Raw genomic sequence first — 53,299 nt, 5'->3', positions numbered from 1 at the left:
CTGCGGGGTGATGTCGAGACCCGCGAAACTTTCGACGCCGCACACGCCGCAGCCCGTGCGGCCCGCGAGGCTGCGGCGGCGGCCCTTCAGGCGTTCGAAGCTGCGGGTGGAAATGTCGAGCCGCACTTCGATGCCGGGCATGCCTTCGGGCAGGCCCGCCGAAACGGCATCGATGGTCTGCACCTCGATGCCGCGGCAGTCCGCAGCGCTGTCGAGGATGCCTTCGCTGAGCGCGAAGCCCAGCGCGAAGTCTTCGAGGTCGAGCGGCGTGGCCATCATCACCGCGTGCGAGACGCCATTGAAGACCAGCGCGACCGGCACCTCGGCCGCCAGCGTGTCGTCGCGCAATGCGCCTTCGGGCCCCATGCCGCGTTCGCCGAACACGTGCACGGCGTGCCGTGAAAGCGATGGCAGGGTGTCTTCGGAATCGGCGAGGTCTGGCTGGGACATGGTGGCTCCGGATCGGCCGGCCATTGTCCGCTCAGACGCCGTGTTCGTCAGCGGGAGGCAGCGTTTGAACCTGCGCGCGGCCGGGGGCTTCGAGGTGCGCGACCCAGCGGTCGTCGTGCTGCTCCACGCGCACCCAGCCGGGGCCGCGCACGCCGCCAATGGCGGCATCGCCCATCAGCGTGAGCCGGCGCATGAGCACGCTCGCGCCCTGGCCCAGGCGCTTGCCCAGCCGCGGCAGCGAGACGCCCGCGCCTGCCGGCTCCTGCGCGAGCATGCGCAGGATGGCGACCGAAAGGCTGTCCTCGAGCAGTGCACTCATGCGGCCACCAATCCGTCCGCCGCATCCTCCGACAGCTTCTGGATCGGCAGCTCGTGCGGCACCAGCACGACGGGAATGGACTTGGAGGTCGGCGTGCCCGCGTTCTCGGCCACCGCCGACAGCGGCACCAGCGGATTGGTCTCGGGGTAGTAGGCCGCGATGTTGCCGCGCGGGATGTCGTAGGCCACCAGTTTGAAGCGATCGGCGCGGCGCTCCTGTCCGTCGTTCCACACGGTCTGCAGGTCGACCCAGTCGCCGTCCTTCATGCCGAGCGCGCGGATGTCCTCGGCGTGGATGAAGACCACGCGGCGCTGGCCGAACACGCCGCGGTAGCGGTCGTCCATGCCGTAGATGGTGGTGTTGTACTGGTCGTGCGAGCGTGTGGTGAAGAGCGTGAAGACCTGCGTGTCGCGGATGCGTGCGCGCGCCCGGTGCGAGGGCGTGTCGCGCGGCACGGCATGCGTGAAGAACACGGCCTTCTCCGAGGCGGTGGCCCACACGCGCTCGCTCGCGGTGTTGCGCAGGCGAAAGCCGCCCGGCTTTGCAACGCGGGCGTTGAAGTCCTTGAAGTCGTCGAACACCGCTTCGATCTTGTCGCGGATGCGCGCGTAGTCTTCGATGAGCCAGAGCCACGGCGTCTTGCTGCGCGCGCCGATGGTGGCCGCCGCGAGCCGCGCCACGATGGCCGGCTCCGACAGCAATTGGTCGGACGCGGGCGGGTTGATGCCCATCGAGATGTGCACCATGCTCATCGAGTCTTCCACCGTCACGCCCTGCGGACCGCTGGCCTGCATGTCGATCTCGGTGCGGCCCAGGCACGGCAGGATCAGCGCCTCGCGCCCGTGCACGATGTGGCTGCGGTTGAGCTTGGTGGTGACGTGCACCGTGAGGTCGCACTGCTGCAGGCCCTTCCAGGTCTGGTAGGTGTCGGGCGTGGCGGCCGCGAAGTTGCCGCCGAGCGCGAAGAACACGCGGCCCTTGCCGTCGAGCATCGCCTGGATCGCCTCGACCGTGTCCAGGCCATTCTGGCGCGGCGGCTCGAAGCCGAACACCTGCTGCAGCCGGTCGAGCAGCGCCACCGGCGGCTTCTCCCAGATGCCCATGGTGCGGTCGCCCTGCACGTTGCTGTGGCCGCGCACCGGGCAGGCGCCCGCGCCTTCGCGGCCCATGTGACCGCACAGCATGAGCCAGTTGACGATCATCTGGATGGTCGCCACCGAGTGCTGGTGCTGCGTGATGCCCATGCCCCAGCAGGCGATGACCTTCTTCGCACCGAGGTACACCTCGGCCGCGGCGCGGATCTGCTCCTGCGTGAGGCCCGACTCCTGCACCAGCACCTCCCACGGTTCGGCGCGCAGATCGTCGGCCAGCGACTCGAAGCCGGTGGTGTGCGTGGCGATGAAGGCGTGGTCGAGCACCGAGGCTTCGCCGCGCGCGACGAGCGCGTCTTCACGCTCGATGACGTGCTTCATCATCCCCTTTACGGCCGCGAAGTCGCCGCCCACGCGCAGCTGGAAGTAGTGCGTGCTGATGGGCGTGGAACCCAGGGTCGCCATCTCCAGCTTGTCCTGCGGATCGGCAAAGCGCTCCAGCCCGCGCTCGCGCAGCGGGTTGAAGCTCACGATGCGCGCGCCGCGCTTCGATGCCGCGCGCAGCTCGCCGAGCATGCGCGGATGGTTGGTGCCGGGGTTCTGGCCGAAGATGAAGATGGCGTCGGCCTTCTCGAAATCCTCCAGCGTGACCGTGCCCTTGCCCACGCCGATCTGCGGGCGCATGCCGCTGCCGCTGGGCTCGTGGCACATGTTCGAGCAGTCGGGGAAATTGTTGGTGCCGTACTCGCGCACGAAGAGCTGGTAGAGAAACGCGGCTTCGTTGCTCGCGCGGCCCGAGGTATAGAAGATGGCCTGATCCGGATCGGGCAAAGCATTGAGGTGCCGCGCGATGAGCGCGAAGGCGTCGTCCCAGCCGATGGGCACGTACTTGTCCCTGGCTGCGTCGTAGGCCATCGGGTGCGTGAGGCGGCCCTGGTCTTCGAGCCAGAAATCGCTCTGTTCGGCCAGCTGGGCTACGGTGTGCTTGGCGAAGAGCTCGGGGCCGGCGCGGCGCGCAGTGGCTTCGGCGGCCACGGCCTTGACGCCGTTCTCGCAGAACTCGAAGGTCGAGGCGTGGTTGCGGTCGGGCCAGGCGCAGCCGGGGCAGTCGAAGCCGTCGGGCTGGTTGGCCGAGAGCAGCGTCTTCGCGCCCTTGAGGGGAATGTCCTGTCGCAGCAGCGCACTCGTCACGCTGCGAAGTGCGCCCCAGCCGCCTGCGGGGCCCTTGTAAAACTCGATCTTCTGCTCACTGCTCATGCGGGCGAGTGTTCGCCGCGGGCATGAGGAGCGTCAAATTGAATCGGGACATGCGCCGATTCAAAAAGGAAATGAAGGGGCGCTGCCTCGCCGGCTTCAGTGGTAGTCGTCTTCCCGCTGGTGCCTGACGGCCGCCACGACGACCGAGTCGCTCGCCTCTATCTCGAACAGCGCGACATAGCCGCTGGCGCCGAACGGAATCACGAGTTCGCGAATGAAGGGGCTGTTGCCCGCCTTGCGGCAAGTGAACGGTGAAAACGTGAGCGCTGCCATGCCCTTCTCGATCGCATCCAGAGCCCGCGAGGCCAATTCCAGGTCGCCGCCTCTCTGGAGTTCGCGCTCGAGCACGAAGTCGTACAGGCGCTGCAGGTCTTGGGCCGCCTGCAGCGTGAACCGGACCTTGTAGCTCACCGGCGCGCTGCGCTTTGCCGCTTCGCCGCCGTCAATTTCGACCTGAGACCTTGCATCACCTCACCGGCATCGACGTATTCGCCGCTGCGGCGCGCGCTGGCCAGGGATTTCATGCCACGGGCGACAAACTCGGCCTGGCTCTTACGCTGGGAAACGCATGCACGGACCGCCGCCTCAACGAATTGGGACAAGGACTCGCCCTCGCCGAGGACCTGTTCGACTTGGGCGCGGAATTCAGGATCGACACGCACGGAAGGGATGGTGGCAGTCTTCATCGCAAAAGTGTATCGCACATGCGATACATAAAAGTCAACGCTGCGCGTCCTGCCTCAGCAGCCTGCGCAACTTGCTGCGCAACGGCGTCTCTTCGACAGCCGGCACGCCCGCCACTTCGCGCAGCGCGACGTCGCGGCTTTCGGCGGTGTGCAGGTCGATCTCGCGCACCACCTGGCCGTCCTTGTAGACGAAGGCGACGTCGGCGAGCGCGAGCACGTCCTCGATGTCGTGCGTGATCATCAGCACCGGAATGCCCCACTGGCGGCGCACCTGCGCGAGTTCGTTGCGCAGCTCGGCGCGCAGCATCGGGTTGAGGGCGGCAAAGGGCTCGTCGAGCAGCAGCACCTGAGGCTGGCAGGCCAGCGCGCGCGCGAGCGCCACACGCTGCTGCTGGCCGCCGGAAAGTTTCTGCGGCCGGCTGTCGGCCAGCGCCGCGAGGCCGAAGCCTTCTAGCAGGGCCTGCACCGTCTCCGCCTCCTTCGGCGGCAACCGGCGGCGGCGCCATGAGGTGAGGCCGAAGCACACGTTCTCGCGCACCGTGAGGTGCGGGAACAGCGCGTAGTTCTGGAACAGGTAGCCAATGCGCCGCTCCGGCGCAGGCACATCGATGCGCTGCGCCGCGTCGTACAGCGTGCGGCCGTCCAGCCGCACATGGCCCGACGACGGATGCAGCAGCCCGGCGATGGCCTGCAGCGTCAGCGACTTGCCCGCACCCGACGGGCCGTAGAGCGCGGCGAAGGGAACGTCGGTCTGGAAGCGCGCGGCCAGGTCGAAGCGTCGCGCCCCGTCCTGCACCGTGAGCTTCAGATCGACATCGATCATGGCTTGCCGAATCCGTAGCGGGCCAGCACTTGCTGCGCGGCGTCGGTCGAGAGGAAGGCGAGGAAGTCGCCGGCCAGCGCCTTCTGCCTGCTCTCGGCCACCACGGCGATCGGGTAGGTCACGGGGCTGCTGCCCGAGGGCGAGAGCACGATCCTGACCTTGTCGCCCGCCACGGCCGCATCGGTGCGATAGACGAAGCCTGCTTCTACCTCGCCGCGGCTCACGTAGTCGAGCACCTGGCGCACGCTGTCGGCCTGCACGAACCTGGGTTCGAGCGCGGTCCAGAGATTGGCGCTGTCCAGCACCTGCTTCGTGTATCGGCCGACCGGCACGGTGGCGGTCTTGCCGATGGCGATCTTCTTGACGCTGGCGCCCGTCAGATCCTGCAGCGACTTCACGCCCACCCCGTCCTTCGCGGGCTCGATCAGCACGAGGCTGTTGCTCACGAAGTTCTTGCGGGTGGCGGTGTCGATGAGCTTCTGCTCGGCGCCGCGATTCATCGTCTCCTGGTCGGCGCTCGCGAACACATCGACCGGCGCGCCCTGCCCGATCTGCTGCAGCAGCACGCCCGAAGCCGCGAAGTTGAAGCGCACCGTGGCGCCGGGCTTGGAGGCCTCGAACCTGGGACCGATTTCCTTGAACGCATCGGTCAGGCTCGCGGCCGCGGACACGGTGATCTGCTGCGCGGCGGCGGCCAGCGGAAACACCAGGGCCAAGGCAAGAACGGCGGACAGGCGGCGGAACGGGCGCATCGACACTCCTGGAAATATGCAGATCAACGAAGAGAAAAAAACCGGTTCGACAGCACGAGCACGACGATCGACAGCACCGAGGTCACGATGACGAGAAGCAGCGCGAGATCTTCATGCCCGGACTGCACCGCGTCATAGATAGCCATCGAGAGCGTCTGCGTCTGCTTGGGGATCGAGCCCGCCACCATCAGCGAGGCGCCGAACTCGCCCATGGCCCGCGCGAACGCGAGCAGCGTGCCGGCCAGGATGCCGGGCCAGGCCAGCGGCAGGGTCACGCGCAGGAACACCGAGAACGGCGACTGCCGCAGCGTGCTGGCCGCGGCTTCGAGCGAGCGGTCGACATTCGAAAAGGCAGCGCTCGCCGACTTGAGCACCAACGGCAGCGCCACCACGGCCGAGGCCACCACGGCACCGTGCCAGCTGAAGATGATGGTGTAGTCGAGGTGCTCGCGCAGCCACGCGCCCAGCGGGCTGCGGCGGCCGGCCGCGACAAGGATGGCGTAGCCAATCACCGTGGGCGGCAGCACCAGCGGCAGCATGAACACGGCTTCCAGCACGGTGCGGCCGAAGAAGCGCTTGCGCGCGAACACCCAACCCAGCGCCACGCCCGCAATCAGCGCCAGCACGGTCGCCACCGCCGCCACCTTGAGCGACAGGACCAGGGGCGACCAGTCGGTCGAGGCGATGAGTGAGCTCGTCGTGTTCATTTGAATACGGCGGGATTGTTGCACGACCGGCAGATTTCCCCTTGCAGCAGGTGTGCAAGGGGCCTAGTCTCCATATACTGGCCGACATAGCGTTGCCCCGACCGCAAAGTCCCGTGCGAAGTGCTGCGCCGCAGTGCGGTGTTGGCAGCACCCCGCAAGCGTTAGCGCGCTTCCCAGGCTACGGCGCCAGCAGCCGCGTGAGCGCGAGAATGTCCGCGGAGGTGGCCAGCTTCGCTGCGTTCTCGATGGCACGGTAGTGCTTGACGATTTCCTCGCCCACCGGCGTAAGCGCCGTGCCGCCGCCGCGCGAGCCGCCGGCGGCCGTGTTCACCGCAGGCGAGACCAGGGCCTTGTTCATCTCGTCGACCAGCATCCAGGCCCGGCGGTACGACATGCCGAGCAAACGGGCCGCCGCGGAAATCGAACCGGTCTCGGCCACGGCCTCGAGCACCGCGATCTTGCCGGGGCCGATGGCGATGGCGTCGTCCCTGTAGACGCGCAGGCGGAACTGGACTTTGGATTTCATCTTGGCGCGAAGGGTAAACCATCCGCGGCGCCCGGCGCTATGTCGGCCCGGAAACGACGATGCGGCCGGCGGGTGTGAACCCGGCCGGCCGCATCGTCATCGAGAAGCCGTGTGTAGTCGACTCAGTGGAAGAACTTCGCCACGCTGCCCAGCGTCTTGTAGACGCCCCAGGCCAGCGGAATACCCACTGCGGCCCAGGCCATCACCACGACCGCCGGGCTCACGGTGTCGGCGCGGCCCGAGCCGCTGCCCACTTCGGCCGCCGAAGCCTTTTCGTGCGCCAGCTTCTTCTCGACGGCCAGTTCGGCATCGGTCATGAAGTGCTTGTCGGCCACCGGGCGCACCAGCAGGTTCGCGATGAAACCGATGACCAGCATGCCCACGAGGATGTACATGGTCTGGTTGTAGACCTGCTCGCGCGGCAGGCCCAGGCCCAGCTGGTATTCGCGCATGTAGTTCACCACCACCGGGCCGAGGATGCCGGCCGTGGCCCACGCGGTGAGCAGGCGGCCATGGATGGCACCCACGAACTGCGTGCCGAACAGGTCGGCCAGGTAGGCCGGCACGGTGGCGAAGCCGCCGCCGTACATCGACACGATCACGCAGCAGGCACCCACGAACAGCAGCTTGCTGCCCGCACCGGCCGACGAGGGAATGCTCGCGTACAGGATCGCGCCGAGCACGAAGAACACCGTGTAGGTGAGCTTGCGGCCCAGCTTGTCCGACAGGCTCGCCCACACGAAGCGCCCGCCGATGTTGAAGAGCGACAGCAACGCCGTGAAGCCGCCGGCCACCGCTGCAATGGCGGCGAGCTGGGTCTTGTCGAGCTCGCCGAACTTCTTGGGCAGTTCGATCAGCGCGCCGCCGAACACTTCCTGCAGCATCGGCGAAGCCATGCCGATCACGCCGATGCCGGCGCTCACGTTCATGCACAGCACCAGCCACACGAGCCAGAACTGCGGAATGCCCCAGACCTTCTTCACGTGCACATGGCGCTGCGTGATCATGGTGTTGCTGGCTTGGGCCGGAGGCGGCGTCCAGCCTTCGGGCTTCCAGCCCGAGGGCGGCACGCGGTAGCCGAGCGCGCCGGCCATCATGAAGACGAAGTAGCCGAGCGCCATGACGACGAAGGTCTGCATCACGCCCACGTCGGTGGAGGTGGAGAAGCGCTTCATCAGGTCGACCGCCAGCGGCGAGCCGATCATCGCGCCGCCGCCGAAGCCCATGATGGCCATGCCGGTGGCCATGCCGCGGCGGTCGGGGAACCACTTGATCAGCGTGCTCACCGGCGAGATGTAGCCGAGGCCGAGGCCAATGCCGCCGATCACGCCCGAGCCGAGGATCATGAGCCAGAACTGGTGCAGGTGAATGCCCAGCGCCGACAGCAGCATGCCGCCGCACCAGCACACGGCCGACACCACGCCCGCCTTGCGCGGACCCGCGCGTTCGAGCCAGCCGCCCCACAAGGCCGCCGAGCAGCCGAGGAAGACGAAGAACAGCGTGTACATCCAGCCGAGCGTGGCCACGCGCCAGTCGCAGTTCGTGGCGAAGAGCTCGGCGAAGAAGCTCATCTCCTTCGCGCAAGCTTGGGCACCAGTGCCGGCGGTGCCGAGTGCCTTCGACAGAGGCAGCCAGAACACCGAGAAGCCATAGGCCATGCCGATGCAAAGGTGGATGGCCAGTGCGGCCGGGGGAACCAGCCAACGGTTGAAACCGGGGCCCGCGATGATGCGTTCTTTATCGAGGAAGCCGGGTTGCTGCTGCACCCCTTCTCCAGCCAGGCGTTCTCCATCGAGGACGCCCGCAGTTGAGCCTGCCATATTTCTCCTAGTTCACCGGACCTGTAACTTTTGTGTTGAATCCGGGCCGCGGAGTGTGTCCGAATGTTTTACACGCCGTCAAATTCGATCGGCGCATGGACCGATTCAATAATTAAATGCCCGGATTCGGGACGGGCGCTCAGTCGCTGCCGAGCGTCCCGCTGTGCAGGCGAACCTGCTCGGCCCATTCCGGCGTTTGCAGGAAGGCCAGCGCCGCATCGAGCGCGCGCGAGGACCGCACGCCGTCCTGCGTCATGAAGCCGATGGGCGTGCGCACCTCGGGCGCCACCAGCGGCAGCGCCTCGAGCTCGCGGTGGCTGCGCACGGCCGCAACCATCGCGCCCGGCAGCACGCTGCCGACGTTGCCCGCGCTTACGGCTAGCGTGAGCGTGAGCACCGAGTTGGTCTCGATGGCCGGCGACACCGGCACGCCGGCCTCGCGCAGCGCCTGGTCCGTGATGGCCCGGTTGTGCATGTCGGTGGTGAGCAGGCACAGCGGGAGCTTGCCGGCCTCGGCCCAGGTGATGGGCTCGCCGATACGCAATTCGTCCGCCGAAGGCGTCTGGGCGCGCCGCAGCAGGAAGTAGTGCTCGATGCTCTGCGGCCATGCCCTGAGCTTGATGCCGGGCATGTGCATGCGCTCGGTGTAGCCGAGGGCGAGGTCGATCGAGAGGCTTTCCAGCCCGGTCTCCAGGTCCTGCGAACTCATGGAGAGCACGGCCGGCAGGATGCCCGGATGGCGCCGGTGCAGCATGGCCGCGAAGCGCGAAAGTATCGGGATGGCGGTGGGCACCGCCGCCATGCGCAGGCGGCCGTGGGGGTTGTCCACGTCGCTGCGCAGCTCCTGCAGCAGCACCTCGTTGTCGCGCAGCATGCGCTGTGCCGTGGCCAGCACACGCTCGCCTTCGTGCGTGAGGCCGACGTAGACACGGGCGCGCTTGACGATGACGACGCCGAACTCGGTTTCGAGCGCACGCAGCGCATTCGACAGTGCCGGCTGGGTGATGTGGCAGGCCTGGGCTGCGCGGCCGAAATGCTTGTGCTCGCTCAGCGCGACCAGATATCGCATCGAAGCGAGCAGGTTCATCGTCAGGTGTTCTTGCTGATCGAGATGGTCGGGAACTTCGACGAGAAATCCTTCGCCTTCTCCGAGATCCCCACGGCCACCTGGCGCGCGACCGCCTTGTAGATGCCCGCCACTTCGCCCTCGGGGTCGGCCACCACGGTGGGCGAACCGCTGTCGGCCTGCAGCCGGATCTTGATGTCCAGCGGCAGCGCGCCGAGGTACTCCATCTGGTACTCGGCCGCCATCTTCTTGCCGCCGTCGCTGCCGAAGATGTGCTCGGCATGGCCGCAGTTCGAGCAGATGTGCACCGCCATGTTCTCCACGATGCCCAGGATCGGCACGCCGACCTTCTCGAACATCTTGATGCCCTTCTTGGCGTCGAGCAGCGCGATGTCCTGCGGCGTGGTGACGATCACCGCGCCGGTCATCGGCACGCGCTGGCTCAGCGTGAGCTGGATGTCGCCGGTGCCGGGCGGCATGTCGACGATCAGGTAGTCGAGGTCTTTCCAGTTGGTCTGGCGCAGCAGTTGCTCGAGCGCCTGCGTGGCCATCGGGCCGCGCCAGATCATGGCCTGGTCCTGGTCGACCAGGAAGCCGATGGACATCACCTGCACGCCGTGGCGCTCCAGGGGCTCCATGGTCTTGCCGTCGTCGCTCTCGGGGCGCCCTTCGATGCCCATCATCATGGGCTGGCTGGGGCCGTAGATGTCGGCATCGAGCAGACCCACCGTGGCGCCTTCGGCCGCCAATGCGAGCGCCAGGTTGGCCGCCGTGGTGCTCTTGCCCACGCCGCCCTTGCCCGAGGCCACCGCGATGATGTTCTTGACGTTGGGCATCAGCTGCACGCCGCGCTGCACCGCGTGGCTGATGACCTTGGTGACGATGTTGACCGACACGTTCTCCACGCCCGGCACGGTCTTGGCCGCCGCCACCAGCGCCTTGCGGATCGCCGCGTGCTGGCTCTTCGCCGGGTAGCCCAGTTCCAGGTCAAACGCCACGTCGCCGTCCGCGATCTGGACGTTCCTGAGCGAGCGGGCTGCCGCAAATTCCTTGCCGGTGTTGGGGTCGGTGACGCTCTTGAGGGCGCCCATGATCGCGTCTTGGGTGATGGCCATTGATCAAACTCCTGAATGGCGGGTAGTCTAGTGCGCTCTCCAAGCCCTCACCGGCCCGCTTCCCAATAGACCAGAAAACCAAGATGACAGAGACAAGCCCCGCCACCGGCCTCCTGCTCACGGGGGGCGGCGCACGGGCGGCCTACCAGGTCGGCGTGCTCGAAGCCATTGCCCAGATGCGCCGCGCCGCCGGGCCGGCCGCGGGCACCGGCAATCCCTTTCCCATCATCACCGGCACCTCGGCGGGCGCCATCAACGCGGCGGCGCTGGCCTGTGGCGCGGACAACTTCGACCACGTGGTGGCGCACATCGCCGAGGTCTGGAGCGGCTTTCGCGCCGAGCAGGTGTACCGCGCCGATTCCCTCTCGGTGATCGGCAGCGGCGCACGCTGGCGCATGCTGCTCGGCCTCGGGCGCTTTGCGGCCAACTGGATGCGCATCAAGCCGAAGTCGCTGCTCGACAACGCACCGCTGGCCGACCTGCTGCAGCGCATGGTGCCGCTGGACCGCCTGCCGCAACTCATGCAGCAAGGCCACGTGCAGGCGCTGGCCGTGACCGCATCCAGCTACAGCTCGGGCGAGCACGTCACCTTCTTCGAGGCCGCGGCGCCGATGGAGCCGTGGGTGCGCTCGCAGCGCCTCTCGGTGCGTGACCGCATCACGCACCACCACCTGCTCGCGTCCTCGGCGATTCCCTTCGTGTTTCCGGCCACTGCGCTGCCGATGCAGGGGCACACCGAGTATTTCGGCGACGGCTCGATGCGCCAGTCGGCGCCCATCGCGGCGGCGATCCACCTGGGGGCCAAGCGCATCCTGGTGATCGGCGCGGGCCGCATGCACGAGCCGCGCGAGACCGATGCGCCCAACACCCACAGCGGCTATCCGACGATGGCACAGATCGCGGGCCATGCGCTCTCGAGCATTTTTCTCGATGCGCTGGCGGTGGACATCGAGCGGCTGCGCCGCATCAACCACACGCTGGGGCTGATCCCAGAGGCCGCGCGCACCTCGAGCACGCTGCGCCCGCTCGACCTGCTGGTGATCTCGCCTTCGGAGCGGCTGGACGTGATCGCGGCGCGCCATGTCGATTCCCTGCCCGGCGCGGTGCGGCACCTGCTGGGCGGCTCGAAGGTCGCGGCCGACGTGAAGGGCGGCGCGCTCGCGAGCTACCTGCTGTTCGAGTCGGGCTACACGCGCGAGCTGATGGCGCTCGGGCGGGCCGATGCGATGAAGCAGCGCGACGAAGTGCTGCGGTTTTTCGGCTGGAACGCGGTCTGAACTAGAGGCGCTGCCTGCGCAAGACTTCGTCCGCGTCCATCCCGACGAGATCGCGGTACACCGAGGGTGCGGTCGCGCCTTCGGTGCTGATCAGCAGCACCTTCGAGCGCACATCGAGGCGAACCTTTCGCCACAGGTCGTCCGACAGCGTGAGCACGCGCAATGCCGCAAGGCCCGCCGCGCCCGATTCGCCGCTCACGATGGGGCTGTCGTGCGCCGAGCCCCGCGCCAGCAGGCGCATCGCCTCGACCGCATCGCCGTCTTCGATGGTGAGGAACGCATCGATCGACGGCTCTAGAAAGCGCCAGGCCAGCGGCGAGGTTTCGCCACAGGCGAGGCCGGCCATCACCGAGTCGACGCTGCCGGTGGCATTCGATGCATGGCCGTTGATCGCGCTCTGCAGCAGGCAATCGGCCTGGCGCGGCTCCACGACGATGAGGGTCGGCCGCTTCTCGCCGTACTGCTCCCACAGGTAGCTCGCCACGCCCGCCGCCAGCCCGCCGACGCCACCCTGCAGGATCACGTGCGTGAACATCGCCGCGCCCTCCTGCTGCTCCATCACCTCGTCGACGAGGATGCCGTAGCCCTGCATCACATCGCGTGGAATGTCTTCGTAGCCGGCGTAGGAGGTGTCGGAGACGACCTGCCAGCCGTTCTTCTCCGCGAGCGCGGCCGCATGCGCGACCGAGTCGTCGTAGTTGCCCTCGATGCGCACGATCTCCGCACCGAAGGCCGCGATGGCAGCCTCGCGCTCCACGCTCACATGCCGGTGCAGCACGATCACGCAGCGCACGCCGATGCTTTGCGCCGCCGCAGCGAGCGCACGGCCGTGGTTGCCGTCGGTGGCGCTGACGACGACCAGCGACTGCAGTTCTGCCGCATGCGCGCCGCGCAGCACCGCTACCGGGTCCCATGCGGGATGAGCCCGCAGGACAAGCCGAACCAGCGCGGCCGGCGCGCCCAGTGCCTTGAAGCTGCCGAGAGGCGAGCGCTTCGACTCGTCCTTCACGAAGATGCCCGCCACGCCCAGTTCTTCGGCCATGTCGGGCAGCTGCCAGAGCGGCGTCGGGTCGGGTGCGAGCATGGACCAGCGCGAGAGCCAACCGCGCGTGCGCCTCGCTTCGGCAATGCTCAGGATGTTGCGAAGCGCGTCGGGGTAGGCGCCGCGGATGGCGTTGGGGTTGATGACCAGCATGGAGAAAAGAAGAAGTGTTGTCAGCGCGGAAGACGTTGCCGGACGATTTCCGCAAAGTAGCGGGCACCCGTCGCAAGCACCTCGTCGTTGAAGTCGTAGCTGCCGTTGTGCAGCGGCGTGCTGCCGGACTCGCCCTCGGCACCGTTGCCCAGGAACACGAAGGCGCCGGGCACCACCTTCAGGAAGGCGCCGAAGTCCTCGGAAATCATCATCGGCGCCACGTTGGCGTCGACGTTTTCCGCCCCCACCACGGCCGTGGCCGCCGCCACCGCGACGGGCACGCATTCGGCCCAGTTCACGGTGGGCGCGAACTCGTGCGTGTAGCTGAAGTCGCAGCCCGCGCCGTGCATGCGGCAGATGCCTTCGCTGATCTCGCGCATGCGCGCGGCCAGCATCTTCTGCACCTCGGGGTGGTAGCTGCGCGTGTCGCCCTTGATGACCACGTTCGACGGGATCGCGTTGCGGATGCCGTCGGTGATGAACTCGGTGCACGAGACCACCGCCTGCGCGCCCGGGTCGAGCGTGCGCGAGACGATGGTCTGCAGCGCGAGCACGATCTGCGCGCCGATGACGATGGGGTCGATTCCCATGTGCGGCCGCGCGGCATGCGTGCCGCGGCCCTTCACATGAATGACGAAGTTGTCCTCGCTCGCCATGAGGCCGCCCGTGCGCGTGGAAATCGTGCCCGCACGCATGCCGGGCATGTTGTGCAGGCCGTAGATCTCATCGACCGGAAAACGCGCGAAGAGGCCGTCGTCCATCATCGCCTTAGCGCCGCGGCCGTGCTCCTCGGCCGGCTGGAAGATGAAGCGCACGGTGCCGTCGAAATCCTGCCGTTCCCGCAGCAGGCGCGCCGCGCCGAGGACGATCGACATGTGGCCATCGTGGCCGCAGGCGTGCATTTTTCCCGGCGTGACCGAGGCGTAGGCGCGGTCGGTCGGCACCTCGGTGATGTTGAGCGCGTCCATCTCGGCGCGCAGGCCGATCACGCCCTTGCCATTGCCGACCTTCAGGTTCGCAACGAGCCCGGTGCCGCCGATGCCAGCGTGCACCTCCAGGCCCAGCGCCCTCAACACGCTGGCAACGAAGGCCGAGGTCTTCGCTTCCTCGAAGCCGGTCTCGGGCATCGCGTGCAACTGGCGGCGCCAGCCCGAGAGCTGGTCGCGCAGGGGTTCGTCGGGGAATTTCATGGCGAGATGCTATTGACAACGCAGCGATACGGGCGCGCAAAATTCGGCTCTTCAACGCAACGTTTTTGCGCCCATTGCTTCGCATGACTCCCTTGGACACCCTCGACCTCCGCCTGCTGGAACTGATCCAGGCCAACAGCCGCATGTCGCAAAGCGAACTCGGCGAGCGCATCCACCTGTCGACCGCGGCGGTGAACCGGCGCCTCAAGCGCATGCGCGACGACGGCGTGATCCAGCGCTACGGCGCGGTGCTCGCCCCCGCCGCACTGGGCCATCTGCTGACCATCGTGGCCGAGGTGGAAGCCGAGAGCGAGCGCATCGACCTGCTCGACGCGATGAAGCAGAGCTTTCGCGACTGTCCGCAGGTGCAGCAGTGCTACTACGTGACGGGCGAGTGGGACTTCATCCTGGTCCTCGTCGTGCAGGACATGGCGCAGTACACGGCGCTGAGCCGGCAGCTTTTCTTCCAGAGCAACAACGTCAAGCGCTTTCGCACGCTGGTGACGATGGACCCGGTGAAGGTCAGCCTGGATGTGCCGGTGCGGCCGGAGCCGGTGGGGTAGGCAGCGACACTGCCGCGCGCGTCAGGAAGAAAGTCCGAGGAGCACCGCAATGCCCGTGATGAACCAGCTCGCGGTCGTCGCGTGGGCTGCGCTTTCCCTGGAGATCGGCCACAGCTTCGCGCGCTTCCACGCCCGCAGGTTGCAGGCCACAGCGAGCACCAGGCCGCAGGGAAAGATCAGGAACGAACAGGAAGAAGGCCAACCGAGCGCGGCGATCAGCGACACCACGAGGATCAGGACACCCGCTGCCCAGATGCCGCTGGTGGTGCTCGCAAGAACATGGCAAAGACCGCCGCAGGCTTCGCACTTCGCAGGCGCGGCGCGACTGGACCAGCGTTTGGCGAGACCGGTGATGCCGGGCTTCTTGCAATGCGGGCAGTCGTATTTCACGAAAAGAAAATCGTCAGGATGGGAAACAGGACGAGAAATGCGAAGAAGCCGAAGGCATACACGGCCATGCCCGCGCCGACCGCGAGGTATGGCACAAGCGCAGCGAACTGCCTGAGTGCATCCGCGGCACGATGCCCCCGCGGAAGCAGCGCGGCGACAAGCAGGGAGAGCACGATCAGCACGATGGCTACGCCGACCAGGACGGCGACGCCGGTCAACATCAGCGAGAGTTTCGGTGTCATTCGCTGGGCAAGATAGCGCAGTTCAGACGCAACACAAAACTGGCCTGAGTCAGCCCGCTTCGGAAATCCCGAGTTCCGAACACACCCGTCCCACCAGCGCCTTCAGCGACGCCAGCTCGGCTTCGAGCCGCGCCACGTTGGCCTTGAGCGCCGCGACTTCGCCGAGCGACGCATCGTGCGATGCATACGCCCCCTCGCCCGACGCGCCAGCCGGCCCCGCCACCTCTTCCGCCGGCTGTCCGCTCAGCAGGTGCGCCCATCGGCTTTCGCGGGCACCGGGCAGGCGCGCCAGCTTCACCACCAGCGCACCGGCCGGCCGCTCCGAGAGTTCGTCCAAGAAACCTTCGACCGACGAGATGTCCGCGAAGTTGTGCATGCGGTCGCAGGCGATGCGCAGTTCGCCGGCGGTTTGCGGCCCGCGCAGCATCAGCACGGTGAGCAGGATCACCGACTGCGAGGGGATGCGCAGCACGCGGTCGATGTTGTGTTCGTAGCGGAAGGCGCGGCCGCCGCTGCTTTCCGCGACGAGGCTGTAGCCCTTGAGGCTGTCGATGGCGGACTGGATCTGCGACTCGGTGAGTTCGAGCACTGGGTTGCGGCTGGTCTTCTGGTTGCAGCCCGACAACAGCGAGTTGAGGGTGAGCGGGTAGCTGTCGGGCACGGTGCGCTGCTTTTCGGCGAGCACGCCGAGCACGCGGGTTTCGAGGAGGGACAGGATGGGCAGCGGTGTGGACATGGCTCAGCGACAGGATTCGAAAGTGAGAACAAAAGGGGCCGCCGATAGGTTCATGGCGACACCACGCCGAGTATCGGCCCCAGCTCGCGCACGAAGTCGCTGCGCCCCAATGCCTTCGAGTACAGCGCCGAGACAGTGCCGTCGAGGTACAGGGCATCGCGGCAATGCAGCACATCGCGGAAGTAAACCGCGAAATCGTGGAAATTCACCGGCGTCTCGCTCATCACGAAGATCGCCGTGGAGCCGGACGCGCAGACGCCGTTGCGGATCTTGCGCGAGTCCGAATTCGGAATAAGTGCCGGATGCAGCACGCCATGGCGCAGCAGCAGCGGGCCGGATTGCGTGGCCAGCTGCACGCCGCCGCGCTTCGCGAGCGCCGGGTACTCCGAAGACTCGATCACGCGGGGGCCGTCGTCGGTGACGAGGAACACGCCGTTCGGCTTCAGGAAGAAGTTGCCGGTGCCGTTCGCGAGGTTGAGCGGCGCCTCTTCGCGGCCATCGCGCACGAAGAGCCCGACAGGCGAGAAGTCCGCGTGGTACATGCCGGCATTGACCGCGAAGACCAGCTGCCGGCCCTGCGCCTTCAGCCAGGCATCGAGCCGGTCGAAACGCTTGAACGCGATGCCCTTGTCGTCGTTCAGGAACAGCGCGAGCTTGTCGGTGCGAAGGTCGACCTTCACCACCGTGTAGCGCGGGTCCGCCGCAACCGACGCGCAGCTCGCGAGGACGACGGCCGACAAAAGCAGAAGCTTTCTCACGGCCGCGCCCTCTGCCGATCAACCGCCGTTGATGCGGCTGACCAGCGCCTTGGTGAAAGCGGCGGTATTCGCCGTGCCGCCCAGGTCGCCGGTGCGCACGTTGTCGATGTTCAGCGTCTGGTCGATGGCCGTGCGCAGGCGCGTGGCGAGCTCGGGCATCTTGGTGTGGTCGAGCATCATCGCGGCGGCCAGCAGCAGTGCGGTGGGATTGGCGATGCCCTTGCCGGCGATGTCGGGCGCCGAGCCGTGCACCGCTTCGAAGATCGCCGCATCGGTGCCGATGTTGGCACCCGGCGCCATGCCCAGTCCGCCGACGAGGCCGGCCACGAGATCGGACAGGATGTCGCCGAACAGGTTGGTCGTCACCAGCATGTCGAACTGCCAGGGGTTGAGCACCAGCTTCATCGCGCAGGCGTCCACGATGATCGAATCGAGCTCGAACTTGCCCTTGTACTTTTCCGCATAGAGCTGCTCGCCGGTCTCCAGGAACAGGCCGGTCAACACCTTCATGATGTTGGCCTTGTGCACCAGCGTGACCTTCTTGCGGCCGGTGGCGATGGCGGTCTCGAACGCGTATTCGAGCACCCGGCGGCAGCCCTGCCGCGTGTTGATGCCGGTGGCCATGCCCACGGCGTGCGGGTCGCCGTCGATGCGCACGTAGTGCTCGTGGCCGATGTAGAGGCCCTCGAGGTTCTCGCGCACGATCATCAGGTCGATCTTCTCGAAGCGGCCGCCCGGGATGATGGTGCGCGCGGGGCGCAGGTTGGCGTAGAGCTGGAATTCTTCGCGCAGCCGCACGTTCGACGAGCGGTAGCCGCCGCCCGAAGGCGTCTCCAGCGGACCCTTGAGGGCAAGGCGGGTGCGGCGGATGCTGTCCAGCGTGGCCGGCGGCAGCGGATCGCCCGAGGCCTTGACGCCGCCGAGGCCGGCGATCTGGGTGTCCCAGGTGAAGGGCGCCTTCAGCGCATCGAGCGCGGCCAGCGTGGCGTCGACGATCTCGGGGCCGATGCCATCGCCGGGAATGAGGGTTGCGGGAATCGGAGTGGTCATCGGCTGCGGCTCGCTTTCTGGCGTTCTGTATCGGAGGGCGAAGCATACGTCGCGCGCGAGACACCCCGCGCTTTCGTGGGTCACTGGGGCGGGTAGCTCCTGCGGCAAAAGCCGGGCCGAACGCGGGAAGCACGCCGCCACCTAAAATGCCCGGTTCCCCGTCCGTCACTCCCGAAAGCGCCCTCCCCGATGTCCGCCCCGCGCAAGCTCTTCGTCACCACCGCCCTGCCGTACGCCAACGGCAAGTTCCACATCGGCCACATGATGGAGTACATCCAGGCCGACATCTGGGTGCGGAACCAGCGAATGAACGGCGCCGAGGTCAACTTCGTCTGCGCCGACGACGCGCACGGCGCGGCCATCACCATCGCGGCCGACAAGGCCGGCGTGACGCCCCAGGCCTTCGTGGCCGAGATCGCCGCGGGCCGCAAGCCCTACCTGGACGGCTACTACATCTCCTTCGACAACTGGCACTCGACCGACGCGCCCGAGAACCACCAGCTCGCGCAGGACATCTACCGCGACCTGCGCGCCGCCGGCCTCATCGAGACCAAGAGCGTCGAGCAGTTCTACGACCCTGAAAAGGGCATGTTCCTGGCCGACCGCTTCATCAAGGGCGAGTGCCCCAACTGCCATTCGAAGGACCAGTACGGCGACAACTGCGAGGTGTGCGGCGCGGTGTACGCGCCCACCGAGCTGATCAATCCCTACTCGGCCCTCTCGGGCGCCAAGCCCGAACTGCGCAGCTCGGACCACTTCTTCTTCAAGCTTTCCGACCCGCGCTGCGAGGCCTACCTGAAGGAATGGACCGCCGCGCCCGGCCACGTGCAGTCCGAAGTGCAGAACAAGATCCGCGAATGGCTCTACAAGGACGACGAAGGCAAGGGCGGCCTCGGCGACTGGGACATCAGCCGCGACGCGCCCTACTTCGGCATCGAGATCCCCGATGCGCCGGGCAAGTACTTCTACGTGTGGCTCGACGCGCCCGTGGGCTACCTGGCGTCGCTGAAGAACCTGCTGGACAAGCGCTGCATCGAACTGGGCGGCGACGGCATCTCGTACACCGAGTACATGGCCGACCCCGACCTGGAGCAGGTGCATTTCATCGGCAAGGACATCATCACTTTCCACACCCTCTTCTGGCCCGCGATGCTGCACTTCAGCGGCCGGAAGGCGCCCGATGCGGTGTACGTGCACGGCCACCTCACGGTGAGCGGCGAGAAGATGAGCAAGAGCCGCGGCACCGGCATCGATCCGCTCAAGTACCTGTCGATCGGGCTCGATCCCGAATGGCTGCGCTACTACATCGCGGCCAAGCTCAACGGCCGCAACGAAGACATCGACTTCAACCCCGAGGACTTCGTCGCGCGCGTCAACAGCGACCTCGTGGGCAAGTACATCAACATCGCGAGCCGCGCGGCAGGCTTCATCGGCAAGCGCTTCGGCGGCAAGCTGGGCGAGGTGTCGGCCGATGGCGATGCGCTGCTGTTCGCGCTGCGCGAGGCGGCCGGCCAGATCCATTCGCTCTACGACGGGCGCGACTACGCCCGTGCGCTGCGCGAAGTGATGGCGCTGGCCGACAAGGTGAACGAGTACGTCGACCATAACAAGCCCTGGGAGCTGGCCAAGAAGGAAGGCGCCGAAGCGCGCCTGCACGACGTGTGCACCGTGTGCATCGAGGCCTTCCGCCTGCTCACGCTGTACCTGAAGCCGGTGCTGCCGGCGCTGGCGGTGAACGTCGAGGCGTTCCTGAAGATCTCGCCGCTGGCCTGGACGGATGCGGCGCAGGCGCTGCCCGCCGGTCACGCCATCGGCGACTACAAGCACCTGATGCAGCGTGCCGATGCCAAGGTGGTCGACAAGCTTTTCGACGCGCCTGAAGCGGCACCGGTTGCCGCAGCCGAAGCTGCAAGCGCCGACGCGCTGCCCGGCGGCGAAGCCATCGCGCCGACGATCACCATCGACGACTTCGTGAAGATCGACCTGCGCATCGCGAAGATCGTGGCGTGCGAGAAGGTCGAAGGCTCGACCAAGCTGCTGCGCCTGACGCTCGATGCCGGCGAAGGAAAAACCCGCAACGTGTTCAGCGGCATCGCCTCGGCCTACCAGCCTGAGCAACTGGTGGGCAAGCTCACGGTGCTGGTCGCGAACCTCGCGCCGCGCAAGATGAAGTTCGGCATCAGCGAAGGCATGGTGCTGGCCGCGAGCCACGGCGACGAAAAAGCCAATTCGGGCATCCATGTGCTCGAACCCTGGCCGGGCGCGACGCCGGGCATGCGGGTTCGCTGACCGATCGAGGAGATCACTCCATGCTGCTGCGCGCTCTTCTGCTGTCGTCGCTCGTTGCCGCGCTGAGCGGCTGCGCCGTGGTCACGGTCGCCAGCACCGCGGTGAGCGTGGGCGCCGGCGCGGTCGGCCTCGCCGCCGACGCGGCCATCGGCACCGCGCGCATCACCGGCAAGGCCGTGGGTGCGGCTGCCGATGCGGTGATTCCGGACAGCAAGTAAGGCGCTGGAGCCTCAGCGCGGCAGGCCCAGCTGCGCGACGTGCGCGGGCGTGTGCTGCGCCTTTTCCTTGCGCACGAAGGCAGAGCGCAAGGCCGCATGCGGCTCGCTCCGGTCGAAGAAATTGCGGCGCATGTGCGTCAGCTCTTCATCGCGGTATCGCTGCAGCGGCTTCACCGATTCATCTTCCGCGCGCTTCGCCTTCTTCTTCGCGATGCGTGCCGCGAGGTCGGGCGATGCGGCGAGCTCTGCAGCCAGCCGCACCACTTCATCGCCCAGTTCTTCCGGCGCGGCCTGCAGCACGCGCTCGGCCATGCCAAGCTCGACCGCGCGCTTCGCGCTCACCGGCAGCGCCGATTGCGTGAGGCGCTCCGCCTCGCGCTCGCCCACGCGGCGCGGCAGCGTGTAGGTCCAGTACTCGGAGCCGTAGAGGCCCATGAGCTTGTAGTGCGGGTTGAGGATGGCGCCGTCCCTGCACCACACCTCGTCGGCCGCGAGCGCGAGCATCACGCCGCCGGCAGCGGCATTGCCGCCCAGGGCCGCGACGGTGAGCCTGTCGGTGGTGGTGATCACCGCCTCGACCAGGTCGTTCATCGCATGGATGTTGGCCCACGAGTCCTCGGCCGGATCGGGCGCGGCCTCGATCACGTTGAGGTGGATGCCATTCGAGAAAAAGTCGCGCAGGCCGCCGAGCACCAGCACCGAGGTCGGCCGGGTGCAGGCGAAGCGATAGGCCTCCAGCAGGCGGCGGCACTGCACGCTGCTCATCGCGCCGCCGGGGAACGAAAAGTTCAGCACGCCGACCGCGCCGTGCTCGCTGTAGCGCATGTCGGTCCAGGTGCGGCGCGCCGCCGGCAATTGCAGTGGTGCGGGAACTTCGGGCAGGCCGGCGGGCAGCAGGTCGCCGAGCGCATCGACGGCCGGCAGCTTGAAGCTGGCCAGCCCCGAGCCCGGCGCGCGCCAGGGGCGAAGTTGCACGATCCAGACGGCGCCGTCCGTCGTGGCGCGGCAGATGGCACCGGCGCGGGTGGCGATCAGCTCGCCGGGCGCGCCGCGCAGTTCGTCTTCGGGGTACGCGCCGTGCAGGTACCACTGGGCGCCGAACATGTCGTCGAGCACGCCGGGCTGCGAATCGGCGGCACGCAACTGGCGCAGTACCGACTCGGTCGATTCGGTGGCCCAGTCGATGCGGCGCTCCACCTGCTTCAGGAACGGACGCCAGCCCGCCGCAAGGTCGGCCGCCTTCTGCCGCTTCGGCTTGTACTTGCCCGAGGCGAAGCGCTCGACCGCGAGCAGCACCGCGTCGACAGCCGCATCGGCCACCTCGCCGCGGTAGAGATCGCTCTTGCCGGCCAGCGGCGGCACCTTGAGCGGCGACCAGGCCCAGACATCGCCCGCGTCCATCTCGGCGACGGCCGCGAGCACGGTGACGCCCCAGCTTTCGGTGCCGCTGCGCAGCGTCCAGTCGAGCGAAGAGGGACCCCGGTCGCCGGGCGGGCCGGGGTGGACGATCAGGCAAGTGTGGGCGCGCCAGATGTCTTCGGGAATCGCGGTGGTGAGCATCGGCGCCAGGATGAGTTGGGGCGCATGCACGCGCACCGCTTCGCGCAAGGCGTCGTCATCGCCGAGCGCCAGTTCGACGCCGACGGTGTGGCCGCGGTCCTGGAGTTCGACCAGAACTCTTTGCGTCAGGCTGTTGAACGCGCTTGCGACAAGCAGGATGTGCATGGACCGGGCTCCCTCGGGCAATGTTGGTTTTAAATGTCAATTAGTGTGAAAAATGTATCTTGATCCTTCGCTTTGGATAAGTTGATCGAAAGTACGCAGGCCGCTCGACGGTCGTGCCGACGAGACACGCGAGCCACAATCAGCCACCCATGCAGTCCCCTTTGAAACTCACCCGCTTTCGTCCCCGCCTGCTGGACGCGATGGCGGACTACAACCGGGAGCGTTTCTTCAAGGACCTGGGCGCGGGCGCGACGGTGGGCATCGTGGCGCTGCCGCTGGCGATGGCCTTTGCCATCGCCTCGGGGCTCAAGCCCGAGGCCGGCATCTGGACGGCGATCATCGCGGGCTTCCTGATCTCGCTCCTGGGCGGCTCGGCGGTGCAGATCGGCGGGCCGGCCGGCGCCTTCATCGTGATCGTCTACGGCATCGTCGAGCGCTACGGCGTGGCGAACCTGCTGATTTCCACCGCCTGCGCCGGTGTGCTGCTGTTCGCGGCAGGCCTCTTCGGACTCGGGCGGCTGGTGCGCTTCGTGCCGCTGTCGATCGTGGTGGGCTTCACCAACGGCATCGCGGTGCTGATCCTGCTGTCGCAGCTGAAGGACCTGCTTGGGCTCACGGTCGCGAAGATGCCGGCCGACGTGTTTTCGCAGCTGCATGCGATGGCGCTGCAGATCGGCACCTTCAACCCCTGGGCCTTCGCGCTCGGCGTGGCCTGCGTGGCCGGGCTGGTGCTGTGGCGGCGGCTGCCTCGCCTGCCATTGCACCTGGTGCAGACACGCGCGGTGCAGATGGGCGCGCGCGTGCCGGGCCCGATCGTCGCGCTGGTCACGCTCACGCTGGTGTCATGGGGCTTCGCGCTGCCGGTGGAGACCATCGGCACGCGCTTCGGCGGCATTCCCGAGGGCGTGCCGGCCTTCGCGCTGCCCGACTTCTCGTGGGAGACGGTCAAGCAACTGGTCACGCCGACGCTGACCATCGCGCTGCTGGGCGCCATCGAATCGCTGCTGTGCGCGCGCGTGGCCGACCAGCTGAGCGGCCAGCCGCGCCACGACCCGAACCAGGAACTGATGGCGCAGGGCATCGCCAACATCGTCACGCCCTTCTTCGGCGGCATGCCGGCCACCGGCACCATCGCGCGCACGGTGACGAACATCCGCTCGGGCGGCAGTTCGCCGATCGCGGGCATCGTGCATGCGCTGACCTTGCTGGTCGTGGTGCTGCTGGCCGCGCCGCTCGCGCGCCACGTGCCGCTCGCGGTGCTGGCGGGCATCCTCGTCTTCGTCGGCCTGAACATGGGCGAATGGCGCGAATTCACGCCGGGCCAGTTGCGGCACTTCAGCCGGCATTACCGGCTGCTGATGCTCGGCACTTTTTTCCTCACCGTGGTGTTCGACCTCACGGTGGCGGTGCAGGCGGGCATCGTGCTCGCGTGCGCGCTTTTCATCCGGCGCATGAGCGGGCTCTTCAGCGTCGAGCTCGAATCGATGCAGCCGCCGGTGCTCACCTACCGGATCTACGGCGCGCTGTTCTTCGGCGCGGCAGCCAAGCTCGACGAAGCGGTGAATGCGGCCGAGCGCGCGCCGCGCGGCATGACGGTGGTGCTCGACGCCACGCACCTGATCTACCTGGACGCCACCGGCGTCGATGCGCTGCGCCAGTTGCACCGCGCGGTGCTGGCACGCGACGGGGTGCTGCGGGTGGAATCGCTGCAGCCGCAGCCGCGCGAGGTGATCGAGCGTTCGGGATTCGCCGAAGAACTGGCGAATGGCCGGCCGCACACGGCCGAGGCCTGATCAGTTGGTTTCGGTCGCCCGGTCCGGCGACGAGCCGCTGCGCACCACGCGCTGGTCGTCGTTCAGCGTGGCGGTGAACACCATCGGCGAATTCGGCGGCTGCACCCAGCGCCACTCCCATTCGGTCTCGCGCTTGAGCGCATAGGGCGTGACCCTGGCGGGCTTGCCGAGCAGCTTGCGCAGGTCTTCCATCATCATCCCGGGTTGCACCCTGGCGAAGTTCTCGGGCGTGAGCACCTGGCGCAGCGCGCTCATCTTGCCGTCGCGGCCGATGGTGATCATGTAGTTCTTCTGGCCCTGCGGCTGGCGGTTGTATTCGAAGATCCGGCCGCCGTCGGGGGCGTCCCAGATGTTCTCGGGCTGGCCGAACTTGGTGCGCACGTCGGCCTCGGTGGCGACGCCTTCTTCGAGTTCGGCGATGCGCTGGTTGTCGCAGCCCGCCAACCCGATCACCCCCGCCAGCAACGCCGTTGCCATGCCGATCCGCCACTGTTGCCGATGTCCCATGCCGTCCCCGGTAAAATTCGGTCTACAAAGGTCCAGTCTATGTCCATCTTCCGCCGCCCCCACTACTCTTCCGAGATCACCAATTTCATCGAGGAGATGAAAGAAAAGAAGCCGACGCTGGAAGCCGAACAGCGCGCCGGCCGCGCCCTCCTCTGGGACAAGCACCTCGACCGCAGCCTGCTCGAGGAGTACAGCGAAGCCCGCGTGCCGATGCAGCCCTACGTCTACCAGACCCAATCCAAGTAAATGGTGCCGGCTCGGCATCCAGCTCCCGTCCGCATTGCGCCAACAGCTATTGAATTGATAGCGTTCGCCCGATGAGCAGAGACGAGGACAACGACACGCCGGTGATGGCGATGCCCGAGGTGGTCGACCAGGTCGCGCTCGCCAGGCTCTATGGCGAGCCGTTGTTCGCGATGCCGAAAGACCTGTACATCCCGCCCGAGGCGTTGCAGGTGTTCCTGGAGGCCTTCGAGGGCCCGCTGGACTTGCTGCTGTACCTGATCAGGAAGCAGAACTTCAACATCCTCGACATCCCGATGGCGGGGCTCACGCGGCAGTACCTGAGCTACGTCGACGAAATCCGCCAGACGAACCTCGAACTCGCGGCCGAATACCTGCTGATGGCCGCGATGCTGATCGAGATCAAGTCTCGGATGCTGCTGCCGCCCAAGAAGGTGGCCGAGGGCGAAGAGGCCGAAGACCCGCGCGCCGAACTCGTGCGCCGCCTGCTCGAATACGAGCAGACCAAGCTGCAGGCCGCCGCCATCAGCGCGATGCCGACCTACGGCCGCGACTTCTGGAAAGGGCAGGTCTACATCGAGCAGTCGCTCAAGCCCCGCTTTCCCGAGGTGAACGTGATCGACCTGCGCGATGCCTGGGCCGACATCATGAAGCGCGCCAAGCTCGTGCAGCACCACAAGATCTCGCGGGAAGAACTCAACGTGCGCGAGCACATGAGCATCGTGCTGCGCCACCTGCAGGGGCAGCGCTTCGTGGAGTTCGAGAAACTCTTCGACGTGTCGCGCGGGGCGCCCGTGCTGATCGTCACCTTCATCGCGATGCTCGAGCTCGCGAAGGAAACGCTGATCGACATCACGCAGGCGGAAGCCTTCGCACCGATCTACGTGCGCCTGGCCTATTCGCCAGCCTGACCCCGCTACCCGAGGATTCCGCCGTGCTCGATTTCGACGTCCTCATCGTCGGCAGCGGCCTCGCCGGCCTCTCCGCCGCGCTGCACCTGGCGCCTACGCACCGCGTGGCGGTGCTCACCAAGCGCGCACTGAACGACGGCTCCAGCGCCTGGGCGCAGGGTGGCATCGCGGCGGTGCTGGCCGCGGGCGACAGCTTCGACGCGCATGTGGAAGACACGCTCATCGCCGGCGCGGGCCTGTGCGACCCTGAGGCCACGCGCTTCGTCGTCGAACATGCACCCGAAGCCATCGGCTGGCTGCGCGAACTGGGCGTGCCGTTCTCGGAAGAAGGCGGCGATCTGCATCTGACGCGCGAAGGCGGCCACAGCCAGCGCCGCATCGTGCATGTGACCGACGCCACTGGCGCAGCGGTGCAGCAGGTGCTGATCGAGCGTGTGCGCCGCACGCCGAACATCACGCTTTTCGAACACCACACGCTTGTCGACCTGGTGACCGGCACCAAGCTCGGGCTGCACGACCCGGCCTGCGTGGGCCTCTACGCGCTGGACGACGCCACCGACGAGGTGCTCGCCTTCCGTGCGCCGCACACCATCCTGGCGACGGGCGGCGCGGGCAAGGTCTACCTCTACACGACCAACCCCGACACGGCCACCGGCGACGGCATCGCCGCAGCGTGGCGCGCGGGCTGCCGGGTATCGAACATGGAGTTCATCCAGTTCCACCCGACCTGCCTGTACCACCCGCATGCCAAGTCGTTCCTGATCAGCGAGGCGGTGCGCGGCGAAGGCGGCTTGCTGAAGTTGCCCGACGGAACGCGCTTCATGCCGAAACATGACGAGCGCGCCGAACTCGCGCCGCGCGACGTGGTCGCCCGCGCCATCGACTTCGAGATGAAGAAGCACGGGCTGGATTGCGTGTACCTGGACATCTCGCACCAGCCCGCGGCGTTCCTGAAGGAACACTTCCCCAACATCCTCGCGCGCTGCGCCGAACTGGGCATCGACATCACCCGCGAGCCGATTCCCGTGGTGCCGGCCGCGCACTACACCTGCGGCGGCGTGCTCAGCGACCTCGCCGGCCGTACCGACGTGCCCGGCCTCTACGCCATCGGCGAGACCGCTTGCACGGGCCTGCACGGCGCCAACCGGCTGGCCAGCAATTCGCTGGTTGAGTGCATGGTGTTCGCGCGCGCGGCGGCGGGTGCCATCGCCGGCGCGCCCGCGCATGACCGCACCGACATCCCCGCATGGGACGAGAGCCGCGTCACCGACGCCGACGAGGCCGTCGTCATCTCGCACAACTGGGACGAGCTGCGCCGCTTCATGTGGGACTACGTGGGCATAGTGCGCACCAACAAGCGCCTGGAGCGCGCGAGCCACCGCATCGCGCTGCTGCAGGCCGAGATCCATGAGTTCTATGCGAACTTCCATGTCACGCGCGACCTCCTGGAGCTGCGCAACCTGGTCCAGGTGGCCGAGCTGATCGTGCGCTCGGCCCAGGCCCGCCACGAGAGCCGCGGGCTGCATTTCAGCCGCGACTATCCTTCGCTCGCCGAACCGACGGCCCCCACCGTGCTGGTGCCCTCGGCGGACTGACGACCCACCCATCTCGCGTTTTTCTTCACTCAAGGATGCCCGGCCACCGACGCCCGCAGGGAGAAACCCAACCATGTCGAACACCACCACCCCATCGCCAGAAACCACGCCAGCGTCGCCCTACGGCACGCTGCCTCCGGCCTCGACGCCCGCCTCGCGCAAGCCCGTGAGCCTGCCGCGCCTGGCGGACATGCACGCGCGCGGCGAGAAGATCTCGATGCTCACCGCCTACGACGCCACCTTCGCGGCGATGGCCGATGCGGCGGGCGTCGATTGCCTGCTGGTCGGCGATTCGCTCGGCATGGTCTGCCAGGGCCTGAACAGCACGGTGGGCGTGAGCCTGGAGACCATGCGCTATCACACCGACAGCGTCTCGCGGGGCCTGCGCCGCGTGCAGGGCACGGCCTGGCTGATCGCCGACCTGCCCTTCGGCAGCTACCAGGAATCGCGCGAGCAGGCGCTGCGCAACGCCACGGTGCTGATGCAGGCCGGCGCGCACATGGTCAAGCTCGAAGGCGGCGGCTGGACGACCGAGACGGTGCGCTTCCTGGTCGAGCGCGGCATTCCGGTGTGCGCGCACCTGGGCCTGACGCCGCAGACCGTGCATGCGCTCGGCGGCTACCGGGTGCAGGGCAAGGGCGATGCGGGTGCGCTGCTCAAGCAACACGCGCATGCGCTGCAGGACGCGGGCGCCACGATGCTGGTGCTGGAAATGGTGCCGGCCGCGCTCGCCGCCGAGCTCACCGCCGAACTGAAGCACTGCGCCACCATCGGCATCGGCGCAGGCAAGGCCACCGCCGGCCAGGTGCTGGTGTTGCATGACATGCTGGGCATCAACCTCGGGAAGATGCCGAAGTTCGTGCGCAACTTCATGGCCGACGCGCCGGGCGTGCTGTCTGCGCTCAAGGCCTACGTGCAGGCCGTCAAGGACGGCAGCTTTCCCGACGATCAACTCCACGCCTGGTAAGGGACCGAACCCATGTACATCGCACACACCATCGCCGAGCTGCGCGACCACCTTGCGGCTTTCAAGCGCCCCGCGTTCGTCCCGACGATGGGCAACCTGCACGACGGCCACATCGCGCTCATCACGCAGGCCAAGCCGCTCGGTGACGTGACGGTGGCGAGCATCTTCGTCAACCGCCTGCAGTTCCTGCCGCACGAAGACTTCGACACCTACCCGCGCACCTGGGAGAGCGATTGCGCCGAGCTGCGCGACGCCGGTTGCGACGTGCTGTTCGCGCCTGACGAGAAGGCGCTCTACCCCGAGCCGCAGACCTGCAAGGTGCATCCCGATCCGGCGCTCGCCGACATCCTCGAAGGGCATTTCCGCCCCGGTTTCTTCATCGGCGTGTGCACCGTGGTGATGAAGCTCTTCACCTGCGTGCAGCCGCGGGTGGCCGTGTTCGGCAAGAAGGACTACCAGCAGCTGATGATGATCCGCCACATGGTGCGGCAGTTCGCGCTGCCGATCGAGATCGTGGGCAGCGAGACCTTCCGCGCCGACGACGGGCTCGCGCTCTCGTCGCGCAACGGCTACCTGAGCGAGACCGAGCGTGCGGAGGCGGTGCAGTTGTCGAAGGCATTGAAGGCGATGGCCGCTGAGGTGCAATCGGGCGAGCGCGATCTGGCAGCGATCGAAGCGCGGGCCATGCAGACGCTGACAGAGCGCGGCTGGCAACCGGACTATCTGGTGCTGCGGCGCCGCGCCGACCTGCAGGCGCCCTCCTTCGGCCTGCACGGCGAACCGCTGGTGGCGCTGGCCGCGGCACGGCTGGGAAGCACGCGACTAATCGACAACCTCGAGATCGAGGCGCTGGCTGCATGACCTACAGCGTCAAGGAAATCTTCTACACCCTGCAAGGCGAAGGCGGCCAGGCGGGCATGCCGGCCGTGTTCTGCCGCTTCGCGGGCTGCAACCTCTGGACGGGCCGCGAGGAAGACCGCGCCTCCGCCGTCTGCCGTTTCTGCGACACCGACTTCGTGGGCACCGACGGCACGCTCGGCGGCAAGTTCAAGACCGCCGACCAGTTGGCCGACACCATCGCCGCGCAGTGGCCCGCGAACGACGCCGATCACCGGCTGGTGGTGCTCACGGGCGGCGAGCCGCTGCTGCAGGTGGATGCGGTGCTGGTCGATGCGCTGCATGCGCGGCGCTTCCGCATCGCGGTCGAGAGCAACGGCACGGTCGCCGCGCCCGAAGGCATCGACTGGCTCTGCATCAGCCCCAAGGCCGGCGCGCCGTGGGTGCAGCAGCGCGGGCAGGAGCTCAAGCTGGTGTGGCCGCAGACCGCGTTCGACCTCGACACGATGGCGCACACCGGCGAGTTCACGCACCGCTTCCTGCAACCCATGGACGGCCCCGACCGCGTGGCCAATACCGAACTCTGCATCGCTGAGTGCATGCGCCAACCGGCGTGGCGCTTGAGCGTGCAGACCCACAAGATCACCGGCATCCGATAGCCGCCCGCCTTTTATGCGCTTCACCATCAGCCAACGCTTTTTCTTCGACGCCGCCCACACGCTGAAACGCGACATCGAGGTGGAAGGCAGCCGCCGTATCCACGGCCACACGTATCACGCCGAAGTCTGGCTCGCGGGCGAGCGCGATCCGGTCACCGGGATGGTGATCGACCTCGGGTTGCTGAGGCGACGGCTCGACGATGTGCGCGAGCTGCTGGACCATCACCTGCTGGACGATGTGGCGGGGCTGCATCCGCCGACGCTGGAGAACCTGTGCGTGTTCATTGCGGATGCGCTGCCGGATCTGCGGGATTCGCTGGCACGGATTCGCGTCTGGCGCGAGGCGTTGGGCGACAGTTGCACGCTGGAGTTCTAGGTCTTGCTCCCTCCCCTCCCGGGGGAGGGCTGGGGTGGGGGCAAGCGGCGGTCGATGAAACACCTGGGCGAAATCAGCGCCGTCGTGCCCCCATCCCAACCTTCCCCCAGAGGGGGAAGGAGCAACACAGGGTCAGGCAGCGCCGATGCCGGCGATCAGGCTGCCAGGCTGCTTGCCGTTCTTGAGCCCGGCAGTAAACGCCAGCATGCGATCGATCGGCACCCGTGCCCGCAGGCCCAGCGCCGGATCGACATGGATTTCCCCCGCGCCGGTCACCAGCGCATTCGCCAGCTCCACCAGCCCGTTCATCGCCATCCACGGGCAATGCGCGCAACTCTTGCAGGTGCCGCCGTTGCCAGCCGTCGGCGCCTCGATGAAGGTCTTGCCGGGATTCAGCGTGCGCAGCTTGTGCAGCATGCCGGTGTCGGTGGCGACGATGAATTCCTTCGCGTCCAGGCGCTGCGCGGCGCTCAGGATCGCCGATGTCGAGCCGACCGCGTCCGCCAACGCGATCACATCGGCCGGCGATTCCGGGTGCACCAGCACCTTCGCCAATGGATGAGCTTTCATGAGCAGCTCAAGTTCGAGCGCCTTGAACTCGTCGTGCACGATACAGGCGCCGTTCCAGCTGACCATGTCCGCGCCGGTCTGGCGCTGGATGTAGTCGCCCAGGTGGCGGTCCGGCCCCCAGAGAATCTTGCGTCCCTGCGCGTGCAGCGCGCTCACCACATCGAGCGCGCAGCTCGAGGTGACCAGCCAGTCGGCGCGCGCCTTCACGGCCGCGCTGGTGTTGGCGTAGACGACCACGGTGCGGTCGGGGTGCTGGTCGCAGAACGCGCTGAATTCATCGACGGGGCAGCCCAGGTCGAGCGAGCAGTTCGCGTCCAGGTCGGGCATCAGCACGCGCTTCTCGGGCGAGAGGATCTTGGAGGTCTCGCCCATGAAGCGCACGCCCGACACCACCAGCGTGGTGGCCGCGTGGTCGCGGCCGAAGCGCGCCATCTCGAGCGAATCACTCACGATGCCGCCGGTTTCCTCGGCCAGGTCCTGCAGGTCGGGGTGCACGTAGAAGTGCGACACCATCACCGCGTTGCGCTCGCGCAGCAGGCGGCGGATGCGCTCCTTCAGCGCGACGCGCTGGTCGGGCGAAGGCTCGGCGGGCACGCGTGCCCAGGCGTGGCGCGTGTCGCAGGCGGCGCCTGCCTTCGCGGCGGGTTGCTCGTAGTCGACATCGATGACCGGGGACGACATGGCGGATCAGCTTTCCTGGAAACGCATCGAGTAGTCGATGGCTTTGACATCCTTGGTCAACGCGCCGACCGAGATGCGGTCTACACCGGTCTCGGCCAGGGTACGGAGGCCGTCGAGCGTGACGCCGCCTGAAATCTCCAGCACGGCCTTGCGGCCTTCGCCCGCCTCGTCATTGATGCGGACGGCTTCGCGCAGCGTAGGCAGGTCCATGTTGTCGAGCAGCACCATGCGCGCACCGGCGCCGAGCGCCTCGCGCAACTGGGCCAGCGTTTCGACCTCGACCTCGACGAAAGCGGCCTGCGCGGCCACCGGCGCCACCGCGCGCAGGGCGGCAGCGACACCGCCGGCCGCGGCGATGTGGTTTTCCTTGATGAGCACCGCGTCGTAGAGACCGATGCGGTGGTTCAGGCCGCCGCCGGTGCGCACCGCGTATTTCTGCGCAAGGCGCAGGCCCGGCAGGGTCTTGCGCGTATCCACGATGCGGGCGCGCGTGCCTTCGACGGCTTCGGCATACAGCGCGGTCTTGGTGGCGACCGCGCTCAGCAACTGCAGGAAATTGAGCGCGGTGCGCTCGGCTGTCAGCAGCGCGCGGGCAGTGCCCTCGATTTCCAGCACGGTCTGGTCGGCCGCGCAGCGTTCGCCTTCGGCGCAGAGCCAGGTGATGCGGGCCTCGGGATCGAGCTGCCTGATCGTCGCCTCGACCCAGGGCGCGCCGCACACGACGGCAGCTTCGCGCGCCAGTACGCGGGCGCGCGCCCTGCGGGCGGGATCGACCAGCGAGGCGGTGAGGTCGCCGTCGGCGACGTCTTCCTGCAATGCGCGGGTGGCATCGGCGAGGGCCAGCGCGGCCACGGCCGACGCTGAAAAATCGAAGCGAAGGCTCATGGCGCTTTGTCTCTGCGTTTTTTTAAGAAGATTGACGAGGGGATGCCGCCGCGCCAGACGGGACTGACTCGGGCACCGGGTCGCGACCGGTCAGGGCGGCAACGGCGTCCTTCGGGCTCACACGGCCGTCGAGCAGCGCGACCACGCCTTCGGCGATGGGCATCTCGAGCCCCAGGCCCTGGGCGCGCTGCACCACGGTGCGCGCGCAGTACACGCCTTCGGCCACGTGGCCCAGCGAATCGACCGCCTGCGCCAGCGTGCGGCCCTGGGCCAGCAGCAGGCCGACCTTGCGGTTGCGCGACAGGTCGCCGGTGGAGGTCAGCACGAGATCGCCGAGGCCCGAGAGGCCCATGAAGGTCTCGGCGCGGGCGCCGAGCGCGAGGCCGAAGCGGGTCATTTCGGCCAAACCGCGGGTGATGAGCGCCGCGCGGGCGTTGAGCCCGAGCGCGAGGCCGTCGCACAGGCCCGTGGCGATGGCGAGCACGTTCTTGACCGCGCCGCCGACCTCGACGCCGACGATGTCCTCGTTGGCGTAGACGCGCAGGGCCGGTCCGTGGAAGGCATCGACCAGCGCGTCGCGCACCGCCGCATGCGGGCTGGCGGCGACCAGCGCAGTCGGGCGGCCTTCGGCGACTTCTTGCGCGAAGCTCGGGCCGCTGAGCACGCCGGCTATCAAATCGGGGGCGGCCTGTGCCCATATTTCGTGGGCGAGCAGGCCGAAGGAGGTGGCATCGAGCGCGGGCTCGACGCCCTTGCACAGCCATGCCACCGGCGCAGTGCAGCCGCGCAGCGCGACGAGCTGTTCTCGCAGGGCGGACATCGGCGTGGCCACGATGACGAGATCGGCGCCGGCATGCGCCTGGCCGATATTGCCCGCACGCACGGCGAGCGAGGCCGGCAGCGCCAGCCCCGGCAGGTAGCGGGTGTTCTCGCGCGCCTTCGAGATGGCATCGGCCTGGGCGGCGTCGCGCGCCCAGAGCGTGACCTCGTGGCGAGCGGCCGCGTTGACGGCCACTGCCGTGCCCCAGGCACCGGCGCCATGAACGCAGATCTTCATCGGCGTTGGCGGCAGTTGTGCAGGCTTACTGCGCGAGGGTCGGCGCAGGCTGGCCGGCGGCCTGTGCCTGCTGCTGCTCGTACATCGCCTGGAAGTTGATTTCGGCCAGGTGCACGGGCGGGAAGCCGCCGCGCTGGATCACGTCGGCCACGTTGCCGCGCAGGTACGGGTAGACGATCTGCGGGCAGGCGATGCCCAGGATGGCGCCCATCTGGTCTTCGGGCAGGTTGCGGATCTCGAAGATGCCGGCTTGCTTGGCTTCGACCAGGAACACGGTCTTGTCGCCGATCTTGGTCTGCACGGTGGCCGACACGGTGATCTCGAAGATGCCTTCGGCCACGGGCTGGGCGTCCACGCCGAGCTGGATGTCGACGGTGGGCTGTTCCTGCTCCAGCAGGATCGCGGGCGAATTGGGTTGTTCGAGCGACAGGTCCTTGAGGTAGACGCGCTGGATCTGGAAGATGGGATCTTGGGCTTGCTGGTCGGCCATGGCTGAACTTTCGAGGATCAAAACAATGCCCGCCGGGGAGAGGTTCCCGCAGCGGGCTGCAGATGGATGAGCAGGCGATTATCGCCCGGTCACAAGACCGTTCCTGGCGCCTTGTGTTTCAGGCGCCTTGCAGCAGCGGGACCAGGCCGCCGCGGCTGTCGAGCGCCATGAGGTCGTCGCAGCCGCCCACGTGGGTGTCGCCGATGAAGATCTGCGGCACCGTGCGGCGCTGGGTGATCTCCATCATGGTGTTGCGGGCCTCCGGGTCCGTGTCGATGCGGATCTCTTCGATCTGCTCGACGCCCTTGGACTTGAGGATTTGCTTCGCACGCGTGCAGTAGGGGCAAACGGCGGTGGTGTACATCTTGACTGCTTGCATAGGCTGTATCTGGTAGAGGTTTCAGGCCTTTTCAACAGGCAGATTAGCCTCTTTCCAGGCCTTGAGCCCGCCGGCAACCGCTTGGGCCTGCTCGTAGCCGAGTTTCTTGGCCATGGCCACGGCGCGCTGGGCGCGGGCGCCGGTGGCGCACACCAGCAAGAGTGGCACGTTCTTGTTCTTGACCGTGCTGGCCAGCTTCTCGTCGAGCTGGTTCAGGGGCACGTTCTTGGCGCCGATCATGTGGCCAGTGGCGAATTCTTCGGGCTCGCGCACGTCGACCAGCACGGCGCGCTCGCGGTTGATGAGCTGCACGGCGCCCTGGGCGGTGAGCGTTCCACCGCCAGAACCCCGGATCAGCGGCCAGGCCAGCATGCCGCCCGAGCTGAGTGCGATCAGGATCAGCATCCAGTTCGCGGTGACGAATTCGATCAATTTCACGGGGGTTCCTTGGATGGCAAACCCGGGATTTTAGAATGCTGGTTTTCCCAAGCGCTTCCAAAGGCCTCCCACATGCACAAACTGGTACTGATCCGCCATGGCGAATCGACCTGGAATCTCGAAAACCGCTTCACCGGATGGACCGATGTCGATCTGACCGAAACCGGCGTGGAGCAGGCCAAGCAGGCCGGCCGGCTGCTCAAGGCCGAGGGCTACGACTTCGACGTGGCCTACACCAGCGTCCTGAAGCGCGCCACCCGCACGCTGTGGCACACGCTGGACGAACTCGACCGCACCTGGCTGCCCGTGGTGCACTCCTGGCGCCTGAACGAGCGCCACTACGGCGGCCTGCAGGGCCTGAACAAGGCCGAAACCGCCAAGAAGTACGGCGACGAGCAGGTGCTGGTCTGGCGCCGCAGCTACAGCACGCCCCCTCCGCCGCTGGAAGCGGACGATCCGCGCAGCGAACGCAGCGACGTGCGCTACGCCAAGCTCTCGCCCGAGCAGATCCCGCTGACCGAGTGCCTCAAGGACACGGTGGCGCGCGTGCTGCCGTTCTGGAACGAATCGATGGCGCCGGCCATCCGCACCGGGCGCCGCCTGGTGGTCGCGGCCCACGGCAACTCGATCCGGGCGCTGGTGAAGTACCTGGACGGCATCTCGGACGACGCCATCGTCGGCCTGAACATCCCGAACGGCATTCCGCTGGTCTACGAGCTCGACGACGATCTCAAGCCCCTGCGCCATTACTACCTGGGCGATGCCGCAGCCGCCGAAAAGGCCGCCGCCGCGGTGGCTTCGCAAGGCAAGGGCTGAAAAAAGAAAACCCCGCGTGCCGGTCCCCCGTGGAACCCCGGCAAACAAATTGCTTCCAAGCTGTGTATATTGGTTCGACAGCCGCCGACAAGGACAACCACTCATGATGGGCCAGAAACTGAAGATCACCGGCTGGGTCGCCGCCGGCGCCGTAGCTGGCGTCCTGACCACCGTCTCGTTGCAGACGGTCGCACGCGGATCGCTTGCGCCGCTCCCGCTCGAGGAATTGCAGCAGCTCGCTGCCGTGTTCGGCATGGTCAAGAGCGACTATGTCGAGCCGGTCGACGAGAAGAAGCTCATTTCCGACGCCATTTCCGGCATGGTCGCCGGGCTCGACCCGCATTCCCAATACTTCGACAAGAAGTCCTTCAAGGAATTCAGGGAAGGCACGACCGGCCGCTTCGTCGGCGTCGGCATCGAGATTTCCCAGGAAGACGGGCTCATCAAGGTGGTGTCGCCCATCGAAGGCTCCCCGGCCTTCCGTGCGGGCCTGAAGCCCAACGACCTGATCACCAAGATCGACGACACGGCCGTGCGGGGCCTCTCGCTCAACGAAGCCGTCAAGCGCATGCGCGGCGAGGCCAACACCAAGGTGCTGCTCACCATCTTCCGCAAGGACGAGAGCCGCACCTTCCCGGTCACGATCACGCGCGAAGAAATCCGTACCCAGTCGGTGCGCGGCAAGATCATGGAGCCTGGCTACGGCTGGATCCGCCTGTCGCAGTTCCAGGAACGCACCGTCGACGACTTCGTGAAGAAGGTCGAGGATCTGTACAAGGAAGACCCGAACTTGAAGGGCCTGGTGCTCGACCTGCGCAACGACCCGGGCGGCCTGCTCGACGCGGCGGTGGCGGTGTCTTCGGCCTTCCTGCCCGAAAACGTGACGGTGGTGACCACCGACGGCCAGTTGGCCGAGAGCAAGTCGGTCTACAAGGCGGCGCCCGAGTTCTACCAGCGCCGCTCCGGCAGCGACCCGCTGCGCAACCTGCCTGCGGCCCTGAAAAACGTGCCGCTGGTGGTGCTGGTGAACGAAGGCTCGGCCTCCGCCAGCGAAATCGTGGCCGGCGCACTGCAGGACCACAAGCGCGCGGTCGTCATGGGCAGCCAGACCTTCGGCAAGGGCTCGGTGCAAACGGTGCGCCCGCTCGGCCCGGACACGGGCCTGAAGATCACCACGGCGCGCTACTACACGCCGAGCGGCACCTCGATCCAGGCCAAGGGCATCGTGCCTAACGTGCTGGTGGACGAAAGCGCCGAGGGCAGCCCGTTCGCCGCCCTGCGCATGCGCGAGGCCGACCTCGAAAAGCACCTGGCCAGCGGCCAGGGTCCGGAAACCAAGGACCCGGAACGCGAAAAGGCCCGCGACGAAGCCCGCAAGCGCCTCGAGGAAGAAGCCAAGAAGCCGCCGCAGGACCGCAAGACGCCCGAGTTCGGTACCGACAAGGACTTCCCGCTGATGCAGGCGCTCAACCGCCTCAAGGGCCAGCCTGTGCTCGTGAGCAAGACGCAGGTCATCGTCGAGAACAAGGACGAGAAGAAGGAAAACTGAAGCCGGTAGGCGGGCCGCACGCAAGGTGCGGTTCACCCCGGCGGCGGTTTTTTCATTCGCGAAGACCCGGGCGCGCATGGACGATCACGACCTGCTGCGCTATTCGCGGCACATCCTGCTTGAAGAGTTCGGCATCGACGGCCAGGCGCGCGTCAGTGCCGGCCGCGCTTTGGTCATCGGTGCGGGCGGACTGGGATCTCCGGTCGCGCTTTATCTGGCGGCAGCCGGCGTCGGCCACATCACGCTGGTGGACGACGACGAGGTCGATCTCACCAATCTCCAGCGCCAGGTCGCCCACACCCATGCACGCGTGGGCAGCCCCAAGGTCGAATCCGCCGCGCAGGCAATGCGCGACATCAACCCCGACATCGCCATCGAAACGCACGCCCTGCGCGCCGACGAAACACTGCTGTCGCGCCTGGTCGCGGCGGCCGACGTGGTGGTCGATTGCTGCGACAACTTCGCCACGCGCCACGCGGTGAACCGCGCTTGCGTCGCCCATGGAAAACCGCTGGTGGCAGGCGCCGCCATCCGTTTCGATGGCCAGTTGAGCGTGTACGACACCCGCGATGCGGCCTCCCCCTGCTACGCCTGCCTGTTCCCGCCCGATGCGGTCTTCGAGGAAACGCGCTGTGCGGTGCTCGGCGTGTTCGGTCCGGTCGTCGGCACCATCGGCACGCTGCAGGCCAGCGAAGCATTGAAGCTGCTCGCGGGCATCGGTCCTTCGCTCGCCGGCAAGCTGCTGATGTTCGACGGACGCAGCACCAGCTTCGACACGCTGCGCGTCGCGCGCGATCCGCACTGCAGCGTCTGCGCGCAGCGTCCGGCGACCTTGCCCTGAGGCTCAGGGCTGCCTGGCGCCCTTGGCCCTGGCGGCGCCATTGGCCGCAGCGCCGGCGGTCGGCTTGTTGGCGCCGGCCACCACGTCCTTGCAATCGGCGTCCTGGCCCGGTCCGGTCTCGATCGTCGCGGCCAGTGCCAGCAGCGGATTGATCGCGCCGAGCGCAAGGGCAGCCAGGCCGCGCCCCGCCAATGGCGCCATGGCCACTCCGCCCGACGGCGCGCCGAAGGTGCCGCCGACGACCAGCGGCGTGCGCAGCGAGAGGATGTTCTTGGACTTGGGCTCCGGATGGACCACGAAGTCCAGCGTCTCGTTCGCCAGGTTGGCCTGCCCGGTCGCGAGGAACACCGCGTTGGTCGTGTCCACCACAAGCGTACGCCCGACCATCAGCCCCTTGTTCACATCGAATGCCAGGGCCGCGCAGCGCAGTTCGACATTGCGGTCGCCGCGCAACAGGAACTTGATGATGTCCCCACCCACCAGCGTCGCGAACACCGGCAGCAGATTGCCGAACTGGCCTCGCCCCGCCAGCACCGCCACGTCCCCCGACGAGCCGCCGAGCCAGGTGGCCACCGAATTGCCGGAGCCCGACAGGTTGAGCCGCCCGTCGAGCCGGCCGACGCTGTTGCCGGTGGTTTCCAGCTTCGGGAACAGGCGCGCGAGCTGCATGCCGCGCAGGTCGAGCGAGGCGCGGATGTCCGCCGGATTCTTCGCTGCATCGATGCGGATCGCGCCGGCCAGCTTGCCGCCACCCATGCCCAGGTCGAGCGGGTCGAGCGTGAGCACGCCGTCTTTCAGCTTCACCTGCACGCTGCCGCGGTCGAGCGGGATCTCCCGCACGTTCTGGATGCGATCGGCCGTGTATTTCACATCGGCGTTCATGGCGCGCAGTCGGTCGAAGTCCAGCGGCGCCGTGGGCAGCACCTTGCCGCCGGCCGGGCGCTTCACCTGGGTGATGCTCGGCGGCGGCGCGACGCCTTCGACCGCGCGGGCCGACCGCTCGGTGGGCGGCAGGCCGATGAGCGGGCCGAGGTCGTCCATGTCCATGACCTTGGAACGCAAGTCGCCGGCCAGATGCGGCACCTGGCTGGCCTGGTCGAAGCGCATGTCGCCGGCGATGTCGGACAGTCCCAGCTTTCCCTGGAGTCCCGCCACCTGCCAGAGCGTGCCGCGCTTGCTCAGGTCGCCGCTCAGCGCGTAAGGCGAGGTTTGCGGCAGCGCGATGCCCAGCAGCGGGAACAGCGCGCCGAGGGTCTGGCCCCGTAGCTGGAATTTTGCGTCGATGCCATCGAGCCCCGCGAGTTCGGCCACGGTGCCGGAGGCCTTCAGCTTTGTCTGCCCTGCGGCCGCATTGATCTCGAGCGGAAACGGCGGCGCGCCCGCCGCGTTGATCTGCAGCACGTTGCCTGTGCGGCCGTCGGCCGTCAACGGCTGGCCCTTGTAGCGGCCCTTGATGCGGAAACCGAGAGGCATCGAGCCCAGGCTGGTGTCGTAGTTCACATCCGCGTGCAGGTCGACGCCCAGGTGCTTGGCGAGAAAGTCGATGGCCCCGCTGTCGATCTGCATGAGGCCGATGCTCGGCACAGTACCCGCGTCGGAGGTGTCCTTGCCGAACGCCCAGGTGCGGCGCCCGTCCTGTTCCATCTGCAGCCCGAGCGTGGGCGAGAAAAGCGCCAGCCGCGGAATGACGATCTTGCTGGTGACCAGCGGCCAGATCCGGATGTCGAACTCGGCACGCTCGGCTTTCACGAGGTAGGGGTCGCGTGCCCAGGAAGGATTGGCGAACTCGATGCCGTCGAACTTGACTGTCGCGGCACGCCAGTCGAGGTCGACGTCGAGCCGCCGGGTGATCTCGAACTTGCGGCCGGTCTTCTCGCTCACGTAGCGGTTGACCGGCTCCCGCAGCACGTCCCACGGAAAGAACATGAGGACGATCAGCAAGGCCACGAACAGCAGCACGAGCGACGCCAGCAACTTCTGCCACAGCGGGCGAGTGCGAAAGATGTTCGTAGCCATGTCGTCTGGATAACCTTGTTCGAGTCGTTCGGGGGTCGGCAACGGACCGCAACAACCGTGCGGTATGGCCTACGGGCGCTGTGCTGCAAGTCGCCTCGTGGGAACCCGCCTACAACAGCCGTTGCGCGAACCCTGCATGATGCGCTTCGGCGCAGTCTCAATCTCTCGCTGAAGGTATTCCCGACAGCGGGGCGTTCGAGATCCCCCTGCCAACGTGAGAGAAAGCGCGGTTCGGCATGGACTCCAGATTGCAGGCATATGTCGTCGAAGACAACCTCACGATCCGTGAAAACCTCATTGGCACGCTGGAAGAACTCATCTGCGCCACGGTCATCGGATTCGCCGAGACCGAAGCCCAGGCACGCGCATGGCTGCTGGACGCGGACAACCGGTGGGAGCTGGCCATCGTCGACCTCTTTCTCAAGCAGGGAAGCGGCCTGGGCATTCTGCAGGCCTGCCAGGCACGCAGCCCGACCCAGAAGGTGGTGGTGCTCAGCAACTATGCAACGCCCGACATCCGGCGCCGCTGCGCCGAATTCGGTGCCGACGCTGTGTTCGACAAGTCGAACGAAATCGATGCGCTGGTCGATTTCTGCATCCTGCAAGCGGAGGCGTTGCGCACTCCGCCCGGGCCCGGGAACAAGCTCAATCGATGAGCTTGTTCTTCAGCGCGTAGTAGGTCAGGTCGCTGTTGGAGGAGAGGTTCATCTTCTCCATCAGGCGCGTGCGATAGGTGCTCACCGTCTTGACCGACAGCGACAGCGTCTTGGCGATGTCGCCCGCGGTCTCGCCCTTGGCCAGCTTCAGGAACACTTGGAACTCGCGTTCCGAGAGTTGCTCGTGCGGCGCGGCGTCGTCCTTGCGGTCGAGCTGGCGCGCGAGCAGTTCGGCCACGGCGGGCGTGATGTAGCGGCGGCCCAGCGAAATGGTGCGGATGGCGTTCACGATCTCGATCGGGTCGCACTCCTTGTTCAGGTAGCCGCTCGCGCCCTGGCGGATCAGGTTCATCGCGTAATGCTCTTCCGGGTAGCCGCTCAGGATCAGGATCCCGACGTCCGGTGCCTTGGCGCGGATCATCGCGAGGGCATCGATGCCGCTCTGCCCGGGCATGGAAAGGTCCATCACGAGCACGTCGAGTTCGGTGGTCCGCACGAGCTCGATGGCTTCGCGTCCGCTGGCGGCTTCGCCCGCCACGCGCAGATCCACGTGCTCGGAGAAGAACTGCCGGAGCCCCGATCGCACGATGGCGTGGTCGTCCACAATTCCGATTTTGATCATCTGTTACTTTCGTCGTTGTGTTGCGCGCATCTAGGCCGCAACATGCCGGTCCCTGAATGTTGTCAATTATTCACGAACTTGCGCCGAACGCAGCCCTGAAAGTTTCATGCACTGGTTAGCCCCCCCTCGAATGGCCTTGAGCCTGTTGCTCGCAGCACTGGCTGCGCTGGCCCTCATCGGCATCAACGAGGCCGGTTTTCGCCAGTCCACCCGCTCCCTGGCGGACATCGACGAGGCGCAGAAGGGGCGCGGTGTGGTCAACCAGATCCTGCAGAACATGCTCGATGCCGAAACCGGCCAGCGGGGCTACCTGCTGACGGGCGAGGCCAGCTACCGGCAACCCTACGACACGGCGATCAAGCAGGTCGACGGCAATCTCGCGGCCCTTCGGCAGCTGTACGCCGACCGGCCGGCCGAACTCGTCCAGATCGGCGAACTCTCCAAGCACGTGCTGCGCAAGGTGGCCGAAATGGACATGAGCGTGCGCCTGCGCCAGGACGGCAAGGAAGACGCCTGGAAGTTCGTCATCACGACGGACGTCGGGCGCGAGGAAATGGACGCGATTCGCGCCACCGCCCTCCAGTTGGTCAAGGTGAGCAACCAGACCCTGTACGAGGGCCAGGTGCAGGTGCTCCGGTCGCTGCAGCTCGCCCGCATCGGCACGGCCATCGTGGCGTTGGCCGCGCTGATCGCCTTCTTCCTCTACCTTCGGCAGACGCATGCCCTGCGCTCCATCGGCGAGCGCCAGCAGGAGGCGCTGCAGCGCGAACGCAACGCGCTGGAAGACGAGGTGCGCGAGCGCACCGCCTCGCTGGCCGAGCTGGCCACCCACCTGCAGGACGTGCGCGAAACCGAGCGCGGCTACCTGGCGCGCGAGCTGCACGACGAGCTCGGTTCGCTGCTCACCGCGGCCAAGCTGGACGTGGCGCGCCTGAAGTCGCGGCTCGCCGATTCGCCCGACGCCATCCAGCGGCTGCAGCACCTGACCGAACTGCTCAACAGCGGTATCGCGCTCAAGCGCCGCATCATCGAGGACCTGCGGCCCTCCTCGCTCTCGAACCTGGGGCTGGTGGCATCGCTGGAGATCCTGGGGCGCGAATTCGCCGAGCGCTCGGGGCTGCAGATCGACATGGCGCTGGAACCGGTGACGCTGGACGAGTCGCGCCAGCTCACGATCTACCGCATGGTGCAGGAGAGCCTGACCAACATCGGCAAGTACGCCGAGGCGAGCGAAGCAACCATCGTGATGAAGAACTACGAGAACCACGTGATCGTGGAGGTCACGGACAACGGCAAGGGCTTCGATACGCAGCGCATGCGCCCGTCCACGCACGGCCTCGCGGGCATGCGCCACCGGGTCGAGGCGGCGCGCGGCAAGCTCACGATTTCCTCGACCCCGGACAAGGGCACGCGCTTGAGCGCGATGCTTCCGGTCGTCAGGGCGACCTGAAGCCTGCCGAAGCTGTTCGCGAGGAACGGCACTCCTTCACGACCGCGCTTCGCGGGGACTCGGCCATCTCCTACGCACCACGCCCCCGGTCGCTGACAGGGTGCCGGCAGGCCCCCACTTAAGGTTGCTCCTGTGCCATCCGTTGCTTCCCATGAAGTCCGGATGCGCCGTTTCAAAAACACCGAGGGAAGCCTCGAAGGAGTTCCACATGTTGCATTACGCCGTGGTGTTTCTGGTCATTGCGCTGATCGCCGCCCTGTTCGGCTTCGGCGGCATTGCGGCCAGTGCGGTCGGGATCGCCAAGATCCTTTTCGTGATCTTCGCCGTGCTGGCCATCGCGAGCTTCCTGGCCGGCTTGCTACGACGCAAGTAGCGTCGTTACGATCAACAGGCTCCCGCATTTCATCTCCCCTGAAAGGACTTTCACATGAACACGACGACCAAGACTGCCTCGCAACTCGCCGACGACGCACGCCAGACCGCCAACGATGCGGTCGAATCCACCCGCGCCTACGCACAGAACGCAGTGAACGCAGCCGGCGAAAAGGTCCGCGAACTGCGCCGCGATACCGAGCCGGCCGTCGAACAGCTCGCAGCGCGGGTGCAGCAAGCCGTGCAGCGCGGCCTGGACGCCGCCTCGACCACCAGTGCACGCGCACAGCGCCGCCTCGAAGCGGCCGCCGACGTCACCGGCCGCTACATCTCCGACCAGCCCGTTCGTTCGGTGCTGCTGGCCGCCGCTGCCGGCGCTGCCATCACCGCACTCATCGTGCTGGCCAGCCGCCGCAGCCGGGACGACTACTGATCTGCTGACGCTTCTTCGTTACCTCGATCCCCGGCACCATGCTCCATCCGATTTTTTCCACGGTGCTCGGGCATCCGGAACTGCTCGCCGATCACCTGGCCAATTACGCCGCCCTCGTCCGCCAGGAAACTGCGCAGGCGGGGCGCGGCCTCGTCGCCCGCATCGTCGCGGGCGTGCTGGCGGCAGCCAGCGTCATGCTGGCCCTCGGGCTGATCGGTGTGGCCGTGCTGCTCGGCGTGCTCCACGGCACCTTTCACTGGGTGCTGGTGGCCGTGCCGGGCGTGGCCGTGGTGATCGCGGCCCTCTGCGGCTGGTACGCGACCAGGCCCAGCCCGAGCTACGGCTTCGAAGACCTTCGTTCGCAAGTCGAGGCCGACCTGCGGGCCCTGCATGCCGCCGGAGTTGACCATGACCAGCGTTGAACGTCCCCTGCTGACCCCGCAACAGCGCCTGGCCATTTCGCGCCGCGCACTGGTGAGGCAACTCCAGGGCGGCGATGCCGACACGCGCGAGGACCAGGACGCGCGGTACCCGGCTCCCGAATTCGACGACGACCTCGAATACGCGCACCACGATGCCTCGACCGGGCCAGGTCATGAAGAAGCCCGCGCGCACGGAAGGCGCAACGTCTGGGCGTCCGTGGCGCGAAGCGTGGCACAGCGCTGGTGGCGCCGACATCCTGCCCACGCCATGGGTCAGCTCGCCCGCCCCTTGCTCGAACACTACGCGCGCAAGGAGCCGGCCAAGCTCATGGCGGCGGCTGCGGCCACCGGCGCATTGCTGGTGCTCGTGAAGCCGTGGCGGCTGCTGTCGGTCACTGCCGTGCTGGCAGCGGTGCTCAAGACATCCGACGTGGCCGATGTTGTCAACACGTTGATGCAAAAGACCACAAGCCCCCCACGAAAGGACACCCCATGAATGCAGACGCTTCCTCATCCCGCAGCGCAGCGCAGCCGTACGAGCCCCTGGTGCTCGACCAGAACGCCATCGACGCCGCCGGCAAGAGCCTCGACGAAGGCGCCGTCACACCGAGCTACGGGCCGTGGCGCGACGACGTCGTCAAGCTGCTGAACGACGCGCTCGCCACCGAACTCGTCTGCGTGCTGCGCTACAAGCGGCACTACTTCACCGCCAATGGCGTCGAGTCCCCGGCGATCGCCGAAGAGTTCCTGGTGCATGCCAACGAAGAATCGGCCCACGCCGATCGCATTGCCGAGCGCATCGTGCAGCTGGGTGGCGAGCCCGATTTCGCGCCGACCCATTTGTTGGAACGCAGCCATGCGGCCTACGACGAATCGACCGACCTGCAGGCCATGGTGCGCGCCAACCTCGTGGCCGAACGCATTGCCGTCGAGACGTACCGCCAGATGATCGCGCTGATCGGCGACAAGGACCCGACCACCCGCCGCATGCTCGAAGACATTCTTTCTGACGAGGAAGAGCATGCCGACGAGTTGAAGGACTGGCTGGGCCACTGACCGGCCGAACACCCGGGCCCCAGCGGCCCGCCCATGAAAAAGCCCGGACGAACCGGGCTTTTTCATTGGGGCGGAGCTGAACGATCAGCTCTTCACTTCAAGTTCGTTGCTCACCGAGGTCACGCCCTGCACGCCCTTGGCGATTTCCTCGGCGCGGGCCTTTGCCGCTGCCGTGGGTGCCGGCCCCTTCAGGCTCACGGCACCGCCCTTGGTGTCCACGTTGATCTTGATCGCGCTCAGGTCCGGATCCTTCGCGAGGCCCGCGGACACCGATGCGGTGATGGCCGCGTCGTCCACCGTCGCGCTCACGGCGGCGCCAGCGTCCTTGGCAGCCGCCTTCACGTTGGCCATGCCTTCCTTCACCTCGGAGGTGGTTCCGGAGGCATCGACCTTCGCCTTGGCATCCTTCACGGCTTCCCCAGTCTTGGTGGCAGCGGTTTCGGCCGCTTGCTCGGTCTTGGCGACCGCGCTGTCCAGCTTTTCACCGGCCGTGCGGTTGTCCGACTTGTCGCAGGCAGCCAGCGTCAGCGCGGCACCGGCCACGAGCACGGCGAGCCATGCGCGCGAAGACGGCATGGCGATGGGTGGATGGGGTTTGTTCATTGAAATCCTCCTGTCGATCGTTCGCATGGAAATGGAACGAGAAAAGGGTTGCGCCTGGTGCGGCGCAACCTGGGTCGGTCACAGCTTGTCGGCGCCCGACTTGATGGCGTCCTTGGCCTTTTCCTTCACGTCGCCGTAGGTCTTCTGTACCTTGCCGGCGGCCTGGTCGCCCACGCCTTCGCCCTCGAGCCTCTCATTGCCGACGACCTTGCCGGTCACTTCCTTGAGCTTGCCCTTGGCTTCCTCGACGCGGCCTGCCACTTGGTCCTTGTTCATATCGGTTCCTTCCTGAGTAGATGACACGGGTGGGCAAGATGGCCCACTTCCTTCAATCTAGTGGCCGTACGGCGCGGCGGAGCGTCGCCGGAGGCTCGAAGCAACGTAGGACAACAAGGCTCAAGCCGTGACGATCCATCCTTCAAGCGGGTCGAAGGACGCTGGCAATCCGTAGCCCGGGCCCGGGCTCGCGGCCCGTTCGAGCCCCCAGGCGGCCTGCAGCAGACAAAGCACGGCATCGAGATCGTCCCCGCGGCCGTCGAGGAGCAATTCGGCACGCCGTTCGGCATCCAGCAGCAGCCGCAAGCCCAGCCGTGTGGTGCCCGCCTCCAGCGCGGCGAGCAGGTCGGTGCGGGCGGCGAGCCGCTCGGGCGTCTGCTTTGCCGACTCGTCGCTCTTGTAGCTGCGGCGCCCGATCAGCTCGCGCGCCAGCAGGCCCGGGTAGGCCTCCAGCGCGATACGGCCGTTTTGGTCGCCGATGTGCAGGCCCGGAAGGCCGGCCCCGGCAGCCACCAGCGGCGGCACGCCGGCATGCAGCATGAAGGCGACCGGCGGGTTGACCCACTTCATCGATGTGCTCGAACCCGCGGGCCCGTCGGTGGCCCGGTGCGCGAACTTGCCGCCGACCGGCCGGGCGGCGCAGAAGCCAGCGAAGGTCTCGCGGATCTCGGCGCGGCTCAGGCTCGCGTAGTGCGTCATCAGCGGCGCCCACTCCGTCGGCCATTTCAGGTGCTCGACGAGTTCGCGCGGCAGGCTGAACGGAAAGTCGAAACCGCCGACCCATGCCGGCGTTTCGCGCAGCCATCGGCTCCAGGCGTCGAGCGTCGCAAAACGCTGCAGGCCCGTGAGCGCGACGCTGCCTGGCCCGGCGATTTCCCCGACAGCCACCACGATTGGCTTGCGGGTGGTCGGTGCGCTCGAGAAATCGCAGCCGAAGAGCATGGCCGGCCTGCTCACCCCAGCGCGAGCGCCACGACGCCCGCGGCGATGAAGAGCGCACCGAGCAGACGCAGCATCCGGTCGCCTTCGCGCAGCAGGTGGCCGCCGATCAGCGCGGCGAACAGCATCGAGACCTCGCGTGCCGGCGCAACGTGCGAGATCGGCGCCTGCTGTACCGCGTACAGCACCAGCACATACGAAACCGGGCTGATCGCTGCCACCAGCAGCGCGTACTTCCATTGCGCGCGCCACATGCGCGCGGTCGTCGCACGGTCGTGCAGCGCAGCCGGGAGCAGCAGCACGAGGCGCACGAAGTTGCTCATGTAGTCGAGCAGGATCGGCGACATCGCGAGGAACTTGACCGCGTAGCTGTCGGTCACCGTGTAGGCCGCAATGAACGCACCCGTCAGCACACCGTAGCGGATGCCCTTCTGCACCCGCTCGCGCTGCACCGGGTCGTGCTTCTTGTGGAACAGGCGCGGCCCGCCGGCGACGAGGAACACGCCGAGCACCACGCCGAAGATGCCGGCCACGCCGACGAGGCTGATCTTCTCGCCGAGGAACAGGATAGCCACCAACGACGACAGCAGCGGCCCCGAGCCGCGCGCCAGCGGATACACCACCGTGAGGTCTGACTTGCGGTAGCCGCGCAGCAGCACGACGTAATAGAAGACGTGCAGTACGCCGCTCAGCGCGATGAAGCCCCACTCCTTCGCGCCCCAGGTCGGCACGACGCTCCAGCCCAGCGTGATGCCCACGGGCGCCCACACCACGGCCATGAACACGCCGCTCTGGAACGCGAAGCGCGCATCACCGTTCGCCTTCTTGGCGGCAATGTTCCAGCTGGCATGAATGACCCCGGCCAGCAGGATCAGCGCGAAGGCGGAAAGCGGCACCCCTGAAGACTAGTGGCGGCCGACGATGGCGGCGGTGGCCATCAGTTCTTCCAGCAGCGCCAGCGAGACCTTGCCCGAGACCTTGTACGGGTCGAGCTCGGGCTTCTCGGAATACTTGAGCAGCGTCGAGGCATTGAGCTTCGAGAGGTTGACCTGCCCCATCGTCCAGCCGCCGAAACGGCGCTCGGAGATTTCTTCATAGTGCAGCAGCACCACGTCTTTATGGCGCGCATCGCGCTGGATGTGGCCGTAGAGATCGCTGATGGCGTCGCGCCCGCCCTCGATCGCCTGCAGAAAGGTGCCGGCGCCATAGCAGAGGATGCCGGTGATGCCGCACGCCGGGTTGTGCGTGCGCGATTTCGCAAGGATCGCCTCGATGGCCGCGGGGCTGGTGTCGACGGCGCGGCTCGCGTAGAGAAGACGGACCAGCATGTTCAGCTCTTTCTGGGCAACAGGGAAAGGAATTCGCGGCGCAGGCTCGGGTCCTTCAGAAACACGCCGCGCATCACGGAGTTGATCATCTTGCTGTCCATTTCCTTCACGCCGCGCCAGGCCATGCAGAAGTGTTCGGCTTCCATGACGAGCGCGAGGCCGTCGGGCTGCGTCTTTTCCTGGATCAGGTCGGCCAGTTGCACCACGGCTTCTTCCTGGATCTGCGGACGGCCCATGACCCATTCGGCCAGGCGCGCGTACTTCGACAGGCCGATCACGTTGGTGTGCTCGTTGGGCATCACGCCGATCCAGAGCTTGCCGATGATCGGGCAGAAGTGGTGCGAGCAGGCGCTGCGCACGGTGATCGGGCCGACGATCATCAGCTCGTTCAGGTGCTCGGCGTTGGGGAATTCGGTGAGCGCGGGCGGCGGCACGTAGCGGCCGCGAAATACCTCGTTGAGGTACATCTTGGCCACGCGGCGCGCGGTGTTGTCGGTGTTGTGGTCGTTCGCCACGTCGATGACGAGGCTCTCGAGCACGGCCTTCATCTTGACCTCGACCTCGTCGAGCAGCGACTCCAGTTCGCCGGGCTGGATGAACTCGGCGATGTTGTCGTTGGCGTTGAAGCGCTTTCGCGCTGCGGTCAGGCGCTCGCGGATCTTGACGGAGACGGGGGTGCCCTCGTCATCGTCTTTTCGATCGGGGAGCGGTTCGACGTCGGTTTTCCTCAGCATGGCGGGGATCGTACCAGTGAATGACTCCAGGGCATTCGGGCTGCAATGCCCGCCCCTTCTCGGAGAGATGCTATCAATTAGGTAGCGAGAAATCGGCTACCAGCGGCAGGTGATCGGACATGCGGGCCCAGATCGGGCCACGCGGCACGGTGCAAGAGAGCGGTTCGAGCTTGCGGCCGTAGACGAAATCGAGCTGCGCCACCGGCAGCCGCGAGGGGTAGGTGAGCGTGCGCGGGCCGCGCAGGTCGCTGGCATCGCGCAGGCCCATTGCGTTCATGGCGTAGCGCATGCGCGCACCCCAGTCGTTGAAATCGCCGGCTACCACCACCGCCTCGTCGGCCGGCACCTCGCGGTCGATGAACTCGCGCAGGCGCGCGATCTGCCGCACGCGGCTGCCCTTGATGAGGCCCAGGTGCACCACGATGGCATGCACCGGCTGGCCTTCGACGTCGATCACGACGTGCAGCAGCCCGCGTTGCTCGAAGCGGTGGTCGGAGATGTCCTGGTGGCCGGTGCGGATCACGGGCCAGCGCGTGAGCAGCGCATTGCCGTGCTCGCCATGGCGGGTGACGGCGTTGGTCTCGTAGACCGCGGTGTAGCCCTCGGGTGCGAGGAAGTCGGCCTGGGGCAGCTCGGGCCAGCGCGCGAAGCGGGCCGCAGCCTGGCGGTTCATCTTGCGCACCTCTTGCAGGCAGATGATGTCGGCATCGAGTTGTTCGATGGCGTGGCCGAGGTTGTGGATCTCCAGGCGCCGGGCGGGCCCGATGCCCTGCACACCCTTGTGGATGTTGTAGGTCGCGACCCGGAGGTTGTGCGCTGCGGATGCTGCCGGCTGGTTCATCGCGCAAATTCTGGCAGCAACAGAATGGCTTCGGCGTTCGACGGGGAAAAACAGGCATCGGCCGCCTCGCGGTACGGCAGCCATTTCCAGTCTGTGTGTTCGCGCGGATCGAGCCGGGGCGTCATTCGCTCGGGCACGCAGAGGCCGAACAGGTGCTCGGTGTTGTGCGTGATGCCGGGCTCGTAGCGCGCGCGCCAGCCCGGGTAGATCTCGTAGATGTTGCGCAGCTGCCAGTCGACCAGCTGCGAGGCCAGCACGGTGCCCTCGCCGCATTCGATGCCGGTTTCCTCGGCCACCTCGCGCGCCGCGGTGAGCGCGAGCGGCTCATCGACCGTGTCCTTGCTGCCGGTGACCGATTGCCAGAACTCGTTGGCATCGGCACGCCGGATCAGCAACACATCGAGCGCCGGCGTATGGATCACGACCAGCACCGATTCGGGAATCTTGAATGGCTTCACAGCAGTGTTCAGACGCCGCTGATGACCGCGTCGAGCGCAGCCACCAGGTCATTCGACGCCAGGCGCACATTGCCTTTCGCGGTGCCCAGGTCTTTCACCCGGAAAGGCGCGGTCATCTGAGGCAACGCAAAAAAAGTCTCGCCGTCCCATTGGACGAGCGGACACAGCCGGCGCGGCGCCTTGGCCGGCAGGTACTTCTGGGTGGTCAGCGGCATGACCAACCGCGTCGGCAACACGCCGAGCAGGTCGCTTTGCATGTCGACGCACCACGGGAATGCGGTGCGTTGGGCCTTGTCGGGATTGGCGTAAATGTCGAATTGCGCCACAGGTGCTTACCAGGGGCGAAAGTTTTCGCCGAAGATGCCGTGCGTCTCGACCAGCTCGTTCTGCGCAGCAATCCAGTCCTTGTATTCCTCGTTGAACTCGCGCTTGCGCTGCGCCATCGACTTCTGATTTTCAAGCGCTTCGAGCTCGGCAAAGCGCGCTGCAGAAACAAGAACGACCGCCACGCGGTCGTTCTTCATCACGTGCACCGGTTCGCGCTCGGCCTGGCCGAGGTAGTAGCCGAATCGGTTCTTGGCTTCGGTGGCGGTGATCTGCATGGCTGGCTCCGGGAAGTGATTAGCCATTTTAGCCAATCGCCCTGCCCGTGCCAACCTGCCGGTCTCAGGCCGCAGCTTGCGGCGTGTTGCGCAGCTTGATGTGCAGCTCGCGCAGCTGCTTCTCGTCGACCGGACTCGGCGCCTGCGTCAGCAGGTCTTGCGCGCGCTGGGTCTTGGGGAAGGCGATCACGTCGCGGATCGACTCGGCACCGGTCATCAGCATGACCAGGCGGTCCAGGCCGATGGCGATGCCGCCATGCGGCGGGGCGCCGTACTGCAGCGCGTCCAGCAGGAAGCCGAACTTGAGCTGCGCGTCCTCGGCGCTGATCTTCAGCGCGCGGAACACCTTGCTCTGCACTTCCTCGCGATGGATACGCACCGAACCGCCGCCCATCTCGATGCCGTTGAGCACCATGTCGTAGGCCTTGGCGATGCACTTCTCGGGGGCGGTGTCCATGAGGTCTTCATGGCCGTCCTTCGGTGCGGTGAACGGATGGTGCACGGCGCTCCAGCGCTGGCCTTCCTCGTCGAACTCGAACATCGGGAAGTCGACCACCCAGAGCGGTGCCCAGCGGTCGTCGAACAGGCCCGCCTTCTTGCCGAAGGCGCTGTGGCCGATCTTCACGCGCAGCGCGCCGATGGCGTCGTTGACGACCTTTTCCTTGTCGGCGCCGAAGAACAGGATGTCGCCGTTGCGCGCACCCGTCCGGGCGATGATCTCGGCCAGCGTGCCGTCGTCCAGGTTCTTCACGATCGGGCTTTGCAGGCCTTCGCGGCCGGCGGATGCGTCGTTGACCTTGATGTAGGCCAGGCCCTTGGCGCCGTAGATCTTGACGAATTCCTGATAAGCGTCGATTTCGCCGCGCGAGAGGCCGCCCTCGGCACCGCCGCCCGGCACGCGCAATGCGACCACGCGGCCATCCTTTTGCGTCGCGGCGTTCGAGAACACCTTGAACTCGACCCGCTTCATGAGCTCGGTGAGCTCGGTGAACTCGAGCTTCACGCGCAGGTCGGGCTTGTCCGAGCCGTACTTGAACATCGCGTCGCCGTAGGTCATGGTCGGGAACACCGGCAGGTCGATGCCCGCGGCGTTGCGGAACACGTTGCGGATCATCCCTTCGAACATCTCGCGGATTTCTTCTTCGGCGAGGAACGAGGTCTCGATGTCGATCTGCGTGAATTCGGGCTGGCGGTCGGCGCGCAGGTCTTCGTCGCGGAAGCACTTCACGATCTGGTAGTAGCGGTCGTAGCCGGCCACCATCAGCAGCTGCTTGAAGAGCTGGGGCGACTGCGGAAGCGCGAAGAAGCTGCCGTCGTGCACGCGGCTGGGCACGAGATAGTCGCGCGCGCCTTCGGGCGTGGACTTGCCCAGCATCGGCGTCTCGATGTCGATGAAGCCGTTGGCATCGAGGAACTTGCGCGTCTCCATCGTCACCTTGTAGCGCAGCATCATGTTGCGCTGCATGGCCGGGCGGCGCAGGTCGAGCACGCGGTGCGTGAGGCGGGTGGTTTCCGAGAGGTTGTCGTCGTCCAGCAGGAACGGCGGCGTGACCGAGGGGTTGAGCACCTTGAGCTCGTGGCACAGCACTTCGATCTTGCCGCTCTTGAGGCTGTCGTTGGTCGTGCCTTCGGGGCGCGAACGCACGAGGCCGGTGATCTGCACGCAGAACTCGTTGCGCAGGTTCTCGGCCACGGCGAAGGTGGAGGCGCGATCGGGGTCGCACACCACCTGCACATAACCTTCGCGGTCGCGCACGTCGATGAAGATCACGCCACCGTGGTCGCGGCGACGGTTGACCCAGCCGCAAAGGGTGACGGTCTGGCCCAACAGGGCTTCGGTCACAAGACCGCAATAGTGAGTACGCATGGCCATGGAGATGACTTCCGGCGCCGTCGTGGCGCGTTCGTTTTTATGAGTTGGGCTTGATCGCCACCGCGGAGGGGCCGCCTGGAACGACCACGCCCATCGAGACGATGTACTTGAGCGCTTCGTCCACGCTCATCTTCAGTTCGATGCAGTCGCTGCGCTTGAGCATCACGAAATAGCCGCCCGTGGGGTTGGGCGTGGTCGGCACGTAGACGCTGAGGAATTCCTCGGTGCCCAGGTGCTCGGCCACCTCGTTGCCCGGCGCGCCGGTCACGAAGGCAATGGTCCACACGTTCTCGCGCGGCCATTGGACCAACACCGCCGTGCGGAACGCGTTGCCGTTCTCGGAGAACAGCGTGTCCGAGACCTGCTTGACGCTCGAATAGATCGAGCGCACGACCGGAATGCGCCGCACCACGGCATCGCCCCAGCCGAGCAGGCGCTTGCCGACGAAATTGCTCGCAATGGCGCCGACCACCAGCAGGATGGCCAGCGTGAGCAGCACGCCGAGCCCGCGGATGTTGTTCTCGAACAGCCACTTCTGCCACATGACCGGCAGCACCCACAGCGTCTGGTCCAGCGTGTCGATGATCCACTTCAGCACCGCCAGGGTGATGAACAGCGGAACGATCACCAGCAAGCCGGAGAACAGCCATTTGCGCAGGGCGAGCATGGGGAGGCGTTTCAATCGCCGCTCTTGGCGGCAGGAGCCGGCGCGGGAGGGGGGGCCGCGGGTGCGGGCGCAGGGCTGGCCGCGGCGGGGGTGGAGGAAGAAGACTCGGCGG

The 53,299-nt window shown here is 67.0% G+C and carries 64 protein-coding genes (2 of these 64 running past the window's edge); 22 read left to right on the top strand and 42 right to left on the bottom strand.

The window, feature by feature from the left end; genetic code table 11:
- From fdhD to apbC, 12 genes are all read right to left on the bottom strand, one after another.
- Positions 1 to 450, bottom strand: the 5' portion of a protein-coding gene (fdhD, locus tag M2282_RS08975; protein WP_280808425.1) for a formate dehydrogenase accessory sulfurtransferase FdhD. 468 nt of this gene lie to the left of the window's left edge; the window shows 450 of its 918 coding nt (coding positions 1-450); the start codon lies at positions 448 to 450; the stop codon falls past the left edge of the window.
- Between the two features lie 31 nt (positions 451 to 481).
- Positions 482 to 769, bottom strand: a complete 288-nt coding sequence (locus M2282_RS08970) for a hypothetical protein (RefSeq protein WP_280808424.1) — start codon at positions 767 to 769, stop codon at positions 482 to 484.
- Entirely contained in the window at positions 766 to 3,117 is a 2,352-nt protein-coding gene (locus tag M2282_RS08965; RefSeq protein ID WP_280808423.1) for an FdhF/YdeP family oxidoreductase, read from the bottom strand. The genes M2282_RS08970 and M2282_RS08965 overlap by 4 nt, the downstream gene beginning before the upstream one ends.
- A 96-nt stretch (positions 3,118 to 3,213) precedes the next feature.
- Positions 3,214 to 3,528, bottom strand: coding sequence for a type II toxin-antitoxin system RelE/ParE family toxin (locus tag M2282_RS08960; RefSeq protein ID WP_280808422.1), 315 nt, complete (start codon positions 3,526 to 3,528; stop codon positions 3,214 to 3,216).
- Positions 3,525 to 3,803, bottom strand: a complete 279-nt coding sequence (locus M2282_RS08955) for a YlcI/YnfO family protein (RefSeq protein ID WP_280808421.1) — start codon at positions 3,801 to 3,803, stop codon at positions 3,525 to 3,527. The genes M2282_RS08960 and M2282_RS08955 overlap by 4 nt, the downstream gene beginning before the upstream one ends.
- A 34-nt stretch (positions 3,804 to 3,837) precedes the next feature.
- Positions 3,838 to 4,626 (bottom strand): ABC transporter ATP-binding protein, encoded by a 789-nt coding sequence (locus M2282_RS08950; RefSeq protein ID WP_280808420.1) that lies wholly within the window; start codon positions 4,624 to 4,626, stop codon positions 3,838 to 3,840.
- Positions 4,623 to 5,378, bottom strand: a complete 756-nt coding sequence (gene modA, locus M2282_RS08945; RefSeq protein ID WP_280808419.1) for a molybdate ABC transporter substrate-binding protein — start codon at positions 5,376 to 5,378, stop codon at positions 4,623 to 4,625. The genes M2282_RS08950 and modA overlap by 4 nt, the downstream gene beginning before the upstream one ends.
- Before the next feature lie 23 nt (positions 5,379 to 5,401).
- Complete coding sequence (modB, locus tag M2282_RS08940) at positions 5,402 to 6,085, bottom strand: molybdate ABC transporter permease subunit (RefSeq protein WP_280808418.1); 684 nt, start codon at positions 6,083 to 6,085, stop codon at positions 5,402 to 5,404.
- Positions 6,086 to 6,263: 178 nt separating this feature from the next.
- On the bottom strand, positions 6,264 to 6,611 hold the full coding sequence (locus M2282_RS08935; protein ID WP_280808417.1) for a winged helix-turn-helix domain-containing protein: 348 nt from the start codon (positions 6,609 to 6,611) through the stop codon (positions 6,264 to 6,266).
- Positions 6,612 to 6,733: 122 nt separating this feature from the next.
- Positions 6,734 to 8,431 (bottom strand): OFA family MFS transporter, encoded by a 1,698-nt coding sequence (locus tag M2282_RS08930; RefSeq protein ID WP_280808416.1) that lies wholly within the window; start codon positions 8,429 to 8,431, stop codon positions 6,734 to 6,736.
- A 139-nt stretch (positions 8,432 to 8,570) separates the two neighbouring features.
- Positions 8,571 to 9,518: a LysR substrate-binding domain-containing protein gene (locus M2282_RS08925; RefSeq protein WP_280808415.1), complete on the bottom strand. Its 948-nt coding sequence runs from the start codon at positions 9,516 to 9,518 to the stop codon at positions 8,571 to 8,573.
- Between the two features lie 2 nt (positions 9,519 to 9,520).
- Positions 9,521 to 10,612 (bottom strand): iron-sulfur cluster carrier protein ApbC, encoded by a 1,092-nt coding sequence (gene apbC / locus M2282_RS08920; RefSeq protein ID WP_280808414.1) that lies wholly within the window; start codon positions 10,610 to 10,612, stop codon positions 9,521 to 9,523.
- An 83-nt stretch (positions 10,613 to 10,695) separates the two neighbouring features.
- Here apbC and M2282_RS08915 point away from each other — a divergent pair, with 83 nt between their 5' ends.
- Complete coding sequence (locus tag M2282_RS08915) at positions 10,696 to 11,889, top strand: patatin-like phospholipase family protein (protein WP_280808413.1); 1,194 nt, start codon at positions 10,696 to 10,698, stop codon at positions 11,887 to 11,889.
- A 1-nt stretch (position 11,890) separates the two neighbouring features.
- On the opposite strand, the gene M2282_RS08910 is transcribed toward M2282_RS08915, so the two are convergent.
- Both M2282_RS08910 and M2282_RS08905 read right to left on the bottom strand, forming a co-directional pair.
- The gene (locus M2282_RS08910) at positions 11,891 to 13,084 is read right to left on the bottom strand and encodes a diaminopropionate ammonia-lyase (RefSeq protein ID WP_280808412.1); all 1,194 of its coding nucleotides are present in this window, start codon (positions 13,082 to 13,084) and stop codon (positions 11,891 to 11,893) included.
- A 20-nt stretch (positions 13,085 to 13,104) separates the two neighbouring features.
- The gene (locus tag M2282_RS08905) at positions 13,105 to 14,274 is read right to left on the bottom strand and encodes a M20 aminoacylase family protein (RefSeq protein WP_280808411.1); all 1,170 of its coding nucleotides are present in this window, start codon (positions 14,272 to 14,274) and stop codon (positions 13,105 to 13,107) included.
- An 83-nt stretch (positions 14,275 to 14,357) separates the two neighbouring features.
- On the opposite strand from M2282_RS08905, the gene M2282_RS08900 reads away from it, so the two are divergent.
- Positions 14,358 to 14,837, top strand: a complete 480-nt coding sequence (locus M2282_RS08900) for an Lrp/AsnC family transcriptional regulator (RefSeq protein ID WP_280808410.1) — start codon at positions 14,358 to 14,360, stop codon at positions 14,835 to 14,837.
- Positions 14,838 to 14,858: 21 nt separating this feature from the next.
- On the opposite strand, the gene M2282_RS08895 is transcribed toward M2282_RS08900, so the two are convergent.
- The 5 genes from M2282_RS08895 to M2282_RS08875 are packed head-to-tail and all read right to left on the bottom strand — an operon-like array spanning position 14,859 to position 18,013.
- The gene (locus tag M2282_RS08895) at positions 14,859 to 15,227 is read right to left on the bottom strand and encodes a hypothetical protein (RefSeq protein WP_280808409.1); all 369 of its coding nucleotides are present in this window, start codon (positions 15,225 to 15,227) and stop codon (positions 14,859 to 14,861) included.
- Positions 15,224 to 15,469, bottom strand: coding sequence for a hypothetical protein (locus M2282_RS08890; protein WP_280808408.1), 246 nt, complete (start codon positions 15,467 to 15,469; stop codon positions 15,224 to 15,226). The genes M2282_RS08895 and M2282_RS08890 overlap by 4 nt, the downstream gene beginning before the upstream one ends.
- Positions 15,470 to 15,518: 49 nt before the next feature.
- On the bottom strand, positions 15,519 to 16,205 hold the full coding sequence (locus tag M2282_RS08885; RefSeq protein WP_280808407.1) for a YceH family protein: 687 nt from the start codon (positions 16,203 to 16,205) through the stop codon (positions 15,519 to 15,521).
- 50 nt (positions 16,206 to 16,255) lie between these two features.
- Positions 16,256 to 16,963: a phosphodiester glycosidase family protein gene (locus tag M2282_RS08880; RefSeq protein ID WP_280808406.1), complete on the bottom strand. Its 708-nt coding sequence runs from the start codon at positions 16,961 to 16,963 to the stop codon at positions 16,256 to 16,258.
- Positions 16,964 to 16,981: 18 nt separating this feature from the next.
- Positions 16,982 to 18,013 carry an isocitrate/isopropylmalate dehydrogenase family protein gene (locus M2282_RS08875; RefSeq protein ID WP_280808405.1) on the bottom strand — a complete coding sequence of 344 codons (1,032 nt, stop codon included), beginning with the start codon at positions 18,011 to 18,013 and terminating at the stop codon, positions 16,982 to 16,984.
- A 189-nt stretch (positions 18,014 to 18,202) separates the two neighbouring features.
- Here M2282_RS08875 and metG point away from each other — a divergent pair, with 189 nt between their 5' ends.
- On the top strand, positions 18,203 to 20,302 hold the full coding sequence (metG, locus tag M2282_RS08870; RefSeq protein ID WP_280808404.1) for a methionine--tRNA ligase: 2,100 nt from the start codon (positions 18,203 to 18,205) through the stop codon (positions 20,300 to 20,302).
- Between the two features lie 20 nt (positions 20,303 to 20,322).
- Positions 20,323 to 20,520 carry a hypothetical protein gene (locus M2282_RS08865; protein ID WP_280808403.1) on the top strand — a complete coding sequence of 66 codons (198 nt, stop codon included), beginning with the start codon at positions 20,323 to 20,325 and terminating at the stop codon, positions 20,518 to 20,520.
- A gap of 12 nt (positions 20,521 to 20,532) precedes the next feature.
- Here M2282_RS08865 and M2282_RS08860 read toward each other — a convergent pair whose 3' ends face one another.
- Positions 20,533 to 22,245: a hydrogenase maturation protein gene (locus M2282_RS08860; protein ID WP_280808402.1), complete on the bottom strand. Its 1,713-nt coding sequence runs from the start codon at positions 22,243 to 22,245 to the stop codon at positions 20,533 to 20,535.
- A gap of 149 nt (positions 22,246 to 22,394) precedes the next feature.
- Between M2282_RS08860 and M2282_RS08855 the strand changes: the two genes are divergently transcribed.
- Positions 22,395 to 24,038, top strand: coding sequence for a SulP family inorganic anion transporter (locus M2282_RS08855; protein ID WP_280808401.1), 1,644 nt, complete (start codon positions 22,395 to 22,397; stop codon positions 24,036 to 24,038).
- Here M2282_RS08855 and M2282_RS08850 read toward each other — a convergent pair whose 3' ends face one another.
- Complete coding sequence (locus M2282_RS08850) at positions 24,039 to 24,515, bottom strand: outer membrane protein assembly factor BamE (RefSeq protein ID WP_280808400.1); 477 nt, start codon at positions 24,513 to 24,515, stop codon at positions 24,039 to 24,041.
- A gap of 69 nt (positions 24,516 to 24,584) precedes the next feature.
- On the opposite strand from M2282_RS08850, the gene M2282_RS08845 reads away from it, so the two are divergent.
- The 7 genes from M2282_RS08845 to M2282_RS08815 all read left to right on the top strand — a co-directional run bounded on the left by M2282_RS08845 (position 24,585) and on the right by M2282_RS08815 (position 30,133).
- Complete coding sequence (locus M2282_RS08845) at positions 24,585 to 24,791, top strand: DUF3460 family protein (RefSeq protein ID WP_013543127.1); 207 nt, start codon at positions 24,585 to 24,587, stop codon at positions 24,789 to 24,791.
- A 71-nt stretch (positions 24,792 to 24,862) separates the two neighbouring features.
- Complete coding sequence (locus M2282_RS08840; RefSeq protein ID WP_280808399.1) at positions 24,863 to 25,699, top strand: segregation and condensation protein A; 837 nt, start codon at positions 24,863 to 24,865, stop codon at positions 25,697 to 25,699.
- Between the two features lie 23 nt (positions 25,700 to 25,722).
- Complete coding sequence (gene nadB, locus M2282_RS08835) at positions 25,723 to 27,294, top strand: L-aspartate oxidase (RefSeq protein ID WP_280808398.1); 1,572 nt, start codon at positions 25,723 to 25,725, stop codon at positions 27,292 to 27,294.
- Between the two features lie 73 nt (positions 27,295 to 27,367).
- Positions 27,368 to 28,261 (top strand): 3-methyl-2-oxobutanoate hydroxymethyltransferase, encoded by an 894-nt coding sequence (panB, locus tag M2282_RS08830; protein WP_280808397.1) that lies wholly within the window; start codon positions 27,368 to 27,370, stop codon positions 28,259 to 28,261.
- Positions 28,262 to 28,273: 12 nt separating this feature from the next.
- Entirely contained in the window at positions 28,274 to 29,122 is an 849-nt protein-coding gene (panC, locus tag M2282_RS08825; protein WP_280808396.1) for a pantoate--beta-alanine ligase, read from the top strand.
- Positions 29,119 to 29,757: a 7-carboxy-7-deazaguanine synthase gene (queE, locus tag M2282_RS08820; protein ID WP_280808395.1), complete on the top strand. Its 639-nt coding sequence runs from the start codon at positions 29,119 to 29,121 to the stop codon at positions 29,755 to 29,757. Before panC ends, queE begins: the two co-directional genes overlap by 4 nt.
- A gap of 13 nt (positions 29,758 to 29,770) precedes the next feature.
- Positions 29,771 to 30,133, top strand: a complete 363-nt coding sequence (locus tag M2282_RS08815; protein WP_280808394.1) for a 6-pyruvoyl trahydropterin synthase family protein — start codon at positions 29,771 to 29,773, stop codon at positions 30,131 to 30,133.
- Between the two features lie 132 nt (positions 30,134 to 30,265).
- Here M2282_RS08815 and nadA read toward each other — a convergent pair whose 3' ends face one another.
- The 6 genes from nadA to M2282_RS08785 form a co-directional block, all read right to left on the bottom strand.
- On the bottom strand, positions 30,266 to 31,384 hold the full coding sequence (gene nadA, locus M2282_RS08810; protein ID WP_280808393.1) for a quinolinate synthase NadA: 1,119 nt from the start codon (positions 31,382 to 31,384) through the stop codon (positions 30,266 to 30,268).
- Positions 31,385 to 31,390: 6 nt separating this feature from the next.
- A complete protein-coding gene (gene nadC / locus M2282_RS08805; RefSeq protein ID WP_280808392.1) occupies positions 31,391 to 32,269 on the bottom strand; it encodes a carboxylating nicotinate-nucleotide diphosphorylase in 879 nt (292 codons plus the stop codon).
- Between the two features lie 22 nt (positions 32,270 to 32,291).
- Positions 32,292 to 33,326 carry an NAD(P)H-dependent glycerol-3-phosphate dehydrogenase gene (locus M2282_RS08800; protein WP_280808391.1) on the bottom strand — a complete coding sequence of 345 codons (1,035 nt, stop codon included), beginning with the start codon at positions 33,324 to 33,326 and terminating at the stop codon, positions 32,292 to 32,294.
- Positions 33,327 to 33,351: 25 nt separating this feature from the next.
- Positions 33,352 to 33,816: a protein-export chaperone SecB gene (gene secB, locus M2282_RS08795; RefSeq protein ID WP_280808390.1), complete on the bottom strand. Its 465-nt coding sequence runs from the start codon at positions 33,814 to 33,816 to the stop codon at positions 33,352 to 33,354.
- A 118-nt stretch (positions 33,817 to 33,934) separates the two neighbouring features.
- The gene (gene grxC / locus M2282_RS08790; RefSeq protein WP_280808389.1) at positions 33,935 to 34,195 is read right to left on the bottom strand and encodes a glutaredoxin 3; all 261 of its coding nucleotides are present in this window, start codon (positions 34,193 to 34,195) and stop codon (positions 33,935 to 33,937) included.
- 21 nt (positions 34,196 to 34,216) lie between these two features.
- Positions 34,217 to 34,600: a rhodanese-like domain-containing protein gene (locus M2282_RS08785; RefSeq protein ID WP_218104659.1), complete on the bottom strand. Its 384-nt coding sequence runs from the start codon at positions 34,598 to 34,600 to the stop codon at positions 34,217 to 34,219.
- A 105-nt stretch (positions 34,601 to 34,705) separates the two neighbouring features.
- Here M2282_RS08785 and gpmA point away from each other — a divergent pair, with 105 nt between their 5' ends.
- The 3 genes from gpmA to M2282_RS08770 all read left to right on the top strand — a co-directional run bounded on the left by gpmA (position 34,706) and on the right by M2282_RS08770 (position 37,839).
- On the top strand, positions 34,706 to 35,449 hold the full coding sequence (gene gpmA / locus M2282_RS08780) for a 2,3-diphosphoglycerate-dependent phosphoglycerate mutase (RefSeq protein ID WP_013543140.1): 744 nt from the start codon (positions 34,706 to 34,708) through the stop codon (positions 35,447 to 35,449).
- Between the two features lie 106 nt (positions 35,450 to 35,555).
- A complete protein-coding gene (locus M2282_RS08775; protein WP_280808712.1) occupies positions 35,556 to 36,998 on the top strand; it encodes a S41 family peptidase in 1,443 nt (480 codons plus the stop codon).
- 76 nt (positions 36,999 to 37,074) lie between these two features.
- Positions 37,075 to 37,839, top strand: a complete 765-nt coding sequence (locus tag M2282_RS08770; RefSeq protein ID WP_280808388.1) for a HesA/MoeB/ThiF family protein — start codon at positions 37,075 to 37,077, stop codon at positions 37,837 to 37,839.
- A gap of 3 nt (positions 37,840 to 37,842) precedes the next feature.
- Here M2282_RS08770 and M2282_RS08765 read toward each other — a convergent pair whose 3' ends face one another.
- On the bottom strand, positions 37,843 to 39,855 hold the full coding sequence (locus M2282_RS08765; protein ID WP_280808387.1) for an AsmA family protein: 2,013 nt from the start codon (positions 39,853 to 39,855) through the stop codon (positions 37,843 to 37,845).
- Positions 39,856 to 40,091: 236 nt separating this feature from the next.
- Here M2282_RS08765 and M2282_RS08760 point away from each other — a divergent pair, with 236 nt between their 5' ends.
- Complete coding sequence (locus M2282_RS08760) at positions 40,092 to 40,511, top strand: response regulator (protein ID WP_280808386.1); 420 nt, start codon at positions 40,092 to 40,094, stop codon at positions 40,509 to 40,511.
- On the opposite strand, the gene M2282_RS08755 is transcribed toward M2282_RS08760, so the two are convergent.
- Entirely contained in the window at positions 40,501 to 41,133 is a 633-nt protein-coding gene (locus M2282_RS08755) for a response regulator (protein WP_007837167.1), read from the bottom strand. The two genes, M2282_RS08760 and M2282_RS08755, sit on opposite strands and share 11 nt — an antisense overlap.
- A gap of 130 nt (positions 41,134 to 41,263) precedes the next feature.
- Here M2282_RS08755 and M2282_RS08750 point away from each other — a divergent pair, with 130 nt between their 5' ends.
- From M2282_RS08750 to M2282_RS08725, 6 genes are all read left to right on the top strand, one after another.
- Positions 41,264 to 42,583, top strand: coding sequence for a CHASE3 domain-containing protein (locus M2282_RS08750; RefSeq protein WP_280808384.1), 1,320 nt, complete (start codon positions 41,264 to 41,266; stop codon positions 42,581 to 42,583).
- Between the two features lie 208 nt (positions 42,584 to 42,791).
- Positions 42,792 to 42,956: a DUF1328 domain-containing protein gene (locus M2282_RS08745; RefSeq protein WP_013543146.1), complete on the top strand. Its 165-nt coding sequence runs from the start codon at positions 42,792 to 42,794 to the stop codon at positions 42,954 to 42,956.
- A 54-nt stretch (positions 42,957 to 43,010) separates the two neighbouring features.
- Complete coding sequence (locus M2282_RS08740) at positions 43,011 to 43,388, top strand: hypothetical protein (RefSeq protein ID WP_280808383.1); 378 nt, start codon at positions 43,011 to 43,013, stop codon at positions 43,386 to 43,388.
- A 38-nt stretch (positions 43,389 to 43,426) separates the two neighbouring features.
- Positions 43,427 to 43,810 (top strand): phage holin family protein, encoded by a 384-nt coding sequence (locus tag M2282_RS08735; protein WP_280808382.1) that lies wholly within the window; start codon positions 43,427 to 43,429, stop codon positions 43,808 to 43,810.
- Complete coding sequence (locus M2282_RS08730; RefSeq protein ID WP_280808381.1) at positions 43,797 to 44,306, top strand: hypothetical protein; 510 nt, start codon at positions 43,797 to 43,799, stop codon at positions 44,304 to 44,306. The genes M2282_RS08735 and M2282_RS08730 overlap by 14 nt, the downstream gene beginning before the upstream one ends.
- Positions 44,303 to 44,866, top strand: coding sequence for a ferritin-like domain-containing protein (locus M2282_RS08725; RefSeq protein ID WP_280808380.1), 564 nt, complete (start codon positions 44,303 to 44,305; stop codon positions 44,864 to 44,866). Before M2282_RS08730 ends, M2282_RS08725 begins: the two co-directional genes overlap by 4 nt.
- Before the next feature lie 84 nt (positions 44,867 to 44,950).
- Here M2282_RS08725 and M2282_RS08720 read toward each other — a convergent pair whose 3' ends face one another.
- The 13 genes from M2282_RS08720 to M2282_RS08660 all read right to left on the bottom strand — a co-directional run.
- Complete coding sequence (locus M2282_RS08720; RefSeq protein WP_280808379.1) at positions 44,951 to 45,469, bottom strand: BON domain-containing protein; 519 nt, start codon at positions 45,467 to 45,469, stop codon at positions 44,951 to 44,953.
- 78 nt (positions 45,470 to 45,547) lie between these two features.
- Entirely contained in the window at positions 45,548 to 45,745 is a 198-nt protein-coding gene (locus tag M2282_RS08715) for a CsbD family protein (protein ID WP_280808378.1), read from the bottom strand.
- 120 nt (positions 45,746 to 45,865) lie between these two features.
- Positions 45,866 to 46,687 carry a DUF429 domain-containing protein gene (locus M2282_RS08710; protein WP_280808377.1) on the bottom strand — a complete coding sequence of 274 codons (822 nt, stop codon included), beginning with the start codon at positions 46,685 to 46,687 and terminating at the stop codon, positions 45,866 to 45,868.
- An 11-nt stretch (positions 46,688 to 46,698) separates the two neighbouring features.
- Positions 46,699 to 47,580 carry a DMT family transporter gene (locus tag M2282_RS08705; RefSeq protein WP_280808376.1) on the bottom strand — a complete coding sequence of 294 codons (882 nt, stop codon included), beginning with the start codon at positions 47,578 to 47,580 and terminating at the stop codon, positions 46,699 to 46,701.
- Between the two features lie 9 nt (positions 47,581 to 47,589).
- The gene (locus M2282_RS08700; RefSeq protein ID WP_013543155.1) at positions 47,590 to 48,012 is read right to left on the bottom strand and encodes a BLUF domain-containing protein; all 423 of its coding nucleotides are present in this window, start codon (positions 48,010 to 48,012) and stop codon (positions 47,590 to 47,592) included.
- Between the two features lie 2 nt (positions 48,013 to 48,014).
- A complete protein-coding gene (folE, locus tag M2282_RS08695) occupies positions 48,015 to 48,746 on the bottom strand; it encodes a GTP cyclohydrolase I (protein ID WP_280808375.1) in 732 nt (243 codons plus the stop codon).
- Positions 48,747 to 48,819: 73 nt separating this feature from the next.
- On the bottom strand, positions 48,820 to 49,587 hold the full coding sequence (locus M2282_RS08690) for an endonuclease/exonuclease/phosphatase family protein (RefSeq protein WP_280808374.1): 768 nt from the start codon (positions 49,585 to 49,587) through the stop codon (positions 48,820 to 48,822).
- Complete coding sequence (gene nudB / locus M2282_RS08685) at positions 49,584 to 50,045, bottom strand: dihydroneopterin triphosphate diphosphatase (RefSeq protein ID WP_432422883.1); 462 nt, start codon at positions 50,043 to 50,045, stop codon at positions 49,584 to 49,586. The genes M2282_RS08690 and nudB overlap by 4 nt, the downstream gene beginning before the upstream one ends.
- A gap of 8 nt (positions 50,046 to 50,053) precedes the next feature.
- Positions 50,054 to 50,371, bottom strand: coding sequence for a CcdB family protein (locus M2282_RS08680; protein WP_280808373.1), 318 nt, complete (start codon positions 50,369 to 50,371; stop codon positions 50,054 to 50,056).
- Positions 50,372 to 50,377: 6 nt separating this feature from the next.
- Positions 50,378 to 50,647 carry a type II toxin-antitoxin system prevent-host-death family antitoxin gene (locus tag M2282_RS08675; protein ID WP_280808372.1) on the bottom strand — a complete coding sequence of 90 codons (270 nt, stop codon included), beginning with the start codon at positions 50,645 to 50,647 and terminating at the stop codon, positions 50,378 to 50,380.
- A gap of 64 nt (positions 50,648 to 50,711) precedes the next feature.
- A complete protein-coding gene (aspS, locus tag M2282_RS08670; RefSeq protein WP_280808371.1) occupies positions 50,712 to 52,520 on the bottom strand; it encodes an aspartate--tRNA ligase in 1,809 nt (602 codons plus the stop codon).
- A 37-nt stretch (positions 52,521 to 52,557) separates the two neighbouring features.
- The gene (locus tag M2282_RS08665) at positions 52,558 to 53,187 is read right to left on the bottom strand and encodes a DUF502 domain-containing protein (protein ID WP_280808710.1); all 630 of its coding nucleotides are present in this window, start codon (positions 53,185 to 53,187) and stop codon (positions 52,558 to 52,560) included.
- Between the two features lie 11 nt (positions 53,188 to 53,198).
- Positions 53,199 to 53,299 carry the end of an FmdB family zinc ribbon protein gene (locus M2282_RS08660; RefSeq protein WP_280808370.1) on the bottom strand. It continues 238 nt past the right edge of the window, so only the last 101 of its 339 coding nucleotides appear in the window; its start codon lies beyond the right edge, outside the window; it ends in the stop codon at positions 53,199 to 53,201.

The sequence above is a fragment of the Variovorax boronicumulans genome, assembly GCF_029892485.1.
GTDB classification, from domain to species: domain Bacteria; phylum Pseudomonadota; class Gammaproteobacteria; order Burkholderiales; family Burkholderiaceae_C; genus Variovorax; species Variovorax boronicumulans_B.
This window is presented reverse-complemented; position numbering and strand designations above follow the sequence as displayed.

Bases quoted from the DNA above. Each gene is read 5' to 3' on its own strand.
- M2282_RS08970 (WP_280808424.1), bottom strand. From the start codon at position 769: ATGAGTGCACTGCTCGAGGACAGCCTTTCGGTCGCCATCCTGCGCATG.
- M2282_RS08965 (WP_280808423.1), bottom strand. From the start codon at position 3,117: ATGAGCAGTGAGCAGAAGATCGAGTTTTACAAGGGCCCCGCAGGCGGC.
- M2282_RS08955 (WP_280808421.1), bottom strand. From the start codon at position 3,803: ATGAAGACTGCCACCATCCCTTCCGTGCGTGTCGATCCTGAATTCCGC.
- M2282_RS08950 (WP_280808420.1), bottom strand. From the start codon at position 4,626: ATGATCGATGTCGATCTGAAGCTCACGGTGCAGGACGGGGCGCGACGC.
- modA (WP_280808419.1), bottom strand. From the start codon at position 5,378: ATGCGCCCGTTCCGCCGCCTGTCCGCCGTTCTTGCCTTGGCCCTGGTG.
- modB (WP_280808418.1), bottom strand. From the start codon at position 6,085: ATGAACACGACGAGCTCACTCATCGCCTCGACCGACTGGTCGCCCCTG.
- M2282_RS08935 (WP_280808417.1), bottom strand. From the start codon at position 6,611: ATGAAATCCAAAGTCCAGTTCCGCCTGCGCGTCTACAGGGACGACGCC.
- M2282_RS08930 (WP_280808416.1), bottom strand. From the start codon at position 8,431: ATGGCAGGCTCAACTGCGGGCGTCCTCGATGGAGAACGCCTGGCTGGA.
- M2282_RS08925 (WP_280808415.1), bottom strand. From the start codon at position 9,518: ATGAACCTGCTCGCTTCGATGCGATATCTGGTCGCGCTGAGCGAGCAC.
- apbC (WP_280808414.1), bottom strand. From the start codon at position 10,612: ATGGCCATCACCCAAGACGCGATCATGGGCGCCCTCAAGAGCGTCACC.
- M2282_RS08915 (WP_280808413.1), top strand. From the start codon at position 10,696: ATGACAGAGACAAGCCCCGCCACCGGCCTCCTGCTCACGGGGGGCGGC.
- M2282_RS08910 (WP_280808412.1), bottom strand. From the start codon at position 13,084: ATGCTGGTCATCAACCCCAACGCCATCCGCGGCGCCTACCCCGACGCG.
- M2282_RS08905 (WP_280808411.1), bottom strand. From the start codon at position 14,274: ATGAAATTCCCCGACGAACCCCTGCGCGACCAGCTCTCGGGCTGGCGC.
- M2282_RS08900 (WP_280808410.1), top strand. From the start codon at position 14,358: ATGACTCCCTTGGACACCCTCGACCTCCGCCTGCTGGAACTGATCCAG.
- M2282_RS08890 (WP_280808408.1), bottom strand. From the start codon at position 15,469: ATGACACCGAAACTCTCGCTGATGTTGACCGGCGTCGCCGTCCTGGTC.
- M2282_RS08885 (WP_280808407.1), bottom strand. From the start codon at position 16,205: ATGTCCACACCGCTGCCCATCCTGTCCCTCCTCGAAACCCGCGTGCTC.
- M2282_RS08875 (WP_280808405.1), bottom strand. From the start codon at position 18,013: ATGACCACTCCGATTCCCGCAACCCTCATTCCCGGCGATGGCATCGGC.
- metG (WP_280808404.1), top strand. From the start codon at position 18,203: ATGTCCGCCCCGCGCAAGCTCTTCGTCACCACCGCCCTGCCGTACGCC.
- M2282_RS08865 (WP_280808403.1), top strand. From the start codon at position 20,323: ATGCTGCTGCGCGCTCTTCTGCTGTCGTCGCTCGTTGCCGCGCTGAGC.
- M2282_RS08860 (WP_280808402.1), bottom strand. From the start codon at position 22,245: ATGCACATCCTGCTTGTCGCAAGCGCGTTCAACAGCCTGACGCAAAGA.
- M2282_RS08855 (WP_280808401.1), top strand. From the start codon at position 22,395: ATGCAGTCCCCTTTGAAACTCACCCGCTTTCGTCCCCGCCTGCTGGAC.
- M2282_RS08850 (WP_280808400.1), bottom strand. From the start codon at position 24,515: ATGGCAACGGCGTTGCTGGCGGGGGTGATCGGGTTGGCGGGCTGCGAC.
- M2282_RS08845 (WP_013543127.1), top strand. From the start codon at position 24,585: ATGTCCATCTTCCGCCGCCCCCACTACTCTTCCGAGATCACCAATTTC.
- M2282_RS08840 (WP_280808399.1), top strand. From the start codon at position 24,863: ATGAGCAGAGACGAGGACAACGACACGCCGGTGATGGCGATGCCCGAG.
- panB (WP_280808397.1), top strand. From the start codon at position 27,368: ATGTCGAACACCACCACCCCATCGCCAGAAACCACGCCAGCGTCGCCC.
- panC (WP_280808396.1), top strand. From the start codon at position 28,274: ATGTACATCGCACACACCATCGCCGAGCTGCGCGACCACCTTGCGGCT.
- queE (WP_280808395.1), top strand. From the start codon at position 29,119: ATGACCTACAGCGTCAAGGAAATCTTCTACACCCTGCAAGGCGAAGGC.
- M2282_RS08815 (WP_280808394.1), top strand. From the start codon at position 29,771: ATGCGCTTCACCATCAGCCAACGCTTTTTCTTCGACGCCGCCCACACG.
- nadA (WP_280808393.1), bottom strand. From the start codon at position 31,384: ATGTCGTCCCCGGTCATCGATGTCGACTACGAGCAACCCGCCGCGAAG.
- nadC (WP_280808392.1), bottom strand. From the start codon at position 32,269: ATGAGCCTTCGCTTCGATTTTTCAGCGTCGGCCGTGGCCGCGCTGGCC.
- M2282_RS08800 (WP_280808391.1), bottom strand. From the start codon at position 33,326: ATGAAGATCTGCGTTCATGGCGCCGGTGCCTGGGGCACGGCAGTGGCC.
- secB (WP_280808390.1), bottom strand. From the start codon at position 33,816: ATGGCCGACCAGCAAGCCCAAGATCCCATCTTCCAGATCCAGCGCGTC.
- grxC (WP_280808389.1), bottom strand. From the start codon at position 34,195: ATGCAAGCAGTCAAGATGTACACCACCGCCGTTTGCCCCTACTGCACG.
- M2282_RS08785 (WP_218104659.1), bottom strand. From the start codon at position 34,600: ATGCTGATCCTGATCGCACTCAGCTCGGGCGGCATGCTGGCCTGGCCG.
- gpmA (WP_013543140.1), top strand. From the start codon at position 34,706: ATGCACAAACTGGTACTGATCCGCCATGGCGAATCGACCTGGAATCTC.
- M2282_RS08775 (WP_280808712.1), top strand. From the start codon at position 35,556: ATGGGCCAGAAACTGAAGATCACCGGCTGGGTCGCCGCCGGCGCCGTA.
- M2282_RS08770 (WP_280808388.1), top strand. From the start codon at position 37,075: ATGGACGATCACGACCTGCTGCGCTATTCGCGGCACATCCTGCTTGAA.
- M2282_RS08765 (WP_280808387.1), bottom strand. From the start codon at position 39,855: ATGGCTACGAACATCTTTCGCACTCGCCCGCTGTGGCAGAAGTTGCTG.
- M2282_RS08760 (WP_280808386.1), top strand. From the start codon at position 40,092: ATGGACTCCAGATTGCAGGCATATGTCGTCGAAGACAACCTCACGATC.
- M2282_RS08755 (WP_007837167.1), bottom strand. From the start codon at position 41,133: ATGATCAAAATCGGAATTGTGGACGACCACGCCATCGTGCGATCGGGG.
- M2282_RS08750 (WP_280808384.1), top strand. From the start codon at position 41,264: ATGGCCTTGAGCCTGTTGCTCGCAGCACTGGCTGCGCTGGCCCTCATC.
- M2282_RS08745 (WP_013543146.1), top strand. From the start codon at position 42,792: ATGTTGCATTACGCCGTGGTGTTTCTGGTCATTGCGCTGATCGCCGCC.
- M2282_RS08740 (WP_280808383.1), top strand. From the start codon at position 43,011: ATGAACACGACGACCAAGACTGCCTCGCAACTCGCCGACGACGCACGC.
- M2282_RS08735 (WP_280808382.1), top strand. From the start codon at position 43,427: ATGCTCCATCCGATTTTTTCCACGGTGCTCGGGCATCCGGAACTGCTC.
- M2282_RS08730 (WP_280808381.1), top strand. From the start codon at position 43,797: ATGACCAGCGTTGAACGTCCCCTGCTGACCCCGCAACAGCGCCTGGCC.
- M2282_RS08725 (WP_280808380.1), top strand. From the start codon at position 44,303: ATGAATGCAGACGCTTCCTCATCCCGCAGCGCAGCGCAGCCGTACGAG.
- M2282_RS08720 (WP_280808379.1), bottom strand. From the start codon at position 45,469: ATGAACAAACCCCATCCACCCATCGCCATGCCGTCTTCGCGCGCATGG.
- M2282_RS08715 (WP_280808378.1), bottom strand. From the start codon at position 45,745: ATGAACAAGGACCAAGTGGCAGGCCGCGTCGAGGAAGCCAAGGGCAAG.
- M2282_RS08710 (WP_280808377.1), bottom strand. From the start codon at position 46,687: ATGCTCTTCGGCTGCGATTTCTCGAGCGCACCGACCACCCGCAAGCCA.
- M2282_RS08700 (WP_013543155.1), bottom strand. From the start codon at position 48,012: ATGCTGGTCCGTCTTCTCTACGCGAGCCGCGCCGTCGACACCAGCCCC.
- folE (WP_280808375.1), bottom strand. From the start codon at position 48,746: ATGCTGAGGAAAACCGACGTCGAACCGCTCCCCGATCGAAAAGACGAT.
- M2282_RS08690 (WP_280808374.1), bottom strand. From the start codon at position 49,587: ATGAACCAGCCGGCAGCATCCGCAGCGCACAACCTCCGGGTCGCGACC.
- M2282_RS08675 (WP_280808372.1), bottom strand. From the start codon at position 50,647: ATGCAGATCACCGCCACCGAAGCCAAGAACCGATTCGGCTACTACCTC.
- aspS (WP_280808371.1), bottom strand. From the start codon at position 52,520: ATGGCCATGCGTACTCACTATTGCGGTCTTGTGACCGAAGCCCTGTTG.
- M2282_RS08665 (WP_280808710.1), bottom strand. From the start codon at position 53,187: ATGCTCGCCCTGCGCAAATGGCTGTTCTCCGGCTTGCTGGTGATCGTT.